66 protein-coding genes (2 of these 66 cut by a window edge) are annotated in these 52652 nt (G+C 69.6%); 49 read left to right on the plus strand and 17 right to left on the minus strand.

Going from position 1 to position 52652, the window contains the following annotated elements; genetic code table 11:
- Positions 1-476 carry the 3' portion of an elongation factor G gene (fusA, locus tag ACFV9J_RS01565; protein WP_385348194.1) on the plus strand. 1651 nt of this gene lie to the left of the window's left edge, so only the last 476 of its 2127 coding nucleotides appear in the window; the start codon falls outside the window, past its left edge; it ends in the stop codon at positions 474-476.
- A gap of 173 nt (positions 477-649) precedes the next feature.
- Positions 650-1843, plus strand: a complete 1194-nt coding sequence (tuf, locus tag ACFV9J_RS01570) for an elongation factor Tu (RefSeq protein ID WP_385348197.1) — start codon at positions 650-652, stop codon at positions 1841-1843.
- Between the two features lie 109 nt (positions 1844-1952).
- Here tuf and ACFV9J_RS01575 read toward each other — a convergent pair whose 3' ends face one another.
- Both ACFV9J_RS01575 and ACFV9J_RS01580 read right to left on the minus strand, forming a co-directional pair.
- Positions 1953-4433 (minus strand): ABC transporter permease, encoded by a 2481-nt coding sequence (locus ACFV9J_RS01575; protein WP_385348200.1) that lies wholly within the window; start codon positions 4431-4433, stop codon positions 1953-1955.
- Positions 4427-5167, minus strand: coding sequence for an ABC transporter ATP-binding protein (locus tag ACFV9J_RS01580; protein ID WP_385348203.1), 741 nt, complete (start codon positions 5165-5167; stop codon positions 4427-4429). Before ACFV9J_RS01580 ends, ACFV9J_RS01575 begins: the two co-directional genes overlap by 7 nt.
- 210 nt (positions 5168-5377) lie before the next feature.
- Here ACFV9J_RS01580 and ACFV9J_RS01585 point away from each other — a divergent pair, with 210 nt between their 5' ends.
- The 3 genes from ACFV9J_RS01585 (at position 5378) to ACFV9J_RS01595 (ending at position 8610) form a co-directional block, all read left to right on the plus strand.
- Positions 5378-6673, plus strand: a complete 1296-nt coding sequence (locus ACFV9J_RS01585) for a sensor histidine kinase (RefSeq protein ID WP_385348206.1) — start codon at positions 5378-5380, stop codon at positions 6671-6673.
- Positions 6673-7305 (plus strand): response regulator, encoded by a 633-nt coding sequence (locus tag ACFV9J_RS01590; protein ID WP_385348865.1) that lies wholly within the window; start codon positions 6673-6675, stop codon positions 7303-7305. Before ACFV9J_RS01585 ends, ACFV9J_RS01590 begins: the two co-directional genes overlap by 1 nt.
- Before the next feature lie 165 nt (positions 7306-7470).
- A complete protein-coding gene (locus ACFV9J_RS01595) occupies positions 7471-8610 on the plus strand; it encodes a hypothetical protein (protein WP_385348208.1) in 1140 nt (379 codons plus the stop codon).
- Positions 8611-8706: 96 nt separating this feature from the next.
- Here ACFV9J_RS01595 and ACFV9J_RS01600 read toward each other — a convergent pair whose 3' ends face one another.
- The 3 genes from ACFV9J_RS01600 to ACFV9J_RS01610 form a co-directional block, all read right to left on the minus strand.
- Positions 8707-10077 carry an alpha-lytic protease prodomain-containing protein gene (locus tag ACFV9J_RS01600; RefSeq protein ID WP_385348211.1) on the minus strand — a complete coding sequence of 457 codons (1371 nt, stop codon included), beginning with the start codon at positions 10075-10077 and terminating at the stop codon, positions 8707-8709.
- 92 nt (positions 10078-10169) lie between these two features.
- Positions 10170-11117: a LysR substrate-binding domain-containing protein gene (locus tag ACFV9J_RS01605; protein ID WP_385348214.1), complete on the minus strand. Its 948-nt coding sequence runs from the start codon at positions 11115-11117 to the stop codon at positions 10170-10172.
- Between the two features lie 64 nt (positions 11118-11181).
- Positions 11182-12147 (minus strand): helix-turn-helix transcriptional regulator, encoded by a 966-nt coding sequence (locus ACFV9J_RS01610; protein ID WP_385348217.1) that lies wholly within the window; start codon positions 12145-12147, stop codon positions 11182-11184.
- A gap of 75 nt (positions 12148-12222) precedes the next feature.
- On the opposite strand from ACFV9J_RS01610, the gene ACFV9J_RS01615 reads away from it, so the two are divergent.
- On the plus strand, positions 12223-12615 hold the full coding sequence (locus ACFV9J_RS01615) for a VOC family protein (RefSeq protein ID WP_385348221.1): 393 nt from the start codon (positions 12223-12225) through the stop codon (positions 12613-12615).
- Positions 12616-12627: 12 nt separating this feature from the next.
- Here ACFV9J_RS01615 and ACFV9J_RS01620 read toward each other — a convergent pair whose 3' ends face one another.
- From ACFV9J_RS01620 to ACFV9J_RS01630, 3 genes are all read right to left on the minus strand, one after another.
- Positions 12628-13524, minus strand: coding sequence for a hypothetical protein (locus tag ACFV9J_RS01620; protein WP_385348224.1), 897 nt, complete (start codon positions 13522-13524; stop codon positions 12628-12630).
- A gap of 17 nt (positions 13525-13541) precedes the next feature.
- The gene (locus tag ACFV9J_RS01625; protein WP_385348226.1) at positions 13542-14420 is read right to left on the minus strand and encodes a helix-turn-helix domain-containing protein; all 879 of its coding nucleotides are present in this window, start codon (positions 14418-14420) and stop codon (positions 13542-13544) included.
- Positions 14421-14668: 248 nt separating this feature from the next.
- Positions 14669-15103 carry an ATP-binding protein gene (locus ACFV9J_RS01630; RefSeq protein ID WP_385348229.1) on the minus strand — a complete coding sequence of 145 codons (435 nt, stop codon included), beginning with the start codon at positions 15101-15103 and terminating at the stop codon, positions 14669-14671.
- A 112-nt stretch (positions 15104-15215) separates the two neighbouring features.
- Between ACFV9J_RS01630 and ACFV9J_RS01635 the strand changes: the two genes are divergently transcribed.
- Together ACFV9J_RS01635 and ACFV9J_RS01640 are read left to right on the plus strand one after the other, a co-directional pair.
- Entirely contained in the window at positions 15216-16064 is an 849-nt protein-coding gene (locus ACFV9J_RS01635) for a helix-turn-helix domain-containing protein (RefSeq protein ID WP_385348232.1), read from the plus strand.
- Complete coding sequence (locus ACFV9J_RS01640) at positions 16061-16252, plus strand: DUF397 domain-containing protein (protein ID WP_385348234.1); 192 nt, start codon at positions 16061-16063, stop codon at positions 16250-16252. Before ACFV9J_RS01635 ends, ACFV9J_RS01640 begins: the two co-directional genes overlap by 4 nt.
- Here ACFV9J_RS01640 and ACFV9J_RS01645 read toward each other — a convergent pair.
- Positions 16203-17096 carry a helix-turn-helix transcriptional regulator gene (locus ACFV9J_RS01645; protein ID WP_385348868.1) on the minus strand — a complete coding sequence of 298 codons (894 nt, stop codon included), beginning with the start codon at positions 17094-17096 and terminating at the stop codon, positions 16203-16205. The two genes, ACFV9J_RS01640 and ACFV9J_RS01645, sit on opposite strands and share 50 nt — an antisense overlap.
- A gap of 95 nt (positions 17097-17191) precedes the next feature.
- On the opposite strand from ACFV9J_RS01645, the gene ACFV9J_RS01650 reads away from it, so the two are divergent.
- From ACFV9J_RS01650 to ACFV9J_RS01670, 5 genes are all read left to right on the plus strand, one after another.
- Entirely contained in the window at positions 17192-17965 is a 774-nt protein-coding gene (locus ACFV9J_RS01650; RefSeq protein WP_385348237.1) for an SDR family oxidoreductase, read from the plus strand.
- Positions 17965-18174 carry a 4-oxalocrotonate tautomerase family protein gene (locus tag ACFV9J_RS01655; protein WP_385348240.1) on the plus strand — a complete coding sequence of 70 codons (210 nt, stop codon included), beginning with the start codon at positions 17965-17967 and terminating at the stop codon, positions 18172-18174. The genes ACFV9J_RS01650 and ACFV9J_RS01655 overlap by 1 nt, the downstream gene beginning before the upstream one ends.
- 157 nt (positions 18175-18331) lie before the next feature.
- Complete coding sequence (gene gdhA, locus ACFV9J_RS01660; RefSeq protein WP_385348242.1) at positions 18332-19690, plus strand: NADP-specific glutamate dehydrogenase; 1359 nt, start codon at positions 18332-18334, stop codon at positions 19688-19690.
- Between the two features lie 78 nt (positions 19691-19768).
- Positions 19769-20101: a cupin domain-containing protein gene (locus tag ACFV9J_RS01665; protein WP_385348245.1), complete on the plus strand. Its 333-nt coding sequence runs from the start codon at positions 19769-19771 to the stop codon at positions 20099-20101.
- 132 nt (positions 20102-20233) lie between these two features.
- Entirely contained in the window at positions 20234-21412 is a 1179-nt protein-coding gene (locus tag ACFV9J_RS01670; RefSeq protein WP_385348249.1) for an acyltransferase family protein, read from the plus strand.
- Between the two features lie 184 nt (positions 21413-21596).
- Here ACFV9J_RS01670 and ACFV9J_RS01675 read toward each other — a convergent pair whose 3' ends face one another.
- The 6 genes from ACFV9J_RS01675 to ACFV9J_RS01700 all read right to left on the minus strand — a co-directional run bounded on the left by ACFV9J_RS01675 (position 21597) and on the right by ACFV9J_RS01700 (position 28015).
- Positions 21597-22190: a hypothetical protein gene (locus tag ACFV9J_RS01675; RefSeq protein WP_385348252.1), complete on the minus strand. Its 594-nt coding sequence runs from the start codon at positions 22188-22190 to the stop codon at positions 21597-21599.
- A gap of 44 nt (positions 22191-22234) precedes the next feature.
- Entirely contained in the window at positions 22235-24151 is a 1917-nt protein-coding gene (locus ACFV9J_RS01680) for a hypothetical protein (protein WP_385348255.1), read from the minus strand.
- Positions 24152-24312: 161 nt separating this feature from the next.
- A complete protein-coding gene (locus tag ACFV9J_RS01685; protein ID WP_385348257.1) occupies positions 24313-24843 on the minus strand; it encodes a hypothetical protein in 531 nt (176 codons plus the stop codon).
- Positions 24844-24851: 8 nt separating this feature from the next.
- Positions 24852-26657, minus strand: coding sequence for an alpha/beta hydrolase (locus ACFV9J_RS01690; protein WP_385348260.1), 1806 nt, complete (start codon positions 26655-26657; stop codon positions 24852-24854).
- Positions 26658-26792: 135 nt separating this feature from the next.
- Positions 26793-27068 carry a hypothetical protein gene (locus ACFV9J_RS01695; RefSeq protein ID WP_385348263.1) on the minus strand — a complete coding sequence of 92 codons (276 nt, stop codon included), beginning with the start codon at positions 27066-27068 and terminating at the stop codon, positions 26793-26795.
- Positions 27069-27541: 473 nt separating this feature from the next.
- Positions 27542-28015, minus strand: coding sequence for an ATP-binding protein (locus ACFV9J_RS01700; RefSeq protein ID WP_385348266.1), 474 nt, complete (start codon positions 28013-28015; stop codon positions 27542-27544).
- Between the two features lie 145 nt (positions 28016-28160).
- Between ACFV9J_RS01700 and ACFV9J_RS01705 the strand changes: the two genes are divergently transcribed.
- A complete protein-coding gene (locus ACFV9J_RS01705) occupies positions 28161-29006 on the plus strand; it encodes a Scr1 family TA system antitoxin-like transcriptional regulator (RefSeq protein ID WP_385348269.1) in 846 nt (281 codons plus the stop codon).
- Positions 29003-29191, plus strand: coding sequence for a DUF397 domain-containing protein (locus tag ACFV9J_RS01710; protein WP_385348272.1), 189 nt, complete (start codon positions 29003-29005; stop codon positions 29189-29191). The genes ACFV9J_RS01705 and ACFV9J_RS01710 overlap by 4 nt, the downstream gene beginning before the upstream one ends.
- Positions 29192-29291: 100 nt before the next feature.
- On the opposite strand, the gene ACFV9J_RS01715 is transcribed toward ACFV9J_RS01710, so the two are convergent.
- A complete protein-coding gene (locus ACFV9J_RS01715; RefSeq protein ID WP_385348275.1) occupies positions 29292-30836 on the minus strand; it encodes an FMN-binding glutamate synthase family protein in 1545 nt (514 codons plus the stop codon).
- Between the two features lie 646 nt (positions 30837-31482).
- On the opposite strand from ACFV9J_RS01715, the gene rpsJ reads away from it, so the two are divergent.
- From rpsJ to truA, 31 genes are all read left to right on the plus strand, one after another.
- Positions 31483-31791 (plus strand): 30S ribosomal protein S10, encoded by a 309-nt coding sequence (gene rpsJ, locus ACFV9J_RS01720; protein WP_014054162.1) that lies wholly within the window; start codon positions 31483-31485, stop codon positions 31789-31791.
- 17 nt (positions 31792-31808) lie between these two features.
- Complete coding sequence (gene rplC, locus ACFV9J_RS01725) at positions 31809-32453, plus strand: 50S ribosomal protein L3 (protein WP_217167006.1); 645 nt, start codon at positions 31809-31811, stop codon at positions 32451-32453.
- A gap of 7 nt (positions 32454-32460) precedes the next feature.
- Positions 32461-33120, plus strand: a complete 660-nt coding sequence (gene rplD / locus ACFV9J_RS01730) for a 50S ribosomal protein L4 (protein ID WP_385348279.1) — start codon at positions 32461-32463, stop codon at positions 33118-33120.
- Entirely contained in the window at positions 33120-33539 is a 420-nt protein-coding gene (gene rplW / locus ACFV9J_RS01735; RefSeq protein WP_328562190.1) for a 50S ribosomal protein L23, read from the plus strand. The genes rplD and rplW overlap by 1 nt, the downstream gene beginning before the upstream one ends.
- 40 nt (positions 33540-33579) lie before the next feature.
- The gene (gene rplB, locus ACFV9J_RS01740; RefSeq protein ID WP_217167008.1) at positions 33580-34416 is read left to right on the plus strand and encodes a 50S ribosomal protein L2; all 837 of its coding nucleotides are present in this window, start codon (positions 33580-33582) and stop codon (positions 34414-34416) included.
- A gap of 12 nt (positions 34417-34428) precedes the next feature.
- On the plus strand, positions 34429-34710 hold the full coding sequence (gene rpsS / locus ACFV9J_RS01745; RefSeq protein ID WP_030619138.1) for a 30S ribosomal protein S19: 282 nt from the start codon (positions 34429-34431) through the stop codon (positions 34708-34710).
- Between the two features lie 44 nt (positions 34711-34754).
- On the plus strand, positions 34755-35102 hold the full coding sequence (gene rplV / locus ACFV9J_RS01750; RefSeq protein ID WP_030619142.1) for a 50S ribosomal protein L22: 348 nt from the start codon (positions 34755-34757) through the stop codon (positions 35100-35102).
- Positions 35102-35944, plus strand: coding sequence for a 30S ribosomal protein S3 (rpsC, locus tag ACFV9J_RS01755; protein ID WP_385348283.1), 843 nt, complete (start codon positions 35102-35104; stop codon positions 35942-35944). The genes rplV and rpsC overlap by 1 nt, the downstream gene beginning before the upstream one ends.
- Before the next feature lie 5 nt (positions 35945-35949).
- A complete protein-coding gene (rplP, locus tag ACFV9J_RS01760) occupies positions 35950-36369 on the plus strand; it encodes a 50S ribosomal protein L16 (protein ID WP_004927269.1) in 420 nt (139 codons plus the stop codon).
- Entirely contained in the window at positions 36369-36593 is a 225-nt protein-coding gene (rpmC, locus tag ACFV9J_RS01765) for a 50S ribosomal protein L29 (RefSeq protein WP_003974259.1), read from the plus strand. Before rplP ends, rpmC begins: the two co-directional genes overlap by 1 nt.
- The gene (gene rpsQ / locus ACFV9J_RS01770) at positions 36593-36880 is read left to right on the plus strand and encodes a 30S ribosomal protein S17 (RefSeq protein WP_217167010.1); all 288 of its coding nucleotides are present in this window, start codon (positions 36593-36595) and stop codon (positions 36878-36880) included. The genes rpmC and rpsQ overlap by 1 nt, the downstream gene beginning before the upstream one ends.
- 107 nt (positions 36881-36987) lie before the next feature.
- Positions 36988-37356, plus strand: coding sequence for a 50S ribosomal protein L14 (rplN, locus tag ACFV9J_RS01775; RefSeq protein ID WP_003974257.1), 369 nt, complete (start codon positions 36988-36990; stop codon positions 37354-37356).
- 2 nt (positions 37357-37358) lie between these two features.
- Positions 37359-37682 (plus strand): 50S ribosomal protein L24, encoded by a 324-nt coding sequence (rplX, locus tag ACFV9J_RS01780; protein ID WP_003974256.1) that lies wholly within the window; start codon positions 37359-37361, stop codon positions 37680-37682.
- Complete coding sequence (gene rplE / locus ACFV9J_RS01785; protein ID WP_003974255.1) at positions 37682-38239, plus strand: 50S ribosomal protein L5; 558 nt, start codon at positions 37682-37684, stop codon at positions 38237-38239. The genes rplX and rplE overlap by 1 nt, the downstream gene beginning before the upstream one ends.
- Before the next feature lie 5 nt (positions 38240-38244).
- A complete protein-coding gene (locus ACFV9J_RS01790) occupies positions 38245-38430 on the plus strand; it encodes a type Z 30S ribosomal protein S14 (protein ID WP_003948630.1) in 186 nt (61 codons plus the stop codon).
- Between the two features lie 210 nt (positions 38431-38640).
- Positions 38641-39039 (plus strand): 30S ribosomal protein S8, encoded by a 399-nt coding sequence (rpsH, locus tag ACFV9J_RS01795; RefSeq protein WP_031041548.1) that lies wholly within the window; start codon positions 38641-38643, stop codon positions 39037-39039.
- A gap of 24 nt (positions 39040-39063) precedes the next feature.
- Positions 39064-39603: a 50S ribosomal protein L6 gene (rplF, locus tag ACFV9J_RS01800; RefSeq protein ID WP_194276370.1), complete on the plus strand. Its 540-nt coding sequence runs from the start codon at positions 39064-39066 to the stop codon at positions 39601-39603.
- A gap of 3 nt (positions 39604-39606) precedes the next feature.
- The gene (rplR, locus tag ACFV9J_RS01805; protein ID WP_271319849.1) at positions 39607-39990 is read left to right on the plus strand and encodes a 50S ribosomal protein L18; all 384 of its coding nucleotides are present in this window, start codon (positions 39607-39609) and stop codon (positions 39988-39990) included.
- Positions 39991-40054: 64 nt separating this feature from the next.
- Positions 40055-40660, plus strand: a complete 606-nt coding sequence (gene rpsE / locus ACFV9J_RS01810; RefSeq protein WP_003974251.1) for a 30S ribosomal protein S5 — start codon at positions 40055-40057, stop codon at positions 40658-40660.
- 2 nt (positions 40661-40662) lie between these two features.
- The gene (rpmD, locus tag ACFV9J_RS01815) at positions 40663-40845 is read left to right on the plus strand and encodes a 50S ribosomal protein L30 (protein WP_003974250.1); all 183 of its coding nucleotides are present in this window, start codon (positions 40663-40665) and stop codon (positions 40843-40845) included.
- Between the two features lie 2 nt (positions 40846-40847).
- Positions 40848-41303: a 50S ribosomal protein L15 gene (gene rplO, locus ACFV9J_RS01820; RefSeq protein ID WP_003974249.1), complete on the plus strand. Its 456-nt coding sequence runs from the start codon at positions 40848-40850 to the stop codon at positions 41301-41303.
- 256 nt (positions 41304-41559) lie between these two features.
- Complete coding sequence (secY, locus tag ACFV9J_RS01825) at positions 41560-42873, plus strand: preprotein translocase subunit SecY (RefSeq protein ID WP_003974248.1); 1314 nt, start codon at positions 41560-41562, stop codon at positions 42871-42873.
- The gene (locus tag ACFV9J_RS01830; protein ID WP_003974247.1) at positions 42873-43526 is read left to right on the plus strand and encodes an adenylate kinase; all 654 of its coding nucleotides are present in this window, start codon (positions 42873-42875) and stop codon (positions 43524-43526) included. Before secY ends, ACFV9J_RS01830 begins: the two co-directional genes overlap by 1 nt.
- A 151-nt stretch (positions 43527-43677) precedes the next feature.
- A complete protein-coding gene (gene map / locus ACFV9J_RS01835) occupies positions 43678-44514 on the plus strand; it encodes a type I methionyl aminopeptidase (protein WP_385348296.1) in 837 nt (278 codons plus the stop codon).
- Positions 44515-44984: 470 nt separating this feature from the next.
- Positions 44985-45206: a translation initiation factor IF-1 gene (gene infA / locus ACFV9J_RS01840; protein WP_003948620.1), complete on the plus strand. Its 222-nt coding sequence runs from the start codon at positions 44985-44987 to the stop codon at positions 45204-45206.
- 68 nt (positions 45207-45274) lie between these two features.
- Positions 45275-45388 carry a 50S ribosomal protein L36 gene (gene rpmJ / locus ACFV9J_RS01845; protein ID WP_003974245.1) on the plus strand — a complete coding sequence of 38 codons (114 nt, stop codon included), beginning with the start codon at positions 45275-45277 and terminating at the stop codon, positions 45386-45388.
- A 188-nt stretch (positions 45389-45576) separates the two neighbouring features.
- Entirely contained in the window at positions 45577-45957 is a 381-nt protein-coding gene (gene rpsM, locus ACFV9J_RS01850) for a 30S ribosomal protein S13 (protein WP_003974244.1), read from the plus strand.
- A 67-nt stretch (positions 45958-46024) separates the two neighbouring features.
- Positions 46025-46429, plus strand: coding sequence for a 30S ribosomal protein S11 (rpsK, locus tag ACFV9J_RS01855; protein ID WP_003948617.1), 405 nt, complete (start codon positions 46025-46027; stop codon positions 46427-46429).
- Between the two features lie 138 nt (positions 46430-46567).
- Positions 46568-47590 (plus strand): DNA-directed RNA polymerase subunit alpha, encoded by a 1023-nt coding sequence (locus ACFV9J_RS01860; protein WP_003966937.1) that lies wholly within the window; start codon positions 46568-46570, stop codon positions 47588-47590.
- A gap of 181 nt (positions 47591-47771) precedes the next feature.
- Positions 47772-48278, plus strand: coding sequence for a 50S ribosomal protein L17 (gene rplQ, locus ACFV9J_RS01865; RefSeq protein ID WP_362341832.1), 507 nt, complete (start codon positions 47772-47774; stop codon positions 48276-48278).
- Positions 48279-48424: 146 nt separating this feature from the next.
- Positions 48425-49282 (plus strand): tRNA pseudouridine(38-40) synthase TruA, encoded by an 858-nt coding sequence (gene truA / locus ACFV9J_RS01870; RefSeq protein WP_385348301.1) that lies wholly within the window; start codon positions 48425-48427, stop codon positions 49280-49282.
- Positions 49283-49301: 19 nt separating this feature from the next.
- Here the strand turns inward: truA and ACFV9J_RS01875 are convergent, their stop codons facing one another.
- Positions 49302-50225, minus strand: coding sequence for a hypothetical protein (locus tag ACFV9J_RS01875; RefSeq protein WP_385348304.1), 924 nt, complete (start codon positions 50223-50225; stop codon positions 49302-49304).
- 74 nt (positions 50226-50299) lie between these two features.
- Here ACFV9J_RS01875 and ACFV9J_RS01880 point away from each other — a divergent pair, with 74 nt between their 5' ends.
- The 3 genes from ACFV9J_RS01880 to rpsI all read left to right on the plus strand — a co-directional run.
- Positions 50300-51505 carry a glycosyltransferase family 87 protein gene (locus tag ACFV9J_RS01880; protein WP_385348307.1) on the plus strand — a complete coding sequence of 402 codons (1206 nt, stop codon included), beginning with the start codon at positions 50300-50302 and terminating at the stop codon, positions 51503-51505.
- 207 nt (positions 51506-51712) lie between these two features.
- The gene (rplM, locus tag ACFV9J_RS01885; RefSeq protein WP_003974239.1) at positions 51713-52156 is read left to right on the plus strand and encodes a 50S ribosomal protein L13; all 444 of its coding nucleotides are present in this window, start codon (positions 51713-51715) and stop codon (positions 52154-52156) included.
- 42 nt (positions 52157-52198) lie between these two features.
- A protein-coding gene (gene rpsI / locus ACFV9J_RS01890) for a 30S ribosomal protein S9 (protein ID WP_003974238.1) crosses the window boundary here: on the plus strand, positions 52199-52652 show its 5' portion. It continues 59 nt past the right edge of the window; only the first 454 of its 513 coding nucleotides appear in the window; its start codon is at positions 52199-52201; the stop codon falls past the right edge of the window.

Here is a 52652-nt window from a genome sequence, read left to right on the forward strand (position 1 = left end):
AGTACATCCCTTCGGTGGACGCCGGTGCGCAGGAGGCCATGCAGTTCGGCATCCTGGCCGGCTACGAGATGACGGGCGTCCGCGTCACGCTCATCGACGGTGGCTACCACGAGGTCGACTCCTCCGAGCTCGCCTTCAAGATCGCCGGTTCGCAGGCCTTCAAGGAGGCCGCGCGCAAGGCTTCGCCCGTGCTGCTCGAGCCGATGATGGCCGTCGAGGTCACCACGCCCGAGGACTACATGGGCGACGTCATCGGCGACATCAACTCCCGCCGTGGCCAGATCCAGGCCATGGAGGAGCGGATGGGTGCCCGCGTCGTGAAGGGCCTCGTGCCGCTGTCGGAGATGTTCGGCTACGTCGGAGACCTCCGCAGCAAGACGTCGGGTCGCGCAAGCTACTCGATGCAGTTCGACTCCTACGCCGAGGTTCCCCGGAACGTCGCCGAGGAGATCATCGCGAAGGCCAAGGGCGAGTAACGGGCTACTCCGTTCAACGGACCCCGTGAACACGCTTTAGGCTTGACCCCGGAGCCTGCATGGGGCATTCCGCCGCGAACCCGGCGGAATGCCCCCGGCACCCGGGCTTTCCAGCAAAGATCACCTGGCGCCGATGAGTAAGGCGTACAGAACCACTCCACAGGAGGACCCCAGTGGCGAAGGCGAAGTTCGAGCGGACTAAGCCGCACGTCAACATCGGCACCATCGGTCACATCGACCACGGTAAGACGACCCTCACGGCCGCCATTACCAAGGTGCTGCACGACGCGTACCCGGACATCAACGAGGCGTCGGCGTTCGACCAGATCGACAAGGCTCCCGAAGAGCGCCAGCGCGGTATCACCATCTCGATCGCGCACGTCGAGTACCAGACCGAGGCGCGTCACTACGCCCACGTCGACTGCCCCGGTCACGCGGACTACATCAAGAACATGATCACGGGTGCCGCGCAGATGGACGGCGCCATCCTCGTGGTCGCCGCCACCGACGGCCCGATGCCGCAGACCAAGGAGCACGTGCTCCTGGCCCGCCAGGTCGGCGTTCCGTACATCGTCGTCGCCCTGAACAAGGCCGACATGGTGGACGACGAGGAGATCCTGGAGCTCGTCGAGCTCGAGGTGCGTGAGCTGCTCTCCGAGTACGAGTTCCCGGGCGACGACGTTCCGGTCGTCAAGGTCTCCGCTCTGAAGGCCCTCGAGGGCGACAAGGAGTGGGGCAACTCGGTCCTCGAGCTCATGAAGGCCGTGGACGAGGCCATCCCGGAGCCCGAGCGCGACGTCGACAAGCCGTTCCTGATGCCGATCGAGGACGTCTTCACGATCACCGGTCGTGGCACCGTCGTCACCGGTCGTATCGAGCGCGGCATCCTCAAGGTCAACGAGACCGTCGACATCATCGGCATCAAGACCGAGAAGACCACCACCACGGTCACCGGTATCGAGATGTTCCGCAAGCTGCTCGACGAGGGCCAGGCCGGTGAGAACGTCGGTCTGCTGCTCCGCGGCATCAAGCGCGAGGACGTCGAGCGCGGCCAGGTCATCATCAAGCCGGGCTCGGTCACCCCGCACACCGAGTTCGAGGCCCAGGCCTACATCCTGTCGAAGGACGAGGGTGGCCGTCACACCCCCTTCTTCAACAACTACCGTCCGCAGTTCTACTTCCGTACGACGGACGTGACCGGCGTCGTGACCCTCCCCGAGGGCACCGAGATGGTCATGCCGGGTGACAACACCGAGATGAAGGTGGAGCTCATCCAGCCCGTCGCCATGGAAGAGGGCCTGAAGTTCGCCATCCGCGAGGGTGGCCGGACCGTGGGCGCCGGCCAGGTCACCAAGATCAACAAGTAAGCTCCGCTTGCTTGTCGGTCGACCCGACCTGACATGGGCTGATGCCTGAAGGGGCCCGTACGACTTCGGTCGTACGGGCCCCTTCGTCGTGCTGGTGGCCGCGGGCGTGTCACGCGCGGACGACCGGGCGGCGGCGGGCCGCCAGGGCGGCGGACCCGAGCGAGGCCGCCACGGCCAGCGCCGCGCAGAGGCCCGCGGTGGTGGCGACGGCCGCCCACGGGATCACCGGTGCGGCGGGTACCGCGAGCAGGTGCAGGGCCGCCCCCATGCCCGCCAGGTTGAGGCCGGTCACCAGCAGACCCAGCAGGGTGCCCACGGCGGCGACCGTCAGGGACTCCACGGCGAGCAGCCGCAGCACCTGCCCGTCGGTGGCGCCGGCGAGGCGCAGGACCGCCAGGTCGCGGACCCGGTCGGACGTCGCCATCAGCATCGTGTTGACCACGGAGATCCCCGTGTAGAGCAGGGCGATGCCCAGGACCAGGAAGAGACCGGCCCGCGTCGCGCCCCGGGAACCGGGAGCGGCGGCCGCGGCCCACTCGTCCCCGCTCGACACCCGTCCGCCCACCGGCGCCACCGCCCCGCGCAGCCCGGCGGCCACCGGGTCGGCGTCGGCGCCGTCGGCGAGGGCGACGTCCACCCGGTCGACCGGGGCACCGGCGGCGTTGGCCGCGGTGACGTAGACGCCGTTGTCACCGGTGCCGGTGTGCATCACGGCGGCGATGCGCAGGGTCTTCGGCGTGCCGTCCCCGAGCCGGACCCGTACCCGCCGGCCGACCGTGTGCTCCTCCCACTCCTCGTTCACGACGATCGAGTGGTCGTCGAGGTCGGACACCTTCCCCGCGGCGAGCGGGAGGCGGGTCGTGGCCGTGAGGGCCTCGGGGGCGGCGACGGCACGCGCGTCGGACCTGATGAGGGCCGCACCGTCCTCAAGGACGTACACCGCGCTCGACGAGGTCGGGGAGATCTCCGTCCCCGGCACCGCGCGCAGGCGGTCCACGGTCGCCGCGTCGAGGCCCGCACCGGACGGGGCCGTGACCACGAAGGCGGCGGCGGTGCGCTCCCGGACCTCGGCGGCCTTCGCCTCGTCCAGGGTCGCGACGGCGCCGAGCAGGGAGCCCGCGAGCGCGACCGTGACCAGCACCGGCGCCGCGACGGCCGCGGTACGGCGGACACCGGCCACCGTGTTCTCCCGGGCCAGCAGGCCCGTGGCGCCCGGCAGCCGGGACGGCAGCCAGGTGAGCAGGCGAGCCGTCGGGCGCACCACGACCGGTGCGAGCAGCGCGGCCGCGGCGATCAGCGGCATCGGGCGGCTCACATACGTCTTGCGGTGCAGCAGGTCGCCGGGGTCGCCCACCAGGGCGAGTACGAGCGTGACCAGCGCGGTCAGCAGCAGCCCCGCCCCGCACACCCACCGGCCCCGGGTCATCGTCCCGGTGTCGACGGCGGCCTCGCGCAGCGCCTCAACGGGACCGGTGCGCCCCGCCCGCCACGCCGCCGCCGTGGCGCCGCACAGGGCGACGACGAGCCCCGTCCAGAAGGCCGCGTGGTACGGCCAGGTGTGGTCGCCGATGGCGAACCAGGCCGGTGCCAGCCCCTCCTCGACCACCCGGTCCGCCAGCCGCGGCGCGGCGTACGCGCCGAGCACGCAGCCGGTCGCGGAGGCGAGCACACCGACCCCGAGGGCCTCGGCCAGCACCGTCCGGCGCAGCTGCCCCGGCGTCGCCCCGGCCGTGCGCAGCAGCCCGAACTCCCGGCGCCGCTGAGCCACCGCGAAGGCGAACGTGGACGCCACGACGAACACCGACACGAACGCGGTGACGCCACCGGCCGTGCCGAACAGGGCGTTCAGGGCGGTCACCGCCTCGCGCTCCCGGTCGGGACCGGCGTCCGCGTACCGCCGGTCGTCCCCGGTGAGCACCCGGACGCCCGCGCTGCCCGGCACCGAGTCCCGTACGGCGTCCCGCACCGCGCGCCGTACGGCGGACGCCTGGGCGTCGACGGCCAGCTGCACGCTGACCGGGGCGAGGGCGGCGGCCCGCGCGTCGGTGAAGAAGACGGCGTCCTCGAAACCGAGGCGGGGCACGGTCCCCACCACCCGCAGCGTGCCCCGGTCCGTGCGCAGCCGCTCGCCCGGCCCGGCCCGGCCGCCGGTGACGACGACCTCGTCGGCGGTGCGGGGCGCGCGGCCGGCGTCGATGCGGTACGGGGCGAACGCGGCGGTCGACCACGGGTGGCCCACCAGGTCGCCGGGGCCGTGCCCGCCGCCCCGTACACGCACCGGGAAGGACCGGTCCTCGACGACGGTGCCGAGGCCCTTCAGCCGGGCCACGAGCGCCGCCGGCACGGGGCGCGGCCGCGCCAGCTCCTTCGTGAGGTCCCCGGAGGGCGTCGGCACCCGCAGGGTGTCCTGGCCCCGGACCACGACGGGCGCGGCGGCGAACCGCTCCGGTTTCCGGTCGGGCGCGTCCAGCGTGGAGGCCAGTGCCAGCCCCGACACGGCCAGCAGGGCGACACCGAGCGACAGCGCGACGAAGCTGCCGGTGAAGGCGACCCAACGGGTGCGCAGGGTGTACAGGGCGGTGGTCAGCACGGGGCCGTCTCCAGGCGGGTCAGGTGGGCGGCGACGGTGTCGGCGCTCGGGGCCGACAGCTCGCCGTGCACCCGGCCGTCGACGAGGAACAGCACGCGGTCGCCGTAGGAGGCGGCCACCGGATCGTGGGTGACCATGACCACCGTCCGGCCCTCGCCGTCGGCCATGGCGCGCAGCAGGGCCAGCACCTCCCGGCCGGCGCGCGAGTCCAGCGCCCCCGTCGGCTCGTCGGCGAACAGCACCTCCGGGCGGGTGATCAGCGCGCGGGCCAGGGCGACGCGTTGCTGCTGGCCGCCGGACAGCTCGGCGGGCCGGTGCCGGGCGCGGTCGGCCAGACCGACCTGGCGCAGCGCCTCGCGCACCCGGTCCCGCGGCGGGCGGCGTCCGGCCAGCCGCAGAGGGAGCGCCACGTTCTGCGCGGCGGTCAGCGACGGCAGCAGGTTGAACGCCTGGAAGACGAAGCCGACGCGTTCCCGGCGCAGCAGGGTCAGCCGCCGCCGGCTCAGCCCCGTCAGCTCCGTGCCGCCGACGACGACCGATCCCGACGTGGGCCGGTCCAGTCCGGCGGCGCACTGGAGCAGTGTCGACTTGCCCGAGCCCGAGGGGCCCATGACGGCGGTGAAGCTGCCGCGGCGGAAGGAGAGGGACACGTCGTCGAGGGCGGTCACGGTGCCGTCGCCCGCGCCGTACCGTCTGCTGACGGAACTCAGTCGGATCGCGTCGTCGCTGGTCATCAGTCTCCACTTCCCGCTGTTTCGAGCTGTTTCGAGCTGTTTCGAGCTGTTCGAGCTGGTCGATGGGGTGCCCGGTGCGCCAACGAAACCGTGCGGGGCGGCACCGGCGCAGTGCGGCAGGGGCTAGAGCGGAGGTATGGCCTGCCCTACCCCCGTTGCTCCGCCTGGGCCGATGGCCGCGCCGCCCGTGGCGGTCCTACGGTGAGCCGCATGCGCTCTCGCGACCTGTGGCAGGCCCTGTCCGCCCGCCGCTATCTGCTCTCCGCCTGGCCGTGGCGGGCGACCGCCTACCTGGTGACCGGGGCGGTGGCCGGCGCCGCGACCCTGGTGGGGCTCGCGGTCGCCCTCGTCGTCGGGGGTGTCCTCACCGTGGTGCTGGTGGGGCTGCCGCTGCTGGTGCTCACCGCCCTCGCCGGGATCCCCCTGGCCCGTCTGGAGCGGCGGCGGCTGCGCCTGATCGACCGCGCTCCCGCCCCCGCCCGGCCGGTACGGCAGCCGCCCGCCACCGGGCCGTGGCCCTGGCTGATCACCCGGCTGCGCGAGCGGGCGACCTGGCGGGAGCTGGGCCACGCGCTGCTGTTCGCCCTGCTGCTCTGGCCACTGGACGCCCTGGCCGTCGCCCTCGCCCTGGCGGCACCCCTCCATCTCGCCGCCACCCCGCTGGTGATGGCCACGGCCGGCGGGGGAGAGGAGGCGAAGGTCCTCAAGCAGTGGACGGTCGCCACCTGGCCGGCCGCGTCCGGCGTCGCCGCGCTCGGGCTGCTGCTCCTCGCCCTGGGCGGCTACGCGCTGGGCCTGGCGGCGGGCGTGCGGGCCGAGCTGGCCCGGGTGCTCGTGGGCGCCCCGGGCGAGGGCGATCCGGAGGCCAGGGTCGTCGAACTCACCCGCTCCCGGGCCCGGTTGGTGGACGCCTTCGAGGCCGAGCGGCGCCGCATCGAACGCGACCTGCACGACGGTGCCCAGCAGCGCCTGGTCGCCCTGACGATGGCCCTCGGCCTGGCCCGCCTGGACGCGCCGCCCGGTCCGCTGGCCGACCAGCTGGCCAAGGCGCACGGGGAGGCGGGCCGGGCCCTGGAGGAACTGCGCGAGCTGATCCACGGCATCCACCCCAAGGTCCTCGCCGACTACGGCTTGCCCGCGGCGGTCGCCGACGCCGCCGACCGCTCCGCCGTCCCCGTCGACGTCGCCCTGGAACTGCCCGGACGGCTGCCCCGGGCGGTGGAGGCCGCCGCCTACTTCGTGGTCCGCGAGGCCCTCGCCAACGTCGGCAGGCACAGCGGCGCCGACCGCGCGGAGGTGACCGGCGGCCACCGCGACGGACGGCTCCTCCTGCGCGTCCGGGACGACGGCCGGGGCGGGGCCGACGTCGCGGCGGGCAGCGGGCTGACCGGACTCGCCGACCGGGTGTCGGTCCTGGATGGCAGACTCTCCCTGTCCAGCCCGCCGGGCGGACCGACCCTGCTGAGCGTGGAGATTCCTTGCGAGTGGACCGAACGCTCCGGGTAGTGCTCGCCGAGGACAGCGTGCTGCTGCGGGACGGCCTGACCGGCCTGCTGGCCCGCTTCGGCCACCAGGTCGTGGCGGCGGTCGGCGACGCGGAGGCACTCGTCGCAGCGGTCACGGAGCACGTCCCGGACGTCGTCGTCACCGACGTGCGCATGCCGCCCGGCTTCCAGGACGAGGGCCTGCACGCGGCCGTGCGCCTGCGCGAGGAGCGGCCCACCCTGCCCGTGCTGGTCCTCAGCCAGTACGTGCAACGGGCCTACGCGGCCGAGCTGCTGGACTCCGGCGACGGCACCGGCGTCGGCTATCTGCTCAAGGACCGCGTCGGCCAGGTCGAGGAGTTCGTCGACGCGCTGGCCGAGGTCGCGGCGGGCGGCACGGTCGTCGACCCGGAGGTGGTACGCCAGTTGCTGCGCCGCCGCCGGGACCCGCTGGAGCGGCTCAGCCCGCGCGAGCGGGAGGTGCTCGCCCTGATCGCTGAGGGCCGGTCCAACGCGGCCATCGCCCGTCAACTCGTCGTCTCCGAGGCGGCCGTGGGCAAGCACATCGGCAGCATCCTCGCCAAGCTCGACCTGCCCCCGGCGACCGAGACACACCGCAGGGTGCTGGCGGTGCTGACGTATCTGCGGGGCTGACGCGGTTCCGCGTCGCATGCGGACGTAGGTGTACGGATTTGGTCACGAATCCTGCACGGGACGGCACTTCACCTCCACACGGCGGCACGATTGATCGCCGGGGGCCCGCCCCGGCGGTGGTCCCGGCCCGTACCCACTCGGCACCGCTACCAGGAAAGTGAGCCCGTGAATTCCGTCCCGCCCCCCGACCGTTCCGACGACGAACCGGCCCCCTCGATCTCCGACGAGCAGTTGGAGGCGTTCCTGCGGGAGGCCGCCGACGGCGGTGGTGGCTCCGCGCCCAAGGAGCCGTCGGCGCGGGCGCGGATGGTGGCCCGGCGGTTGCGCGGGGAGGCGGAGCCGACGCCCTGGCGGGCCCCGCAGGGCAACCCGAAGGGCGACGGCCGCGAACGCCGGCGCCTGGTGGGCACGGTGGTCGGCGTGGTGGTGCTGGCGGCGCTCGCCGTCGTCGCCGTACGGCCGTCCCTGGTCCTGGACCGGCTGCTCGGCGGGGACGACGCCTCCGCGTCGCCGACCCTGTCGGCCGAGTCGGCGCGGCCGACCGGCGCCCCCGGGGAGGCGGCCGGGGCGGAGCGCGCCACGCGCGAGCACCCGTTCCGCGGCTCGCCCGCCGAGCGGTGGGCCGAGGGCGCCGACGCCATCGAGGTACCGGCGGCGAAGCCGCTGTCCGGCATGAGCAAGGACGACGTGGCGTTCGCGCTGCGCCGCACCAAGGAGCTGCTGGTCGCCGCCAATCTGGACCCCGCCGTACTGCGCGGGGAACGGCCGGACGAGGCGCTGGACGTGCTCGACCCGAAGCAGCCGGAGCTGCTGCCCAAGCTGCGCCGCTCGCTGAGCGACCCGGACGCGGACCACGACCCGCTCCGGCTCTTCACCCGCTTCGACCCGGACGAGACCCGCCTGGTCGGCGACGTCGTGAAGGTCCGCGGCCGCATGACGCTCGCCGCGGGCGAACCGGGCGTGGTGAAGGTCAACGCGGACTACACCTTCGTCTACCCGCTGGTCCGGGCCGACGACGCCGACGGGCCGGTCGCCCGCACGATCATCCGCCGCGTCCTCACCCTGACCCTGAACGACCCGGCGAAGTGGAACGTGACCGAGGGCAAGCTCCTGGTGGAGAAGTACTTCTCCGAGTACGGCAACACCGACTGCGACGTCTACGACGGCTACCTGCACCCCGGCTTCCCCGACGACGACGGTCCGGGCGGCGCGCGGCCCACCGGCCCGCTGACCGACCCCTACGACCGGAGCCGCCCCCTGACCGGCTCCGGTCCGGGAGGCTGCGGCCAGGTCACCCGTACCTGACGCGGACACGGACGCGGACGTGACCGGGCCCGGGCGCTCTCCCTCACGCACGCCCGGACCCGTCCCCCGTTGTCCCCTGTGGGGGTCAGTGGGGTGTCACACTCGCTGCCACAGCGCCGGAACGTTCGCCGGCGTCCAGCCCGGCTGGGCCTGGTGGCCCTGGAGGCAGCGGTAGGTGGCGCCGCCGTACGTCACGGTGTCGCCCGCCTGGTACACGGTGCCGGCCGCCCAGGTGCCGCCGGGCTCGCCGGGCTCCTCGCCGCCGTCGTCGCCGCCGGTGGTCTTGAGCGTGAGCCCGTAGTTCTGGAGCAGCGCGTTGATCGGCTGGAAGAAGGTCTCGCCGCCGGAGCGGCAGTCGCCCGAACCGCCCGAGGTGACGCCCTGCGCCTGGCTGCCGGAGATGTAGGAGCCGCCGGAGTCACCGGGCTCCGCGCACACCGTGGTCTTGGTGACCGGGGAGATGGTGCCCTCCGGGTAGGTGACGCTGGTGTTGTGCTGCGTGACGGTGCCGCAGTGCCAGCCGGTCGTCGAGCCGGACCGGCACACGGAGGCACCGACCGGAGACACCGTGGAACCGGTGACCTGGACGTTCTGCCCACCGGCGCCGAGCACGTACGGGGTCGCCGTCCACTGGGAGTTGGTGGCCACCCACGCCATGTCGCGGCCCGGGAAGATCGAGCCCTGGAAGGTGCCCTGGGCCACCCGGTTGGCGCCCGTGGTGCTGGAGCCGGCCCGGCCGCAGTGGCCCGCGGTGGCGAAGCCCTGCTGGGTGCCCTTGGTGATCGGGAAGCCGATCGAGCAGCGGCTGCTGTTGTTGATGTAGTACGCCTCGCCGCCGCGCAGGTCGTAGAAGGTGCGGGGCCGCTCGGTGCGGTCCTTCACGCGGGCGAGGGACCCGTCGACACCGGCGGCCGTCAGCAGCGAACGCGCCGCGGCCGGGCGGATCGCCTCGACGACGACGGTGTTGGTGCGCGTGTCGACGTACCAGACGGGCGCGTCGGCGGTGTTCACACCGGCCGCCGCCTTGTCCAGGCGGGCCTTGGCCGCGTCCAGGTCGGCGAGCGAGTGGCGCACGACCTTCGCCTCGGCGCCCCGCGCCTCGATCGCGGCGACGTCGCCCGCGTCGGTCGTCGCCACGGTCAGGGTGCCGGACTCGGCACCGCGCACCCACGCGCCCGCGAAGTCCCCGCCGAGCGCGGCCCGCAGCCGGCCCGCCGTGGCGCCCGCCTCGGCCTCGTTGACGAGGCGGCGCTCCGCCTGCCGGCGGTCGAGGCCGAGGTCCCGCTGCATGGCCTTGAGGAGAGCGGGCGGCGCGGCGTCGGTGCGCAGCGTCTCGGCCGCGGTGGGGGCGGAGCCGGCGGGTGCCGTCCCGGCGCTCGCGGAGCCGCTGAGCCCGGCCACGAGCAGGGCCGCGGTCGCGGCGACGGCGGCACCCATGGCTCTGTGGTGTCGGTGTCGGTGGGGCATGGGGGATCTCCTCGGTCTCGGTGGGGAGGTGCCGAAACCGTAGGGAGGGGCGACCGGCCGCCATAAGAGGTCAGTCGTCCCTCTCCCCGGTGTTATGGAACGCGGTGGGCCGACATCCACTCCGTGTAGCTGTCGCTGTTCGCCGCCACGCTCGCGTGCGCCATGCGCGCCTGCGAGAGCACCGCGGCGGCGGTGTCCTGCCGCTGCGTCGCCGCGTGCCAGCCGAGCAGGTGCCGCCAGGTCAGCGGGGTGTCGGCCAGGGGCCGGGTCACGATTCCGGGGGTGGTCGGGAAGGTCGCCCGGCACAGCCCGACCGCCCGCCCCACCTGCACCAGGTGCACGAGGGACGCGGTGTCCGTCTCGTACATGCGGCGCGGGGTGAAACCGGCCCGGGCGCACGACGCGGTGAAGCAGTCGCCGAAGCAGCCGTCGCCGGGTACGCACGCCCACTCCTCGTCGGCCAGCGCGGTCAGGTCCACCTCCGCGCGGTGGGCCAGCGGGTGGCCGTCGGTCATCATGACGAACACCGGGTCGACGGCGACCTCCCGCCACACCAGACCCTCGCCGGGGGGCGGCGCGGCGGTGCCGCAGGTCCCGGCCAGCGCGAAGTCCAGCCGCCCCTCGGCGAGCTGCCCGGCCAGCTCCCGCTCGGACCAGGAGGTGCAGGTCGTCATCCGGGCGTCCGGCGCCACACCGGCCAGCCGGTCGAGCAGGGCGCCCAGTAAGGGCCCGTGGGTGCCGCCGATCCGCAGCCGCTCCGCCGTGCGCGGCGCCCGGGCGAACCGGGCCGCCTCCTGCTGCAGCTCGGTCACCGCCGGGAGCACGATCCGGCTCCGCTCCAGCACCAGCTCGCCCAGCGCGGTGGCCCGCACGCCGTGCCGGCCGCGCACGAACAGCGCGCCGCCCAGGGCCCGTTCGATCCGCTTGAGCTGTGCGCTCAACGCGGGCTGTGCGAGACCGAGAGCCGTCGCCGCCCTGGTGAGGCTGCCGGCGTCGGCGATGGCCCGGACCGTCTTGAGATGCCGCAACTCCAGCTCCATGAGGGGAGCTTGCGACGCGGGGAGGGCGGGGGCAAGAGGTTGGTACGGACCTGTGGAGGAAACTTCAAGTACTTGCTTCCTCGTTCGCGGCGAGCAGCTCCCGGGCCCGGCGCAGCAGCTCCTCCCGTACGGAGTCCGGCGTCAGGACACGCAACGGCGTGGCGAGGCTGAACAGATACCGGGCCAGCCCCGCCGCGCTCGATCCGCCGATCTCGACGACCGTGGCGTCCGGCCCGTCGGCCCGGTGCAGCCCGACCGTGGCGGGAATGGACCGCAGCGCCTGCTCCATGGGCACCGGCAGGCGGACGGTGGCCAGCACCGCGTACGGCCCGGTCGCGCTCGCGCGGGACACGAGCAGCGCCGCATCGGGCAGCGGTTCGGTGAACTCGACGGCCCGGCCGGTCGGCTGCACCCGCTCGACCCGGTCCGCCCGGAACGTCCGCCACTCGCCCCGCGCGACATCCCGGGCCACGAAGTACCAGCGCCGCCCGGTGTGCACGAGCCGGTACGGGTCCACGTCCCGGACACTGGCCCGCCCTTCCCAGTCCCGGTACGCCATCCGGGCCCGCTCGCCCCGCCGGCACGCGGCCGCCAGCTCCAGCAGCATCCCCGCCGCGACCTGCGACTCACCGGCCCGCGGGGTCTGCACGAACGCCGCGTCCATGTCCCCGAGCCGGTCGCCCAGCCGCTTGGGCAGCACCTGCCGCAGCTTCAGCAGCGCCGACAACGCCGCCTGGTCCCCGCCGAGCGCCCCGCTCAGCGCGGCCTCCCGCAGCCCGACGGCCACGGCGAGGGCCTCCTCGTCGTCCAGGATCAACGGCGGCGTACGCGTCCCCGGCCGCAGCCGGTACCCGCCCCACGGTCCCGGGTCGGAGTCGACGGCGTACCCCAGCTCCCGCAGCCGCGCGACGTCCCGCCGCACCGTCCGCTCCGTGACCTCCATCCGCTCGGCCAGCTCACCGCAGGTCCAGGCGGGACGGACGGCGAGCAGGGAGACCAGCCGCAGCAGCCGGGCGGAAGTACTGAGCACGGTGCGGAAGTCTGCCACGATCCACCGACACGACCAGGACCGAACCTGTCCTGGTCACGTCCTACGGTCTCCTCCATGACGACAACGCAGAACGCCTCGGCACCGACCTTCCGCTACTCGGCCGTCACCTTCGACTGCTCCGACCCCGCCGCGCTGGCCCGCTTCTGGGGCGAGGCCCTCGACCTCCCCGTGGCCTTCCACACCGACGACTTCTACCTCCTCGGCGGCAAGGACGGCGCACCCGGCCTCGGCTTCAGCCGCCTCCCCGACTACCGCCGGCCCACCTGGCCGGGCACCGACCAGGAGAAGCAGGCCCACATCGACGTCGGCGTCGACGACCTGGACACGGGGGAGGCCCGCCTGCTCGCCCTGGGCGCCACCAAGCCCGACTTCCAGCCGTCCCCGGACCGCTGGCGGGTCCTGCTGGACCCGGCGGGGCATCCGTTCTGCGTGTCTACGGTGGCGTGAGCCGGGGAAGGGTTACTCGCTCTCGAAGACGGCCTCGGCCGACGCCGCGGTGACGGCCCGTGCGAGCCAGTGACGGAGGACCTCGGGGTCGCCGCACTCCGTGATGCGCGTACGGACCTCGTCGGAGACGTCGAGTCCACGCTGTTCCAGGACCAGCAGCACATCCTGGGCGCCCTGCTGGGCGCGGCCCTGTTCGCGGCCTTGCTCGCGGCCTTCGTCGCGGATCTCTTCGGAGATGTACGACTTGTAGAAGGAGAGGTCCACGGCCACCAGATTCCTCCAGAGGTGCCTGGCCGGGCGATTGCCCAGCCCATGTGCGGTGAATTCGACGATGGGGGCGGCAATGTCTTCGGGCGCGTCCCTCAACGCGGTGGACAGGGCCTTCAGTATCGCATTGACGACCGGTTCCGCGGCGTGTGTGATGGCCGCCAGGCTGGCCAGGACCAGGTCGGCACGGGCCTTGTCCGGATCGGTGATCACCGGCATGTTGTGGGGCCCGACGACCAAGGGACGCAGGGTGAGGGTAGGCAGCTGAGCCGGTCCGCTGGCTACCGGTTGCTGAGCCCATTTGGCCGTGGCGTGGTCCTGGCAGACGACCAGGAGCGCTGCTGGCAGCCGGTACTTCGTCCACAGGTACGAGACGTAGTACGCCCAGCTCGCGGGCTTGTCCGGGTCCTTCTTGCCCTGAGCCTCGACGGCCAGCAGGAAGGGCCCCTGTTCTGCGGTCTCGAAGCGCAGGAGCGTGTCCACGCGGCGTTCGACGGGGCTGGCCTCGGTGAGGTCGGTCGGCAGCGCCGTCGCCCCGATGGGCTTCGGGAAGTCGACGCCGAGGAAACGTGAGACGCGACTGAACAGTCCGGGGTCGTGCTGGAAGACGCGGTGCATCGCCTCGTGCGGCGGGCTGACCATGGAGTTCCTTGCTGGGTTCAGGGAAGGGAGGCGACTGCCGCGCGGCAGCCGCGGCAATGGGATTCGGACTCGGGGGCCCGGAAGCCGCGGTCGCAGCCCTCGCAGTTCCGGAGGGCGTGGCGCGGTGGTGGTACGACGGCCGACTGCGTGCGGAATGGCGGCGGTGGTGGCAGCCGGTCGGTGAGGCGGTGGGCCAGGAGGGCGGCCGGGCGGCGCAGGGGCTCGTCCGGGAGGCCGGTGGTCAGGGCGTGCCGTACGGCGCCGGGGGCGACGTCGCGCTCCAGCCAGGCCGCGACCCCTGGCACCAGGTGAGCCGTGTCCGTCGCGGAGAGCAGCAGCCGGGGGTCGTGGCGGCGCAGGGTGAGGAGGAGGTCTATGGCCGTCTGGAGGAGGGCGGGGGCGGTGCTGCTCGGCTGCGGTACGGCGGGCAGCGCCTTCTGGACCGTACGGCGCTGCGGCGGAGGCGTTCGCTTCGCGGGCGGGCATCCCGTGTCGACCGGTTCGCGGCGGCGGCCCGCGTGGGGCTGGTTGCAGGAGACCGTGCGGGTGACGATCCGGCCGGTTTCCGTGCGGTGGCGTTCGCGGCGCAGGTAGCCGTGGGCCTCCAGCTCGCGCAGGGCGGCGGCGATCCGGGTCGGGCCCTCCGGGAAGCGGGCGGCGAGCGACTTGATGTCGGCGCCCGCGCCGGTGGGCAGCGACTGGAGGTGGCAGCTGAGGCCGATCGCGAGGAGCGACAGCTCCTTGTGCTGGACCAGGTGGTTGCCGATCACCACGAAGCGGGTGGTGTGGCGGGTGTTGTCGTGGGTGATGCCGCCGCCGTGGCGACGCGTACGAGTCGGATTGTCGGCGGGGGCTGACTGGGCGCGCGGGGGCGCGCTAGTGTTTTCGGTATCCATCGGGAAGCTCTCTTCTTCCTTGGTGGTTAGGCCCTCGCACCGGGATGCCAGTCCCAGCGGGGGCCGATGTCTTTTCGGTTGTGCTTGCTTGCGCTGAGAGTAGGGGAGTTGGGGACCCGGAAATCCAGCTCAACCGGTGATGTTCACCCACCCGAGTGATGAAGCGCCTCGGGCGGGAGGGGTGGGGCTTGGTAGGGGTCATTTCCCCCGGTTTCTTGTCTTGGTAGGGCACCGACGGCACCGGAACCTCAGAACGTGGGTTCCGGTGCCGTACAGCGCAGTTCCGCCCAGACCGTCTTGCGCGGAAAGCGGCCCTCCGTCACTCCCCAGCGGTGCGCCAACGCCTCGACCAGCAGCAGACCCCGGCCGGATTCGGCGTCGGAGGCCGGCTTTTGAGGGGCGGGGAGTTCCTGGCCCCTCGTGTCGGTGACCTCGACGCGGAGGATGTCGCCGACGACGTACAGGGTGAGCCGGAAATCGCGGCCGGGGACGCGTCCGTGGTCCGCCGCGTTGTTGGCCAGCTCGGCGACGAGGAGGCGTGCCGGGTCCAGCGGCAGACCCCAGGCGCGGAGCTGCTCGGTCGCGAGCAGGCGGGCGAGACGGGCGCCGCGCGGGGTGGGAGAGAGCTGAACGCTGAAATTGCGGACGGACGCGGTGAGTTCGGTGGTGGATTTCTGGTTCACGTCACTCAGCGTGGCGGTGTGTGCGTACCGTGAGAAGTGACTCAGTGGGTACGTACGGTGACTGTCCGGCGCTTGTCCAGTGGTGTCGGTGCTGTCGGGGAAGGGGCACAGGATGGCGGTCGAGAGGGATGGGTCGGGATGGGAGGTCGACCCCGACGACGAGTGGGGCGTCGCGGTCATCACCACGGTGGGACGGCAGTTGAAGCTCCGCCGGGAGGCGGCGGGGATGCGCGCCGGCGACTTCGGGGTGGCGGTCGGGTACGGGGAGGACCTCGTCTACAAGGTCGAGGGCGGCAAGCGGATTCCCCGGCAGGAGTATCTGGACAGGGCCGACGAGGTGCTGGATGCGGGCGGGCTGCTCTCGGCGGCATGGGAGGACGTGAAGAAGGTCCGGTACCCGAAGAAGGTGCGGGAGCTGGGGAAGTTGGAGGGCACGGCGGTTGAGATCGGCATCTACGAGTGCAACAGCATCCATGGGCTCTTGCAGACGCCGCAGCATGCCCGCGCCCTGATGGAGGCTGCCCAGCCGCCGTACTCCGCAGATGACGTACAGCGCATGGTGGCCGCCCGCTTGGCTCGGCAGTCGGTCTTCGAACGCGAACCGGCACCGTCGATCCACTTCGTCCTGGAAGAGGCGCCGTTGCGACGGCCTGTTGGCGGCACAATGGTGTGGCAGCAGCAGCTCGAACGTCTGGTGGAGGTGGGCTCGTTGAACCACGTCTCACTTCAGGTGATGCCGACGAACACTGATGCCCACCCGGGGGTGGACGGCAAGATCGAGCTGCTGAAGTTCCCGGATGGCACGGCAGTGGGGCGTAGCGACGGTGCGTTCAACGGTCGGCCGACCGCTGAGCCCAGGGATCTGCGCATCCTTGAGCTGCGGTATGGCACCATCCGGGCGCAGGCTCTCCCACCGAGAGCGTCGCTTGCCTTCATCGAAAAACTGCTGGGAGAAACATGATCCGCGAGACCGAACTGGTGTGGTTCAAGAGCAGCTACAGCAGCGGTACGGACGGCAACTCCTGCGTCGAACTGGCCCTCACTCCCGCCACCATCCATGTCCGGGACTCCAAGCACACCAACGGCCCCCGCCTCACCCTCACCCCTGCCGCCTGGGCGAGCTTCCTGCCGTACGCGTCGCAGCGCTGACCTCGCTGACCTCCTGCGTGCCGACGACCGACAGCAGCTCCAGCAGACCCGCGCTCTCGGTCCCCACGGCCGGGGTGAACCACAGGAGCCGCTGGCGGCCGTCCTCGCTGAAGAGGTGGAGGCAGTTGACCTCGATCGGGCCCAGCGTGGGATGGACGAGGCGTTTGCGGTCCTCCCGGCGTCGGAAGGCCACATCGTGGTCGGCCCACAGCGCGGCGAACTCGGGGGAGACGCGGAGCAGCGTGCGGATCATCGAGCCGACCTCCGCGTCGTTCGCGTCCCTGCGTCCCGCGGCGGCCCGCAGGTCGGCGACGAAGGAACGGGACTTGCCCTCGTGATCGTCCTCCGGATACAGGCGCCGCGCGTCGGGTTCGGTGAACCACCGGTGGACGAGACTGGCCCTGGGCCCCCGGAATCCGGACTGGTCCCCGAGCAGCGCCACGGCCAGCGGATTCTGTACGAGGGTGACGTGCAGGTCGGTGATCACCTGCGCCGGGGTCGAGGTCATCCGGTCCAGCAGGTCCAGCATGCCGGGGTGGACGTGGGACGCGGCCCCGCCCTGCACGGGCACCGGCCGGTCGGCGATCCGGTACAGGTAGTCGCGCTCGTCGCCGGACAGCCGCAGCGCCCGGGCCAGCGCGGCGAGCATCTGCTCGGACGGCTGGGATCCGGCGCCGCGCTCCAGCTCGTTGTAGTAGTCCACGGACGCCCCCGCGAGGTGGGCGACCTCCTCGCGGCGCAGCCCCGGCACCCGGCGGCGCGGTCCCGCCGGGAGTCCGACGTCGGCGGGGCGGATGCGCTCGCGCCGCGACCGCAGGAACGCTCCCAGTTCGGCGTACTTCACAGCGCTCATGCGGTCCATTCTGTGCCGGGCCGGGCCGCCGACCCAGGGGATGGCATCCCCTGGCTGCGCCGTCGGACCGGGCGCATCGTGGACGCATGACCACTAGTACCGACACGAACACGAACCAGAACACGGCGGCGGTCGCCCGGGTGGCGATCGTCACCGGCGGATCGCGCGGCATCGGCCGGGCGGTCTCCCAGAAGCTCGCCGAGGACGGCATGGCCGTCGTCGTGAACTACGCCCACGACGCCTCGGCCGCCGACGAGACGGTGGCGGCGATCACCGGGGCCGGTGGACGGGCCGTCGCCGTACAGGCCGACGTGGCGGAGGAGAAGGAGGTCGCCGCGCTGTTCGACCGGGCGGAGGACGAGTTCGGCGGCGTGGACGTCGTCGTGAACTCGGCCGGGCGGATGACCCTCTCGCCCATCGCCGACCTGGACCTGGCGGCGCTGGACGCCATGCACCGCACCAACATCCGCGGCACCTTCGTCGTCGCCCAGCAGGCGGCGCGGCGACTGCGGGCCGGGGGCGCCTTCATCGGCTTCTCGACCTCCGTGGTGGGCGCCCAGTTCCCCACGTACGGCGCGTACACGGCCAGCAAGGGCGCCGTGGAGGCCATGACCATGATCCTGGCGCGGGAGCTGCGCGGACGGGACGTCACCGTGAACACGGTCGCGCCGGGCCCGACGGCCACCGATCTGTTCCTGGACGGCAAGACGCCCGAGCAGGTGGACCGGCTCGCGAAGACGCCGCCGCTGGAGCGGCTGGGCACCCCGGACGACATCGCGGCCGTGGTCGCCTTCCTGGGCAGTCCCGCCGGACACTGGGTGAACGGCCAGATCCTGCGCGCCAACGGAGGGCTGGTCTGATGCCCTTCGCCCACTTCAAGGTCCCCGCTGGCACGCTCTCGGCGGAGGACAAGAAGAAGATCGTCGAACGCACCACCGACCTCTACGCGGAGATCTACGGGGAGCGCGCCCGTCCGACCACCGTCATCCTGGTCGACGAGGTCCCGGACGGAGGCTGGGGCGTCGCGGGCAACGTCCTCACCGCCGCGATGCTGAACGGGGAGGGGTAGGGGCACTGGGAGGTCTTCGTCTCATCCAGTGATCGGGTGCTGGCCATGGGGTTTACATGCGCGTAACACTTAAGTGTCCCGCGCGCGGCAACGGCGCCGAGCGCCCTCCACCGGTCGCTGCATGCGACCGGTGCCCGCCGTGCCAGAAAGGGCCCCTGTGACGACGCGAAGCGAGACGCAGTCCACCCTCGACCACCTGCTCACCGAGATCGAGCACCGCAACCCGGCCCAGCCCGAGTTCCACCAGGCCGCGCACGAGGTCCTGGAAACGCTCGCCCCGGTCGTCGCGGCCCGCCCCGAGTACGCCGAGCCGGGCCTCATCGAGCGGCTGGTCGAGCCGGAGCGCCAGGTGATGTTCCGGGTGCCGTGGCAGGACGACCAGGGCCGCGTCCGCGTCAACCGGGGCTTCCGCGTTGAGTTCAACAGCGCGCTGGGCCCGTACAAGGGCGGTCTGCGCTTCCACCCGTCCGTCAACCTGGGCGTCATCAAGTTCCTGGGCTTCGAGCAGATCTTCAAGAACGCGCTGACCGGCCTCGGCATCGGCGGCGGCAAGGGCGGCAGCGACTTCGACCCGCACGGGCGCAGCGACGCGGAGGTCATGCGGTTCTGCCAGTCCTTCATGACGGAGCTGTACCGGCACATCGGCGAGCACACGGACGTCCCGGCGGGGGACATCGGCGTCGGCGGCCGGGAGATCGGCTACCTCTTCGGCCAGTACCGCCGGATCACCAACCGCTGGGAGTCCGGCGTCCTCACCGGCAAGGGCCAGGGCTGGGGCGGCTCGCTGATCCGCCCGGAGGCGACCGGCTACGGCAACGTGCTGTTCGCGGCGGCGATGCTGCGTGAGCGCGGCGAGGACCTGGAGGGCCAGACCGCGGTCGTCTCCGGCTCCGGCAACGTGGCGATCTACACCATCGAGAAGCTGACCGCCCTCGGCGCCAACGCCGTCACCTGCTCGGACTCCTCCGGCTACGTCGTCGACGAGAAGGGCATCGACCTCGAACTGCTGAAGCAGATCAAGGAGGTCGAGCGCGGCCGCGTCGACGCGTACGCCGAGCGCCGGGGCGCCTCGGCCCGCTTCGTGCCGGGCGGCAGCGTCTGGGAGGTCCCGGCGGACCTGGCCCTCCCGTCGGCCACGCAGAACGAACTGAACGAGGCCGACGCCGAGGCCCTGATCCGCAACGGCGTGAAGGCGGTCTCCGAGGGCGCGAACATGCCGACCACCCCCGAGGCCGTCCACCTGCTCCAGCAGGCGGGCGTCGCCTTCGGCCCCGGCAAGGCGGCCAACGCGGGCGGCGTCGCGGTCAGCGCCCTGGAGATGGCGCAGAACCACGCCCGTACGTCGTGGCCGGCGGCGCGGGTCGAGGAGGAGCTGGCGGACATCATGACCAGCATCCACACCACCTGCCACGAGACCGCCGAGCGCTACGACGCCCCCGGCGACTACGTCACCGGCGCGAACATCGCCGGCTTCGAGCGCGTGGCCGACGCGATGCTGGCCCAGGGCGTCATCTGAGGGACGTACGCGCGACGACGTAGGTGTGCCCCGTATGGCCCTGTCGGCCGTCCGGGGCACCCGGCGAGACTTGCGCCCATGCGGAAACTCTCCCTCGACGCCCTCGCCCGCGAGCACCTCGAACGCGCCGCCGCCTCCTCCAACGGCCGCAGCGCCACCACGGTCCACGGCGGCCACGAGCTGGTCCTGCGGCAGACCCTCCTCGCCCTGACCACCGGCACCACCCTCGCCGAGCACGAGAACCCCGGCGAGGCGACCGTCCAGGTCCTGCGCGGCCGGGTCCGCCTCACCAGCGGCGACACCTCCTGGGACGGCCGCACCGGTGACCTCATCCTGATTCCCCCGGCCCGCCACAGCCTGGAGGCGCTGGAGGACTCGGCGGTCCTGCTGACGGTGGCCAAGGCCGGCTGACCGGCGCCCTTGGGCGCCGGCTGAACCGGAGGCGAACAGCCCGGGAACAGCCCGCGGAGTCCGGGCGGCGGCTTGCCGAACCCCCTACCGTTCGCGTGCGCACTGTTCTTTTCTGTTCGAATGGTGCGTGCAGTGGACAACGGAACATCGGTGCCCGAGCGGGCGGAGGTCCGGCTGAGACAGCCGCTCCCCCCGCTCGTCGTCGCCCCGCCGGACCCGAAGCCCGCGGGCCACCGGCGGGCGGGCGGCCGGCTGTACGTCATCGACGGCATCCGCCTGCTGGCCGCGCTGATGGTGGCCGCGCACCACTACGCCGGGACCTGGCGCGCCGACCGCCCCGGCAACCTGATCTGGGACCGCCCGGTCTCCGAGATCATGCCCACGGTGTTCCGCTTCGCCTCCTACGGCTGGATAGGCGTCGAGATCTTCTTCGTCATCAGCGGCTTCGTGATCTGCATGTCGTGCTGGGGCCGCACCCCGCGCCAGTTCTTCGTCTCCCGGGTGATCCGGCTCTACCCGGCGTACTGGTTCGCGGTCCTGTTCACCACGGCCGTACTGATCGCCGTACCCGGCGTGTGGGAGCGCCTCCGGCTGCGCGAGGTCCTGCTCAACCTGACCATGCTCCAGTCCGGCTCCGGCGTGCCCAACGTCGACGGCGTCTACTGGACCCTCTGGTCCGAGCTGCGCTTCTACCTGCTCTTCCTGGTCGTCGTCGCCATGGGACTGACGTACCGCAGGGTCGTGGTCTTCTGCTGCGTGTGGGGCGCGGTCGCGATGCTCGCGCCGGTCGCCCGCCTGCCGCTGCTCGAACTGGTCGCCAACCCGGACGGCGCCTGGTACTTCATCGCGGGCCTCGCCCTCTACCTCATGCACCGCTTCGGCCAGGACCTGCTCCTGTGGGGCATCCTCGCCATGGCGTGGCTGATGGGCCAGCTGGAGCTGGGCCACCGCATCGAGGAGGTCGAACGCGTCTCCGGCTGGCGCGGCAGCGTGGCGATCTTCACGGTGTTCCTGCTCTTCATGGTCGCCGTGGCGCTCGGGTACACCGACCGGATCCGCTGGAAGTGGCTCGTCACGGCGGGCGCCATGACCTACCCCCTCTACCTGGTCCACTACGCGGCCGGCACGGCCCTCATCGCCCGCCTCCACGACACGATGGACGCCCGCCTGCTGATCGCCCTGCTCGTCACGGGCTTCCTGCTCCTGAGCTACCTGATCCACCGCTTCGTGGAACGCCCACTGTCCCGCTTGCTGAAGCAGGGCCTGAACACGTCCTTCGCCCGGGTGCGGAACGCCGACCGCCGGGCCTGAGAGCCGTCATCCGGCCCGTCCGGTCCCCACCTCGCCCCAGACGGTCACGCGCGAAGACGGGCCGGGGACGACTCCCCAGCGGTCGGCGAAGGCGGCCACGAGCAGCAGTCCACGGCCGGACTCGGACTCGGGACGGTCTCGCGGAGCGTGTGACCTCCGCCGACATCGCCCCTGCTCCCGGGTCTCACGCCTTCGTCGGTGACAGGCCCTCGGGGATCTCCGGACGGTTCACGCACCCCACGGCGTCCCGCACCGACTGCGCGAGCTTGGCGACCAGCTGCGCCTCGAACTCGTCCGTGGCCGGGTGACCCACATCGTTCAACGAGACTTCCAGGAGTATTTGTGCCTGTCGGTCCTTGGCGGCGCCCGCGACTTTGCAGGGGAACACGGCGGTGGTGCCTCCGTGTCCGTAGATGCCGCCTTGGACGAAGGCGTCGGGACCGACCGGATGCCAGCGTCCGGAGGGATCGCTCACCTCCTTGAGTGAGGCATTCGCCCAGCCGGTCGATGGCCAGAAGACGCCCCGGCCGACGAAATGACAGACGTCGTAGTCGTCGAACCCGCGTACCGGGTCGTAGCGTTCGCTTGCCTCGCGTTTCAGTCCGTCCGCCACCTCCTCGACAGTGATCGGGGCGTTGGTGATATTCGGGTCGTCTCCGAACATGTCACCGATTTTCTTCATGTTCTCGACGCCGAACAGGTCTTCGCAGGTCTGCCACTGGACGGGGTACTGCTCGCGCAGGGACTCGCCCGAGCATCCGGCGGTCAGGACCAGCATCGCGCCCGCTCCGCACAGGGCTGGCCGCCTGAACCGTCTGAACCTCACTGGGCCACCTTCTCGTTGTCCGAGATGATGGCCTTGCCGCTGCGGTAGTTGATTTCGATCTCGTTGATGACGTCGCGCTGTTCGGGGATGCTCATACCCATGGTCTGCGCGTACCGCAGGAAGGGTTGGGTGGTCGCCCGCTCTCCGGCCCGCTCCAGGTCCTGCACCGCCAGGAGTGCCTCACCCGGTTCGCCGTCCTCGGCGTTCCTGAACTCCTCGCGGATGCCGTGAGACCTCGACTCGACGAGGATTCCGTGTACTTTCGCCGCGTTCTCGACGAACCGGATCGCGCGCTCCTGGCCGTCCTTCTCGCGGGCCGCGAGACCGCTGGTCACGTACGACTGCTGGGCGGCGGCCAGCGCCCTGTATCCGTCTTCCTCACCGGCCACCAGCATCATGAAGTCCCTGACCGAGGATCCCTTGAACGCCCTTCGGGGAGAAGTGAAACGGCGGTTGCTGAACGAGTGGTTGAGGTCGTCGATGTAGGCGGCCCCCATCCTGGCCAGGCTGTCCTTGAGCGGGTCCGGGGGGCCGTCCGCACGGGCGGCGTTGTACCGGTCGACGACCCGCTGCATGATGCCGGGCGTCTGCCCGTCCCGGCGCGGAGCCGCCGGCGAGTCGGCGTCCCAGGCGCTGCCCGTGACCGCGGCCTCCAGCGCGTGGCCCAGGGCGTCCGGTCCCGCGTCGCGGGCATGGTCGGCCTCGTCGCTGGCGGGGTGGACGAGGCTGTCTGCGGGCCACTCGAAGTCGGGGTCCGTCAGCTCGTCGAAGTGCCCGTGGCCAAGGGTGGCGTTCTCGTCGGAGAAGAACGGCTTCGCCGCGTCGGGGCTGTGCCCGAGCCCCTGCAACACACTGGTCAGCGGATCGTAGCCGGCCCCCGACTGACCCGACGGGTTGAAACCCCGGTCGAGGTCGAGGCCGCCGACCGGTTTCCCGTCCATGAACCGGGCGGGTTCCTCGTGGTGGAGCCGCACGACGTGCCCGGCGATCGGGTTGATGAACCGCGCGTCGTAGTCGCCGTACCGCAGGATTCCGCCGAGGACCTGGTAGCCGTACGGGTTGCTGCGGAAGCGCGGGTCGACGGCGATGTGCCGGGTGCCGAGCCGGCGGAAGTCACTTCCCCAACTGGACGACAGATGTGGCTCGTTGTCGGGGTCGGTGGCGGAGGCCAGGGCCAGGCCCATGTTCCGTTGGAGCTGCCGGGTGAGGGCGAGCCGCGCCTTGTCGTTTCCGGCGGTGCCGTCGAGGGACACCCGGCCGTAGAACTCCAGGGCCTCCCGGGGACCGCCGATGGCCTGGTAGAAGGCCGTGGAGAAGTCCGCGTCCCGGGCGTTGAACCGCATGATGGAGTTCAACTCCGCGAACTGCTTGTCGGTCAGCTCCGTACCCAGCCCAACGAGTTCGGCGGCGCGTTCCGACTGGGCCTCGTCGAGCGAGGCGTACAAGCGGTGCCCGGCGTTGCGCAGCGCACGCGCCACCGAGGCGTCGATCTCGGAGGTGTGGGCCAGCAGCCGGTTGATCCGGCCCTCCAGCTCCTGCCGGGCGTCGAGTTGCTCCTGCGTGCGCCTGTCGCTGTCCCCCCGGACGTGCACGAAGAAGCAGCGCACCCTTCCCTTGCCGAGGTCCTCCACTCGGACCCCGAGCCTCACGGCGTCCACCCCCACGGCCGTTCTGACCTGCTTCTCAAGCGAGGCCAGCTCCGTGTGCGCGTCATCGAGAACCCGGCGACCACCACTCGCCCCGGTGCCGGGGCCGGCGGTCTCCTTCGCCGTTCCGGTGGGGGCGCAGACGTCGTGGTCGCCGCAGGCCTGCCACTGGACGGGGTGCTGCTCGCGCAGCGACTCGCCCGAGCATCCGGCGGTCAGGACCAACAGGGCGCTCGCTCCGAACAGTGCCGACCGCGGGATCCTCACTGCATCCCCTTCCACTGCCTACCAAGGCGCCGACGTCTTCTTTCGTACCCGTACTATTGCTCACGCCACCGTGAGACGTGGCGAAGGCTGTTCTTGTCCTTCATCACGCGACAGCGCAAGGTTGGAAGAACCCTCAGCGAATCCAGGCGAGGGCGTGTCTCTCAGAAACGTTCGATCTCCTGACCATCCGGGATCCTGTAACAGCCGGACACAACGTCCAAGCTCAGTTTCGGTGGATCATTCTTCGCCATTTCGATCACGCTGACACTGACCTTCTTTTCGTCATTGTCGGCGGTCATTTTGACATTTTTGTTTCTACTGGTATCTGGTCCGTATTCGGTAATCTTCCATCCATGTTTCGGTAGTTCTGATTTCAGCTTGTCCATCGCCGTTTGGAGGTTGCTCGCTGTCGCAGGGTAAAAGTTCCAAGGGTGAAGAATTCTGAAATACGTTTCCCTGTCTTTGCCTGAGCAGTTCATGACCGTTGATTGATCGTCGGATGCCTCCCCTTGTACGCCGATCAGATCGTAGATTCCACTGGAAACCATCTCCACCGCATCAGCGGCGTCACTTGAGGTGCTCGTGCCAGCGGTTGGAATGTCGGGGGAGTCGTTTTCAGTCATGCTGCATCCGGTGAGGGTAGTGAGGGCAACTGACAGGGCAAGCGTAAAGGCGTTTGCTCGGGCTTTCATGCCAGCTCCTACTTGACGTGCGCCCATGGGTGGGGCGGCGGTTGCAAGGCCGCATTGTCGCCCTTTCCGGCGACAACCAGGGCTTGATTGTGTAGGCTCTCGGTATCGGGGTCCCAGTAGTCGCTGTGCCCTTCGGTGTCCGTGGTCATCTGGTTCGCGCCGAATTCCGGGTCGCTGGGAATGATGAAGTTGTCCCCGCCGTGACCCCAGCGGCCGATGTCCGGAACCACGTCACCCTCGGCCTCTTGGTTCCACACATGCCCTGCGGGGACGTCCATGTCATGGGCGTTGGACACTTTGACGCCTGGGCTCCCCGCGAAGATCACTTCATCGGCGTTGAGGCGCCCAGTCTCGGCCGCCGCCCCGACAAGAGTTGTCCCGTAGGAGTGGGCGATCACGGTGGTGTGCGACGGTGAATCGACGGACCGCGATGCGTCAAGACCATCCATGAAGCCACGGAGGGCCGGCGCCCCGTCATATGCGTAGTGCTCAAACGGGGCGTCACTGACGACGCTGTCCGGTGCGTCGTAGCCGAGCCAGGTAATCGTAGAAATCGATCCCCCGTCAGCTTCCTTGTGAGCGGCGCGCCAGACGTTCACCATCCGGTCGACGTTCCCTCCGATACTTCCCAGGTCTGACTCCGTACCCGGAACGTAGACTGCTGTGTGATCCGCAGTGTCGGGGTTTCCGTTGGCGACGATCGCGCGGCCGTCCTCCTCGGCGCTGAATCCTAGGAGGTAAGCCTCAGGCAAGCCTCTCGTGCCGGTCGCGTCGAATCGGTCCTGGATCGCGTCCATGCCATCGAGGGGGCCTTGCAGTTCTTTTCGCTGCTTCTCCCACTCACGCCATTCCTCGGTGGGAACCCTTGCCGTCCATCGCTCACCGGTCTGGGCGTTGATGACCTCACGCTCGACGTAGGCTGGTACGGGCTCCTTCGCCATCCAGGAATCCAGCTTGGTCTGCGCGACGCCACGGGCCTCGGCCAATACGGTCCGATTCGCCTCGTCGCGCACGGGAGCAGGAAGCCCGTCCATCGACCCGATCGACTCGGGATGCACAGAGATATAGGCAGCTCGCTGATCTTCGGTGAGTCCATGCCACCAGTTGGCATTCTCCTCGGGCGTCGCCTGCTTGGGCGGTTCCCCGAACGAGCCCAGGTAGTCGCCCGCTCCCTTGAGGACACCAGCGGTGTCTTCCTTTACATCGACCCAGTCCCCGCTGGAGACGGTGAGGTCGTCGTCCGCTTTGAGCGCGCGCAGCTTCGGTGCCCATTTGTCGTCGGCTTCCGTGGCTTCCTTGAGGGCGGTGGCGATCAGGTCGGCGCAGTCCTGGGCGAGGCGGTGGTGGGGGTTGGGGTCGAAGTTGGCGGCCTGCCTGCCGATGGCGGAGGCTGTATCGTCGGTCAGGCCGCCGACCGTGCCGCCCTCGGGGGTTTTGCCGTCCTCGCCCTTCTGGCCGCCGGGCGGGTAGGTGACCGACCCGTCGGAGTTCACGGTGAGGTTCGCCGCCTTGGCGTTCGCCAGGGCCGTGTCGAGTTTCCGCTTGGCCGCTTCCGTCTCGTAGGAGAACGCTTCGAGGGCGGTGCTGACGAGGCTGCACTGTACTTGGACGTAGTGGAAGTTCTGGCTCAGTTCTCCCAGCTGCGTGCCCGCTGCCGTGGCGGCCTTTCCCTTCAGATGGCTTCTCAAGGCCACCGCGATCTGAGTGTCGATGCGGTCCTTGGCCGCGCTCGCCATGTCGGAGGTGCTGCGGTACCCGTCGGCCGCTTCGGAGTACTCGGTGGGCTTGAGAGCCTTGAGGGTCGCGAGGTCCATGACGTGTGGTTACCGCCCCTTGTCGTCCTGGCCGCCGACAGTCGGCGTGTCCGCGTACGTCACCCCGAGCCTGGCGATCTCGGCCTAGCAGGCCCGAGAACTTTTCGCAGCGTCCGCTGACGCGTTCCACATAGGTCACCCAGGACCCGTGAATCTCCTTCTGAGCGGCAGCCGTGAGGCAGCCGGCGCCGCTGCCGAGGCCTGTTTGGCCGTCCTGGGCTTCGTCGTCGCCTTGCCGATGTCCTCACGCAGGGAGCCGACGTCCGTACCGAGCTTTGTCCAGGCCGCCTTGTTGGAAATGAGCTCACTCTTGCTGCCGGACCGATTCGCCGCCAGCTGGTTCAGTTCCATGTGTGTGCCCTGCCGCTCGGCCGCCGCGGCCTTGAGCTGTTCCCACTCCTCCCACGCCATGCGTGGCCCCCCTGCCCTTCGCCGTTGAGTTGGTAGCACGCACGACCACCGAGAACGGTGATCGAAACAGAAGGTATCGACCCGTCACCAGCGGCAGCATCGGTATCGGCCACCATGACGGCTGAGTACGCGTACTCAGACCAGATCCGGCCACCGCTCGGACAAACCGCACGTTCGACCACGACAGGAACGGGAAGTGGTGGGTACGGGCTGGTGTCCTTCTCGCGCTCAAGCGGCGGTCAGTACGCGTTCATCACGCGGTCGGACGGGCTTGGTATGTGAGCGCGGTTCGTTCGAGGAGCCGGGGCAGCTCGTCTGGCTCCTGCGTTGAAGGCGCGAATAACTCGTCGGCGATGCCTGCGACGGACATGCTCCGTCCGGGAGGTCCGCGAGGCGGGCGTCGGCGCACACCAGGTGCACGCCAAGGGTGGCTGGGGATCGGCGGGCCCGGGGATTCCGACGCCTCGCGCCGGTCACCGGGGCGGGTGCGGGGCGAGGGGCGGTGATTCGGCGGGGTCGGTCCCCACCTCGGCCCAGATGGTCTTGCGCGGAGGCGGGCCGGGGACGACTCCCCAGCGGTCGGCGAGGGCTTCCACGAGCAGCAGGCCGCGGCCGGACTCGGACTCGGCGTCGTCGGTGGCGGCCTGCCGCGGGCACGGCATCCGGTCACCGCGCGTGTCGGTGACCTCGATGCGGAGGGTGTCGCCGACGACGTACATCAGCAGCCGGAAGTCCCGGCCGGAGACCCGGCCATGCGTGGCGGCGTTGGCGGCCAGCTCCGCGACGACGAGTTCCGCCGGGTGCGTCGGAAGCCCCCACAGGCGCAGTTGCTCGGTTGCCAGCAGCCGGGCGAGACGGGCGCCGCGAGGTGTCGGTGACAACTGGAGGCCGAAGTTGCGGACGAGGCCGGTGAGGCGGTGCGAAGGCTCACTGATTTCCTGGTTCACGTCACTCAGCGTGGCGGAACCTGCTTCCGTGGATGAGCGACAACGCCTGTACGTACCGTCACTGTCCCGGCTTTTGTCTCGGCTGTCTCGGCTGTCCCGGGCGTTGTCACGAGTACGAGTACGCGTACGCGCCGGAGGAGGAGCCGTGGACAAGGGTGTCGACGAGGCGGGCTGGGACGTCGAGCCGGGCGACGAGGTCGAGCCGGTGGTGCAGGCGGTGGGCCGACTGCTCAGGGTCTGCCGGGAGTCGGCCGGGGTGAGTGTGTCCGAGCTGGCGGAGTCCCTCGGATACGGCGAGGACATGGTCCGCAAGATCGAACGCGGGGCCCGCATCCCCCGGCCCGAGTACCTGGACCGGGCGGACCAGCTCCTGAAGGCGCAGGGGCATCTGAGCGCCTTCATGGAGGACATGAGGAAGGCCCGCTACCCGAAGAAGATCCGGGAGCTGGCAGACCTGGAAGGGCGGGCGGTGGAGATGCTGCTGTACAGCAACCACAACATCCACGGCCTCTTGCAGACCCTGGAGTATGCGCGAGCGATGTACGACATGAGGCAGCCCGCGCTCGCAGAAGATGTCGTGGAGCGGGAAGCCGCAGCGCGCATGGCTCGAAAGGCCGTCTTCGACCGCGACCACGCCCCGACGCTCAGCTTCGTCCAGGAACAGGTGACGCTTGAACGCCCCTACGGTGGGAAGATGGTGCTGCGTCGGCAACTCGAACACCTCTTGGAGGTATCGAAGTTGAGGAACGTCACGTTCCAGGTCATGCCGACCGACCGTGAGGAGCACGCCGGGGCGGCGGGCCTGGTCGAGGTGCTGAAGTTCGCCGACGGCACGGCGATCGGACGTTCCGACGGCGCGTTCAACGGCCGCCCGGTCTCGGACCCCAAAGACCTCCGGATCCTTGAACTGCGCTATGGCATGATCCGGGCGCAGGCCCTCACTCCGAGGGAGTCGCAGGCCTTCATCGAGCAAGCACTGGGGAGACTATGAGCACCGCCGAACTCCACTGGTTCAAGAGCAGCTACAGCAGCAGCAACGAACCCGGCGACTGCATCGAAGTCGCCCCCACCCCCACCACCGTCCACGTCCGGGACTCCAAGAACGCGTCCGGCCCGCGACTCGCGCTCACGCCGGAGGCATGGGCGGACTTCGTGGCCTACGCGTCACAGAGCTGACCCCCGACGGTCGCCACCCACGCGAAGCCGGAGCCTCGCATGGGTGTTCCGCGTCGGACCAGTCGTTGGGATCCTCTCCCGTCGGCCGCGCAGCGGCGCGTCAGGCGAGCGGCGGCTGTACGGAGGCCGGCGCGGCGGCGAGCAGTGCGGTGATCTCCTCGGCGAGGTGCGGGCCCAGCTCGCCCCAGCCGTCCTTGTAGCCGTAGACGCCGAGCAGGGAGCGGGCGTCGTAGTCGCCGTTCATGATCTCGACGTCGGTGGCCGTGATGAGTGCCGGGTGGGCGACGCCGACGGCCGCCGAGAGCTTCATCAGCTCCTTGCGCAGGGTGGTGAGGTAGGCGGCGGTCCGGACGGCCTTCGAGGCCGGGTCGATGCCGCGGGCCAGCCGCTTGTTCTGCGTGGCGATGCCGGTGGGGCACTTGTCGGTGTGGCACTTCTGCGCTTGGATGCAGCCGATCGACAGCATCGCCTCGCGGGCCACGTTGATCATGTCGGCACCCAGAGCGAAGGCGACCGCGGCGTTCTCGGGCAGGCCGAGCTTGCCGGAGCCGATGAAGGTCAGCTCGTCGGTCAGTCCCAGCTCGGCGAAGGTGCCGTAGACCCGGGAGAAGCCCATCCGGAAGGGCAGCGACACGGAGTCGGAGAAGGTCAGCGGCGCTGCCCCGGTGCCGCCCTCGCCGCCGTCGATGGTCACGAAGTCGACGCCACGGTCACCACGCGCCATCAGCGTGGCCAGCTCCTGCCAGAAGCCCATCTCGCCCACCGCGCTCTTGATCCCGACCGGCAGACCGGTCTCGGTGGCGAGCAGTTCGACGAAGTCGAGCATCGAGTCGACGTCGCCGAAGGCGGTGTGCCGGGACGGGGAGGCGCAGTCCTCGCCGACCGGGATGCCGCGGATCTCGGCGATCTCCGGGGTCACCTTCTCGCCCGGCAGCATCCCGCCAAGGCCCGGCTTGGCGCCCTGGGAGAGCTTGATCTCTATCGCCTTGACCGGGGCGCCGGCGACCACGTCCTTCAGCTTGTCGAGGTTGAAGGCGCCGTCCTCGTCGCGGCAGCCGAAGTACGCCGTACCGAGCTGAAGAATGAGGTCACCGCCGTTGCGGTGGTACGGCGAGATGCCGCCCTCTCCCGTGTTCTGCAGCGTGCCCGCCAGCGCCGCCCCTTCGTTGAGCGCGGTGACCGCCGCGCCGGAGAGCGAGCCGAAACTCATCGCCGAGATGTTCACCACGCTCGCGGGCCGGAACGCCTTGGCGCGCCCGCGTGGGCCGCCCAGCACCTTGGCCGAGGGCAGTGGGGCCTGCGGGTCGTGCAGGTCGGGCAGCATGTCGGCGAACGTGCGCTGCTTCAGGTACGCGTGCCCCTGCATGTGTTCGACGTCGTTGTCGGTGCCGAACCCGAAGTAGTTGTTCTCCGCCTTCGACGACGCGTAGATCCAGCTCCGCTGATCACGGCTGAACGGACGCTCCTCGTCGTTGGAGGTCACGATGTACTGCCGCAGCTCCGGGCCTATCGTCTCCAGCAGGTACCGCGCGTGCCCGACCACCGGGAAGTTCCGGAGCAGTGCGTGCTTCTTCTGGACGAGGTCGCGGGCCGCCACCGCCGCCAGTGCGGTCGCGGTGGCCAGGACGATGTTCCGGGCGCGCATGAATGCTCCACTTCTCGATGATCGACTCCACCACGGGCGGGCGGGCGGACGTCGTCGTGTCGTGTCGGGATTCTGGCGACGGGCACGGCCGGGAGAAGGCGTCGGGTCCGTCGGGGAACGCGACAGCCAATATAGGAGTGGGCATCGGGGTGCGTGCGGACCGGGCAGGTCAGCAGGGCTTGGGTCCGGGTGGGGGTCCGGGGTTGAGGCCGGGACCGGCGTGCGGGTTTGATCTCCGCGGGGCCCGGGGTACGCTCTTCCGCCCGATTGGCCAGCCCCGCGCCCCGTATGGCAGACTAGCGGGGTTGCTCGGTCGAGTGCCGATGCTGCGCGCCTCCCGCCGGGAGGACCGGAAGCGAGTCCCACAGTACTCGTCGTCCCACGCATTACATCGCGAGGTGTAGGGGCGGACGTACGGGAATCTTCCGGGAAGCGTCAGCGGGGTGCAGACCAGGCACCCGGTGGGCCTCTCGCCCCCGGCCCGCGGTTCCGGAAGGGCCCGCACTCCCAGGCAGGGAAGTCCCGAAGAGGGACATCTGTGTCAGTGAGAGTGCGACACGCCCGACCGCGTGGGTCGGAGGGGGAGCGGAATGGACAAGGACCACCGGGTCCAGAGCGTTACGAGAGACAGGACTACTGAGTAGCCATGGCGGGACAGAAGATCCGCATCCGGCTCAAGGCCTACGACCACGAGGTCATCGACTCCTCGGCGAAGAAGATCGTCGAGACGGTGACCCGCACTGGTGCGTCGGTCGCGGGCCCGGTGCCGCTGCCCACTGAGAAGAACGTGTACTGCGTCATCAAGTCGCCGCACAAGTACAAGGACGCGCGCGAGCACTTCGAGATGCGCACGCACAAGCGCCTGATCGACATCCTCGACCCGACGCCCAAGACCGTTGACTCTCTGATGCGACTCGACCTCCCGGCCGGTGTCGACATCGAGATCAAGCTCTGAGGGCCGGTGATCTGAAGATGAACAAGCAGATCAAGGGCATCCTGGGCGAGAAGCTCGGCATGACGCAGGTGTGGGACGAGAACAACCGTGTTGTTCCGGTCACCGTCGTCAAGGCCGGCCCCAACGTCGTCACCCAGGTCCGTACGAACGACGTCGACGGCTACGAGTCCGTCCAGATCGCGTTCGGCGAGATCGACCCGCGCAAGGTGAACAAGCCCCTCAAGGGCCACTTCTCCAAGGCCGACGTCACCCCCCGCCGCCACCTCGTCGAGATCCGCACGGGCGACGCCGCCGAGTACACGCTCGGTCAGGAAGTCACCGCCGAGGTCTTCGAGTCCGGCGTGAAGGTCGACGTCACCGGCAAGAGCAAGGGCAAGGGCTTCGCCGGTGTCATGAAGCGTCACAACTTCAAGGGCCTCGGCGCCGGTCACGGCACCCAGCGCAAGCACCGCTCGCCGGGCTCCATCGGTGGCTGCGCCACCCCGGGCCGTGTGTTCAAGGGCCTCCGCATGGCGGGCCGCATGGGCAACGAGCGGGTCACCACCCAGAACCTGACCGTCCACGCCGTTGACGCGGAGAAGGGTCTGCTGCTCATCAAGGGCGCGGTTCCCGGTCCGAACGGCGGCCTCGTCCTGGTCCGCACCGCGGCCAAGGGGGCCTGAGGTACCGATGAGCACTGTTGACATCCTTTCGCCTGCCGGCGAGAAGACCGGAAGCGTCGAGCTCCCCGCGGAGATCTTCGGCGTGGAGAAGATCAGCATCCCGCTGATCCACCAGGTCGTCGTCGCGCAGAACGCCGCTGCCCGCCAGGGCACGCACAAGACCAAGCGTCGCGGCGAGGTCCGTGGTGGCGGCAAGAAGCCGTACCGCCAGAAGGGCACCGGCCGCGCCCGTCAGGGTTCGACCCGTGCGCCGCAGTTCGCCGGCGGTGGCGTCGTCCACGGCCCGCAGCCGCGCGACTACTCGCAGCGGACCCCGAAGAAGATGAAGGCCGCGGCCCTGCGCCACGCCCTCACCGACCGGGCCCGCCACGACCGCATCCACGTCGTCACCGGCGTCATCGAGGGCGACAACCCGTCCACGAAGGCCGCCCGGACGCTGTTCGGCAAGATCTCGGAGCGCAAGAACCTGCTCCTGGTCGTCGACCGCGCCGACGAGGCCGCGTGGCTGTCCGCCCGCAACCTGCCCCAGATCCACATCCTGGAGCCGGGCCAGCTGAACACGTACGACGTTCTCGTCTCGGACGACGTGGTCTTCACCCAGGCCGCGTTCGAGTCCTTCGTGTCTGGCCCCCACAAGGCCGCTGACACCGAAGGGAGCGAAGCCTGATGGCTACGCGTCACCCGAGCATCGCCTCCAAGGCGGCCAAGGCCGCCAAGGCCGCGCGCGTCGCCAAGGCGCGCCGCCACGAGGCCGAGGGCAAGAACACCGTCGTCACGCCGGTCAGCAAGTCGTTCACGGACCCCCGTGACGTGCTGCTGAAGCCGGTCGTCTCCGAGAAGAGCTACGCGCTCCTCGACGACAACAAGTACACGTTCGTCGTCGCCCCGGGTTCCAACAAAACCCAGATCAAGGAGGCCGTCCAGGCGGTCTTCTCGGTCAAGGTCACCGGGGTCAACACGATCAACCGCCAGGGCAAGCGCAAGCGGACCCGCACCGGCTTCGGCAAGCGTGCCGACAGCAAGCGCGCGATCGTGACCCTTGCCGAGGGCGACCGTATCGACATCTTCGGCGGTCCGACCTCCTAACGGGGGTCCGGATCGTCCGGAATCGGACGAGGACTGAGAAATGGGAATCCGCAAGTACAAGCCGACTACGCCGGGCCGTCGCGGCTCCAGCGTCGCCGACTTCGTCGAGGTCACGCGGTCCACGCCGGAGAAGTCGCTGGTCCGCCCCCTGCACAGCAAGGGCGGCCGTAACAACGCCGGTCGTGTGACCGTTCGCCACCAGGGTGGCGGACACAAGCGCGCCTACCGTGTCATCGACTTCCGTCGGCACGACAAGGACGGCGTGCCGGCGAAGGTCGCGCACATCGAGTACGACCCCAACCGCACCGCGCGCATCGCGCTGCTGCACTACGCCGACGGCGAGAAGCGCTACATCCTCGCCCCGCGCAACCTGCAGCAGGGCGACCGCGTCGAGAACGGTCCCGGGGCCGACATCAAGCCGGGCAGCAACCTGGCGCTCCGCAACATCCCGGTCGGTACCACGATCCACGCGATCGAGCTCCGTCCCGGTGGCGGCGCCAAGTTCGCCCGCTCCGCCGGTGCCTCCGTGCAGCTGCTCGCGAAGGAGGGCTCGATGGCCCACCTGCGCATGCCGTCCGGAGAGATCCGCCTGGTCGACCAGCGCTGCCGCGCCACGATCGGCGAGGTCGGCAACGCCGAGCAGAGCAACATCAACTGGGGCAAGGCGGGCCGTAAGCGCTGGCTGGGCGTTCGCCCGACCGTGCGTGGTGTGGTCATGAACCCGGTGGACCACCCGCACGGTGGTGGCGAAGGCCGTACCTCGGGTGGTCGCCACCCGGTGTCCCCGTGGGGCAAGAAGGAAGGCCGTACTCGTTCGCCCAAGAAGGCGTCGAACAAGTACATCGTCCGCCGCCGCAAGACGAACAAGAAGCGCTAAGGACGGGTTGAGATGCCTCGTAGCTTGAAGAAGGGACCCTTCGTCGACGACCACCTGATCAAGAAGGTGGACGTCCAGAACGAAGCGGGTTCCAAGAACGTCATCAAGACCTGGTCCCGTCGCTCGATGATCGTCCCGGCGATGCTCGGCCACACGATCGCGGTGCACAACGGCAAGACCCACATCCCGGTGTTTGTCACCGAGTCCATGGTCGGCCACAAGCTCGGCGAGTTCTCGCCGACGCGCACCTTCCGGGGTCACGTCAAGGACGACCGGAAGTCGAAGCGCCGCTAGTCAGCGGGGTGTGAATGATCATGACAAACACTGAAGGGACAACCATGGAAGCCAGGGCCCAGGCGCGGTACATCCGCGTCACGCCCATGAAGGCCCGCCGCGTGGTGGACCTCATCCGTGGCATGGATGCCACGGAGGCTCAGGCGGTCCTGCGTTTCGCCCCGCAGGCCGCGAGCGTGCCGGTCGGCAAGGTGCTGGACAGCGCCATCGCCAACGCCGCGCACAACTACGACCACACCGACGCCGACAGCCTCGTCATTTCCGAGGCGTACGTCGACGAGGGTCCGACCCTGAAGCGGTTCCGGCCGCGCGCCCAGGGCCGTGCCTACCGGATCCGCAAGCGGACCAGCCACATCACCGTGGTCGTCAGCAGCAAGGAAGGAACCCGGTAATGGGCCAGAAGGTAAACCCGCACGGGTTCCGGCTCGGTGTCACGACCGACTTCAAGTCGCGTTGGTACGCCGACAAGCTGTACAAGGACTACGTCAAGGAAGACGTCGCCATCCGTCGGATGCTGACGTCCGGCATGGAGCGCGCCGGCATCTCCAAGGTCGAGATCGAGCGCACCCGTGACCGCGTCCGCGTGGACATCCACACGGCTCGTCCGGGCATCGTCATCGGCCGCCGCGGTGCGGAGGCCGACAAGATCCGCGGTCAGCTCGAGAAGCTCACCGGCAAGCAGGTCCAGCTGAACATCCTCGAGGTCAAGAACCCCGAGACCGACGCTCAGCTGGTCGCCCAGGCCGTCGCCGAGCAGCTGTCCTCCCGCGTCTCCTTCCGCCGTGCCATGCGCAAGAGCATGCAGGGCACGATGAAGGCCGGCGCCAAGGGCATCAAGATCCAGTGCGGTGGCCGCCTCGGTGGCGCCGAGATGTCCCGCTCGGAGTTCTACCGCGAGGGCCGCGTGCCCCTGCACACGCTCCGCGCGAACGTGGACTACGGCTTCTTCGAGGCCAAGACGACCTTCGGCCGTATCGGTGTGAAGGTCTGGATCTACAAGGGCGACGTCAAGAACATCGCCGAGGTCCGCGCCGAGAACGCCGCCGCCCGTGCCGGCAACCGCCCGGCCCGTGGCGGCGCCGACCGCCCGGCCCGCGGTGGCCGCGGTGGCGAGCGTCGTGGGCGCAAGCCGCAGCAGTCGGCTCCGGCCGCCGAGGCCCCCAAGGCCGAGGCGCCCGCCGCTGCCGCTCCGGCCGAGGCCTCGTCCTCTTCTACCGGCGGAACGGAGGCCTGACCGAAATGCTGATCCCCCGCAGGGTCAAGCACCGCAAGCAGCACCACCCCAAGCGCCGTGGTCAGGCCAAGGGCGGTACGACGGTTGCGTTCGGCGAGTACGGCATCCAGGCCCTCACGCCGGCGTACGTCACCAACCGCCAGATCGAGGCCGCCCGTATCGCGATGACCCGCCACATCAAGCGTGGCGGCAAGGTCTGGATCAACATCTACCCGGACCGCCCGCTCACGAAGAAGCCGGCCGAGACCCGCATGGGTTCCGGTAAGGGTTCTCCCGAGTGGTGGATCGCGAACGTGCACCCGGGCCGGGTCATGTTCGAGCTGTCCTACCCCAACGAGAAGATCGCCCGTGAGGCGCTGACCCGTGCGGCCCACAAGCTGCCGATGAAGTGCCGGATCGTCAAGCGCGAGGCAGGTGAAGCGTGATGTCGGCCGGTACCAAGGCGTCCGAGCTGCGCGAGCTGGGCAACGAGGAGCTTCTGGCGAAGCTCCGCGAGGCCAAGGAAGAGCTGTTCAACCTCCGCTTCCAGGCGGCGACGGGCCAGCTCGAGAACCACGGTCGGCTCAAGGCCGTCCGTAAGGACATCGCCCGGATCTACACCCTGATGCGTGAGCGCGAGCTGGGCATCGAGACGGTGGAGAGCGCCTGATGAGCGAGAGCAACGTGACTGAAGAGACGAAGGCCTCCCGCGGCTTCCGCAAGACCCGCCAGGGTCTGGTCGTCAGCGACAAGATGGACAAGACCGTCGTCGTCGCCGTCGAGGACCGCGTGACCCACGCCCTGTACGGCAAGGTCATCCGCCGTACCGAGAAGCTCAAGGCGCACGACGAGCAGAACGCCGCGGGCGTCGGCGACCGCGTCCTCCTCATGGAGACCCGGCCGCTGTCCGCGACGAAGCGCTGGCGCGTCGTCGAGGTCCTCGAGAAGGCCAAGTAAGAAATCTCCTGCGGGGCATTCCTCGCAGGACAGTTCCGCCAGGCTCCGGGAGTCGTTCACCGAGGTGACCGACTCCCGGGGAACCGGCAGACATTCAGGAGATAGACGTGATCCAGCAGGAGTCGCGGCTGCGTGTCGCCGACAACACGGGTGCGAAGGAAATCCTGACCATCCGTGTGCTCGGTGGCTCGGGCCGCCGCTACGCGGGTATCGGTGACGTCATCGTCGCCACCGTCAAGGACGCGATCCCCGGTGGCAACGTGAAGAAGGGTGACGTCGTCAAGGCGGTCATCGTTCGCACCGTCAAGGAGCGCCGCCGTCCCGACGGCTCGTACATCCGCTTCGACGAGAACGCCGCCGTCATTCTGAAGAACGACGGCGACCCTCGCGGCACCCGTATCTTCGGCCCGGTGGGCCGTGAGCTGCGCGAGAAGAAGTTCATGAAGATCATCTCCCTCGCGCCGGAGGTGCTGTGAGCATGAAGATCAAGAAGGGCGACCTGGTCCAGGTCATCACCGGTAAGGACAAGGGCAAGCAGGGCAAGGTCATCGCGGCCTTCCCCCGCGAGGACCGCGTCCTGGTCGAGGGTGTCAACCGGGTCAAGAAGCACACCAAGGCCGGGCCGACCGCTCGCGGTTCGCAGGCCGGCGGCATCGTGACCACCGAGGCCCCGATCCACGTCTCCAACGTCCAGCTGGTCGTGGAGAAGGACGGCAACAAGGTCGTCACGCGCGTCGGTTACCGCTTCGACGACGAGGGCAACAAGGTTCGCGTTGCCAAGCGGACGGGTGAGGACATCTGATGGCTACCACCACCACTCCGCGTCTCAAGACGAAGTACCGCGAGGAGATCGCGGGCAAGCTGCGTGAGGAGTTCTCCTACGAGAACGTCATGCAGATCCCCGGCCTCGTGAAGATCGTGGTCAACATGGGTGTCGGCGACGCCGCCCGTGACTCGAAGCTGATCGAGGGCGCGATCCGCGACCTGACCACCATCACCGGTCAGAAGCCGGCCGTCACCAAGGCCCGCAAGTCCATCGCGCAGTTCAAGCTGCGTGAGGGTCAGCCGATCGGTGCCCACGTCACGCTCCGTGGCGACCGCATGTGGGAGTTCCTGGACCGCACCCTGTCGCTCGCGCTGCCGCGCATCCGCGACTTCCGCGGTCTGTCCCCCAAGCAGTTCGACGGCCGTGGCAACTACACCTTCGGTCTCACGGAGCAGGTCATGTTCCACGAGATCGACCAGGACAAGATCGACCGCACCCGGGGTATGGACATCACCGTGGTGACCACGGCGACCAACGACGCCGAGGGCCGCGCGCTCCTCCGTCACCTCGGCTTCCCCTTCAAGGAGGCGTGAGCGAGATGGCGAAGAAGGCTCTGATTGCCAAGGCTGCTCGCAAGCCCAAGTTCGGTGTCCGCGGCTACACGCGCTGCCAGCGCTGCGGCCGTCCGCACTCCGTCTACCGCAAGTTCGGCCTGTGCCGCGTGTGCCTTCGTGAGATGGCTCACCGCGGCGAGCTGCCGGGCGTGACCAAGAGCTCCTGGTAATCCGGTAATTCCGGGTTATTCAGACTCTCGGTAAGTATCTGGGTGGGCAGAGGCCCGGCTCCGCATGCCTTAGGCTTGCGGGGTTGGGCGTCTGTCGCCCCAATCGACTTACTACGCCGTAGGTCCACCGCGCCGCACCCGTCCCGTCTCGGATCGGGGAGAGGGATGGCGCACCAGGAAACCACGGCGAGAGAGGCCGAAGGCCAATTCATGACCATGACTGATCCGATCGCAGACATGCTTACGCGTCTGCGGAACGCGAACTCGGCGTACCACGACTCCGTGACGATGCCGGCGTCCAAGATCAAGTCTCACATCGCGGAGATCCTCCAGCAGGAGGGCTTCATCACCGGCTGGAAGACCGAGGACGCCGAGGTCGGCAAGAACCTCGTCCTCGAGCTGAAGTTCGGCCCGAACCGTGAGCGCTCCATCGCGGGCATCAAGCGGATCTCCAAGCCCGGTCTCCGGGTGTACGCGAAGTCCACCAACCTGCCCAAGGTGCTGGGTGGCCTCGGCGTGGCGATCATCTCCACGTCCCACGGGCTCCTCACTGGACAGCAGGCCGGCAAGAAGGGCGTAGGCGGAGAAGTCCTCGCCTACGTCTGGTAACGGAAGGGAACGGAGGAAACAGCTATGTCGCGCATCGGCAAGCTCCCCATCGCGGTTCCCGCCGGCGTGGACGTCACCATCGACGGCCGTACGGTCGCGGTCAAGGGCCCCAAGGGCTCGCTGACCCACACCGTCGTGGCGCCGATCGACATCGCCAAGGGTGAGGACGGCGTGCTGAACGTCACCCGCCCCAACGACGAGCGTCAGAGCAAGGCCCTGCACGGCCTGTCCCGCACGCTGGTGGCGAACATGATCACCGGCGTGACCCAGGGTTACGTGAAGAAGCTCGAGATCAGCGGTGTCGGTTACCGCGTGCTCGCCAAGGGTTCGAACCTGGAGTTCTCCCTCGGCTACAGCCACCCGATCCTGGTCGAGGCCCCCGAGGGCATCACCTTCAAGGTGGAGAACCCGACCCACTTCTCGGTCGAGGGCATCGACAAGCAGAAGGTCGGCGAGGTTGCGGCCAACATCCGCAAGCTGCGCAAGCCCGACCCGTACAAGGCCAAGGGCGTCAAGTACGAGGGCGAAGTCATCCGCCGCAAGGTCGGAAAGGCGGGTAAGTAAGCCATGGCATACGGACAGAAGATCCTCAAGGGCGACGCCTACAAGCGCGCCGCGATCAAGCGCCGCCACATCCGGATTCGCAAGAATCTCTCGGGTACGGCGGAGCGTCCCCGTCTGGTCGTTACCCGTTCGAACCGCCACATCGTGGCCCAGGTGATCGACGACATCAAGGGTCACACCCTGGCGTCGGCGTCCACCCTGGACACCTCGATCCGCGGTGGCGAGGCCGACAAGTCCGCGCAGGCCCAGCAGGTCGGCGCCCTGGTCGCCGAGCGCGCCAAGGCCGCCGGTGTCGAGGCCGTTGTGTTCGACCGTGGTGGCAACCAGTACGCCGGGCGCATCGCCGCCCTGGCGGACGCGGCCCGCGAAGCCGGACTGAAGTTCTGAGCCGCCCGTCGCGGCAGCGGCTTATGCCGCTGTGCAGCGCCGGAAACAGAGAGAGGTAATTCCAATGGCTGGACCCCAGCGCCGCGGCAGCGGTGCCGGTGGCGGCGAGCGGCGGGACCGGAAGGGCCGTGACGGTGGCGCAGGTGCCGCCGAGAAGACCGCTTACGTTGAGCGCGTTGTCGCGATCAACCGCGTCGCCAAGGTTGTGAAGGGTGGTCGTCGCTTCAGCTTCACCGCGCTGGTCGTGGTGGGCGACGGTGACGGCACCGTGGGTGTCGGATACGGCAAGGCCAAGGAGGTGCCGGCCGCCATCGCCAAGGGTGTTGAGGAGGCCAAGAAGCACTTCTTCAAGGTCCCCCGCATCCAGGGCACCATCCCGCACCCCATCCAGGGTGAGAAGGCTGCCGGCGTCGTGCTGCTCAAGCCCGCGTCCCCCGGTACCGGCGTTATCGCCGGTGGTCCGGTGCGCGCCGTGCTCGAGTGCGCCGGTATCCACGACGTGCTGTCGAAGTCGCTCGGCTCCGACAACCAGATCAACATCGTGCACGCGACCGTGGAGGCCCTCAAGGGCCTGCAGCGTCCCGAGGAGATCGCGGCCCGCCGTGGTCTGCCGCTCGAGGACGTCGCCCCCGCGGCCCTTCTCCGTGCGCGTGCCGGGGCGGGTGCGTAATCATGGCGCAGCTCAAGATTACGCAGGTCAAGTCCTACATCGGCAGCAAGCAGAACCACCGTGACACCCTGCGCTCCCTTGGTCTCAAGGGGATCAACACGCAGGTCGTCAAGGAGGACCGCCCCGAGTTCCGCGGCATGGTGCACACCGTCCGCCACCTCGTGACGGTCGAGGAGGTCGACTGATCATGGCGGAGAACAACCCGCTCAAGATCCACAACCTCCGTCCGGCCCCCGGCGCCAAGACCGCCAAGACCCGTGTCGGTCGTGGTGAGGCGTCGAAGGGCAAGACGGCCGGTCGTGGTACCAAGGGCACGAAGGCTCGCTACCAGGTTCCGGAGCGCTTCGAGGGTGGCCAGATGCCCCTCCACATGCGTCTTCCGAAGCTGAAGGGCTTCAAGAACCCGTTCAAGACCGAGTTCCAGGTCGTGAACCTCGACAAGCTGGCCGCGCTGTACCCCGAGGGTGGCGAGGTCACCGTCGAGGGCCTGGTGGCCAAGGGTGCCGTTCGCAAGAACAGCCTCGTCAAGGTCCTCGGCCAGGGCGAGATCTCGGTGGCGCTGCAGGTGACGGTCGACGCCGTCTCCGGCTCCGCCAAGGAGAAGATCACCGCCGCCGGCGGTACCGTCACCGAGCTCGTCTGAACCACTCGGACGTGTCGATGACATGAGCGATCCCGACCGGGGATGCCCCACAAAAGGGGTATCCCCGGTTGGTCGTTCCAAGGGGAGTACTCCCGCCGGTAAGGTGGCCTGCGCTGCCCTCTTTCACGGGTGCGTCACATGAGGCACTCTTGACGGCGGTTCAACGTTATTCCCTTAGCCGTCCACTTATCAGTCGTCAGTCGAACCTCAAGACCGTCACCCTTGACGCAGTAGCGCGGGGGTCGCAGGAGGCACCGTGCTCACCGCGTTCGCCCGGGCGTTCAAGACGCCCGACCTGCGCAAGAAGCTGCTCTTCACGCTCGGCATCATCGTGGTGTACCGACTCGGTACCCACATTCCCATTCCAGGCGTCGACTACAAGAACGTCCAGGAGTGCGTGGACCAGGCGTCCGGCAACCAGGGCCTCTTCGGCCTGGTCAACATGTTCAGCGGTGGCGCCCTGCTGCAGATCACGGTCTTCGCGCTCGGCATCATGCCGTACATCACGGCGAGCATCATTCTGCAGCTGCTGACCGTCGTGATCCCGCGCCTGGAAGCCCTCAAGAAGGAGGGCCAGGCCGGTACGGCGAAGATCACGCAGTACACCCGTTACCTGACCGTCGCGCTCGCCATCCTGCAGGGCACCGGCCTGGTGGCCACCGCCCGCAGCGGCGCCCTCTTCTCCGGCTGCACCGTCGCCGGTCAGATCGTGCCCGACCAGGCGATCTTCACCACCGTCGTCATGGTCATCTGCATGACCGCCGGTACCTGTGTCGTCATGTGGCTCGGCGAGCTGATCACCGACCGCGGCATCGGCAACGGCATGTCGATCCTGATGTTCATCTCGATCGCCGCGACCTTCCCGTCCGCCCTGTGGGCCATCAAGAAGCAGGGCGAGCTGGCCGACGGCTGGATCGAGTTCGGCACGGTCATCCTCGTCGGCCTGGTCATGGTCGGCCTGGTGGTCTTCGTGGAGCAGGCCCAGCGCCGCATCCCCGTGCAGTACGCGAAGCGCATGATCGGCCGCCGCTCCTACGGCGGCACCTCGACGTACATCCCGCTCAAGGTGAACCAGGCGGGTGTCATCCCCGTCATCTTCGCCTCGTCGCTGCTCTACATCCCGGCACTGATCGTCCAGTTCTCGAACTCGACGGCGGGCTGGGCCACCTGGATCACGAAGAACCTCGCGGACACCGCGGCGACGCCGCACATCATCCTGTACTTCTTCCTGATCGTCTTCTTCGCCTTCTTCTACGTGGCCATCTCGTTCAACCCCGAGGAAGTCGCGGACAACATGAAGAAGTATGGTGGCTTCATCCCGGGCATCCGGGCTGGCCGACCGACCGCTGAGTATCTGAGCTACGTACTCAACCGGATCACCTGGCCGGGTTCGCTGTACTTGGGTCTGATCGCTCTCGTCCCGACAATGGCGTTGGCTGGTTTCGGGGCAAACCAGAACTTCCCGTTCGGCGGCACCAGCATCCTGATCATCGTGGGTGTCGGTCTCGAGACGGTGAAGCAGATCGAGAGCCAGCTCCAGCAGCGCAATTACGAAGGGTTCCTCCGCTGATGCGAATCGTCCTCGTCGGGCCTCCGGGTGCCGGAAAGGGAACGCAGGCCACCCGCCTTGCCGAGACGCTGCACATTCCGCACATCTCCACGGGCGACCTGTTCCGCGCGAACATCAGCCAGCAGACCGAACTGGGCAAGCTCGCGAAGTCCTACATGGACGCCGGCAATCTCGTGCCGGACGAGGTCACCATCGCCATGGCGAAGGACCGCATGGAGCAGCCCGACGCCGAGGGCGGCTTCCTGCTGGACGGCTTCCCGCGCAACGTCTCCCAGGCCGAGGCGCTGGACGAGCTGCTCGAGACCGAGGACATGAAGCTCGACGCGGTGCTGGACCTGGAGGCCCCGGAGGACGAGGTCGTCAAGCGGATCGCCGGCCGGCGCGTCTGCCGCAACGACTCGGCCCACGTCTTCCACGTGACGTACACGCCGCCGAAGAAGGAAGGCGTCTGCGACGTCTGCGGCGGCGAGCTGTACCAGCGGGACGACGACTCCGAGGAGACGGTCCGCAAGCGGCTCGAGGTCTACCACACGCAGACCGAGCCGATCATCGACTACTACAAGTCGCAGGGCCTGGTCGCCACCATCGCCGCGACGGGCCCCGTGGACGAGGTCACCCGCCGCGCGCTGGAGGCGCTCAAGCGCGACCAGTAGTACTCCGCCCGGCTGCAGCCGCGGTCCCTCGCTCAGGGGGCCGCGGCTGTGCTGTGGGGTGGGGGGCTCCGCCCCGTATCGTGGGAACCGTTCCCCTCCCGCGCCCCTCCTCCGTACCGGTCCAGTCCCGTCCAGAAAGGCCGCAGCCCCCATGGTGCAGATCAAGAACCCCGAGCAGATCGCCAAGATGCGCGAAGCGGGGCTGGTCGTCGCCGCCATCCACGCGGCCACCCGCGAGGCCGCCGTGCCCGGCGCCACGACCAAGGACCTGGACCAGGTCGCCCGCAAGGTCCTCGCGGAGCACGACGCGAAGCCGAACTTCCTCGGGTACGGCGGCTTCCCCGCCACCATCTGCACCTCGGTGAACGAAGTCGTCGTCCACGGCATCCCGTCCGACGACGTGGTCCTCAAGGACGGCGACGTCATCTCCATCGACTGCGGCGCGATCATCGACGGCTGGCACGGCGACGCCGCCTACACGGCCTTCGTCGGCTCCGGTCACTCCCCGGAGCTGGTCGAGCTGTCCCGGGTGACCGAGGAGTCGATGTGGGCGGGCATCGCCGCCATGAAGCAGGGCAATCGCCTGGTGGACGTCTCCCGCGCCGTCGAGACCTACATCCGCCGCCAGCCCAAGCCCGGCGGCGGCAAGTACGGGATCATCGAGGACTACGGCGGCCACGGCATCGGCACCGAGATGCACATGGACCCGCACCTGCTGAACTACGTCGACCGCCGCCGCGGCAAGGGCCCGAAGCTCGTCCCCGGCTTCTGCCTCGCCATCGAGCCGATGGTCTCCCTCGGCACCCCCCGCACCGAGGTCCTCTCCGACGAGTGGACGGTCATCACCACGGACGGCACCTGGTCCTCCCACTGGGAGCACTCGGTGGCCCTGACGGAACAGGGCCCGCTGGTCCTGACGGCCCCCGACGGCGGCAGGGCGAAGCTGGCCGAGCTGGGGATCACGGCCGCACCGGATCCGCTGGCCTGACGCCGGGCCCGAGCCACGACCGCCGGTCGGAGGCCGGCGCAGCCGCTCGAAGCCTGTGAGGCGCCCCTGGCGCCGAGCCCGCGAGAGGGGCGTGAAGGATCGGTCGGCGGCAGGGCGAAGCTGGCCGAGCTGGGGATCACGGCCGCGCCGGATCCGCTGGCCTGACGCCGGCCCGAGCCACGACCGCCGGTCGGAGGCGGGCGCAGCCGCTCGAAGCCTGTGAGGCGCCCCTAGCGCCGAGCCCGCGAGAGGGGCGTGAAGGATCGGTCGGCGGCAGGGCCAAACTGGCCGAGCTGGGGATCACGGCTGCTCCCGACCCCCTTGCATAACGATCTCGCATCCGGGGCAGACTTCCTCGTTTCGCCTTTCCGGGTTCGCTGACGTAGACTGACTCGTCGGCTCCCGTGCACCCCCATGTCTTGAGGGTTGCGCGATGAGTCGATCAAGGTAGTCGATTCGAAGGGCGAAGCGTGGCCAAGAAGCAAGGTGCCATCGAGATCGAGGGCACTGTCGTCGAGTCTCTTCCGAACGCCATGTTCAAGGTCGAGCTCCAGAACGGCCACCAGGTCCTGGCACACATCAGCGGCAAGATGCGTATGCACTACATCCGCATCCTCCCTGACGACCGGGTCGTGGTGGAGCTGTCTCCGTACGACCTGACGCGTGGCCGGATCGTCTACCGGTACAAGTAGATCTTGCCCACGTCCCGCGTGTTCCGCACGCGGGTCCGCCGGCAACTGACCCGGAGAACCTCACACCCATGAAGGTCAAGCCGAGCGTCAAGAAGATCTGCGACAAGTGCAGGGTGATCCGCCGTCACGGTCGGGTCATGGTCATCTGCGACAACCCGCGCCACAAGCAGCGCCAGGGCTGAAGCCTGACCGTTCCCTCCGCGATTCGCATGACTTCGCGCGACGCGAGCTGAACATGTTCATACGCAGGACCCGGGCGCCCAGGCGTCCGACACCCCCGGTTCGGAGGCCGGGGACCCGATACGTACCTCATACGGCGGCCGGGGACCGGTTCTGTGGAAGACCTCCGACAATCAACTGGAGCCATTGAATGGCACGCGTTTCCGGTGTTGACATCCCGCGCGAAAAGCGCGTCGAGATCGCCCTCACCTACGTGTTCGGCATCGGCCGGACCCTCTCGCAGCAGACGCTCGCCGCCACCGGCGTGGACCCGAACACCCGTGTTCGGGACCTCTCCGAGGAGCAGCTCGTCGCGATCCGCGAGTACGTCGACAACAACATCAAGACCGAGGGTGACCTCCGTCGCGAGGTGCAGGCCGACATCCGCCGCAAGGTCGAGATCGGCACCTACCAGGGTCTGCGCCACCGTCGCGGTCTGCCCGTCCGCGGTCAGCGCACCAGCACCAACGCCCGCACCCGCAAGGGCCCGCGTCGCGCCATCGCCGGCAAGAAGAAGCCGGGCAAGAAGTAGTCCGCAGCGGACTTCGCCGTCCAGCGGTCTTCGCTGTAGGACCGACCACCTCCCGTAGGAGAACGACATGCCCCCCAAGGGACGTCAGGGCGCTGCCAAGAAGGTGCGCCGCAAGGAAAAGAAGAACGTCGCTCACGGCCACGCGCACATCAAGAGCACGTTCAACAACACGATCGTGTCCATCACGGACCCGACCGGCAACGTGATCTCCTGGGCCTCCGCCGGCCACGTCGGCTTCAAGGGCTCCCGGAAGTCCACGCCGTTCGCCGCGCAGATGGCCGCCGAGTCGGCTGCCCGCCGCGCGCAGGAGCACGGCATGCGCAAGGTCGACGTCTTCGTCAAGGGCCCGGGTTCCGGTCGTGAGACCGCCATCCGCTCCCTGCAGGCGACCGGCCTCGAGGTCGGCTCCATCCAGGACGTCACGCCCACCCCGCACAATGGGTGCCGTCCGCCGAAGCGTCGTCGCGTCTGATCCCGCTTCACCGCGGCATCGCTTCAACGCTTCACCAGGGTTTCCGGGCGGTACGGCTCTTTCGGGTCGTATCGCCCGTACCCTTGCAGTACTGGTCGGGCGTCAAATAGCGGGCGCCCCTGACTGAAGGATCACCACATGCTGATCGCTCAGCGTCCCTCGTTGACCGAAGAGGTCGTCGACGAGTTCCGCTCCCGGTTCGTCATCGAGCCGCTGGAGCCGGGCTTCGGCTACACCCTCGGCAACTCCCTGCGCCGGACCCTCCTGTCCTCGATTCCGGGTGCGGCGGTCACGTCCATCCGCATCGACGGTGTCCTGCACGAGTTCACCACCGTGCCGGGCGTCAAGGAGGACGTCACCGACCTGATCCTCAACATCAAGCAGCTGGTCGTCTCCTCGGAGCACGACGAGCCGGTCGTGATGTACCTGCGCAAGCAGGGCCCGGGTCTGGTCACCGCCGCCGACATCGCGCCCCCGGCCGGTGTCGAGGTGCACAACCCCGACCTCGTCCTCGCCACGCTCAACGGCAAGGGCAAGCTGGAGATGGAGCTGACCGTCGAGCGCGGTCGCGGCTACGTCTCCGCCGTGCAGAACAAGCAGGTCGGTCAGGAGATCGGGCGCATCCCGGTCGACTCGATCTACTCGCCGGTTCTCAAGGTCACGTACAAGGTCGAGGCCACGCGTGTCGAGCAGCGCACCGACTTCGACAAGCTGATCGTCGACGTCGAGACCAAGCAGGCCATGCGTCCGCGCGACGCCATGGCGTCGGCCGGCAAGACCCTGGTCGAGCTGTTCGGTCTCGCCCGCGAGCTGAACATCGACGCCGAGGGCATCGACATGGGTCCGTCCCCGACGGACGCCGCGCTCGCCGCCGATCTGGCGCTGCCGATCGAGGAGCTGGAGCTCACCGTTCGGTCGTACAACTGCCTCAAGCGCGAGGGCATCCACTCCGTGGGTGAGCTCGTGGCCCGTTCCGAGGCCGACCTGCTCGACATCCGCAACTTCGGTGCGAAGTCGATCGACGAGGTCAAGGCCAAGCTGGCCGGCATGGGCCTGGCGCTGAAGGACTCGCCTCCCGGGTTCGACCCGACCGCTGCGGCGGACGCTTTTGGCGCGGACGACGACGCGGACGCCGGCTTCGTGGAGACCGAGCAGTACTGAGAGCTCGGGCCAGCTGGTCCGTTCTCGGGTGCGGGTGCGCTGTGGCTTGTCGCGCAGTTCCCCGCGCCCCTTCCGGACGGGCCCCTTCGGGGCCCTGTCCGGATCTTCGACAGGCAACCGCCTGCTCGGATACTGACTTCGGTACCTGATACGGCCGGGGCAGACACCTAGGAGAAACACCATGCCGAAGCCCACCAAGGGTGCCCGTCTGGGCGGCAGTGCCGCGCACGAGAAGCTGCTCCTCGCGAACCTGGCGAAGAGCCTCTTCGAGCACGGCCGGATCACCACCACCGAGGCGAAGGCGCGCAAGCTGCGTCCGTACGCCGAGCGTCTGGTCACCAAGGCGAAGAAGGGCGACCTTCACAACCGCCGTCAGGTGCTCCAGGTGATCACGGACAAGAGCATCGTCCACACGCTCTTCACCGAGATCGGCCCGCGCTACGAGAACCGTCCCGGTGGCTACACCCGGATCACCAAGATCGGTAACCGTCGTGGCGACAACGCGCCCATGGCCGTCATCGAGCTGGTCGAGGCGCTGACCGTGGCGCAGCAGGCCACGGGTGAGGCCGAGGCCGCGACCAAGCGTGCCGCCAAGGACGCGGAGGGCTCCGCCGAGGTTTCCGAGGCCAAGGTCGACACGACCAAGGGCGACGACGAGGCTGCGGCTGAGGAGTCCAAGGACGCGTAAGCGTTCTGCCGGGGGCTGTGCGATTGCGGCTGCGGCTTTCGTCGTGGCTGGTCGCGCAGTTCCCCGCGCCCCTGAAAGCAGGGCGTTGGCGGGCCCGTTCCTTTCCAGGAGCGGGCCCGCTTTCGTGTGGGTGAGAGGATTTCTGGGTGAGTGACGAAGTGCAGCCCGGTCATGTCCGTGTCCGTCTCGATCTCTCCTACGACGGGAGCGAGTTCTCCGGGTGGGCCAAGCAGGCCGGGGGGCGGCGGACCGTGCAGGGGGAGATCGAGGACGCGTTGCGGACGGTCACCCGGTCGCGGGAGACGTACGAGCTGACCGTGGCGGGGCGGACCGACTCCGGGGTACACGCGCGGGGGCAGGTCGCCCATGTCGATCTGCCGCGCGAGGTGTGGGCCGAGCACCACGTGAAGCTGCTCAAGCGGCTCGCGGGTCGGCTGCCCAGGGACGTGCGGGTCTGGGCGCTCAGGGAGGCGCCGAGCGGGTTCAACGCGCGGTTCTCGGCGGTCTGGCGGCGCTATGCCTACCGGGTCACCGACAATCCCGGCGGCGTCGACCCGCTGCTGCGCGGGCACGTGCTGTGGCACGACTGGCCGCTCGACGTGGACGCCATGAACGAGGCCGCCCGCGGACTGCTGGGCGAGCACGACTTCGCCGCCTACTGCAAGAAGCGGGAGGGGGCGACCACCATCCGGACGTTGCAGGAGCTGAGTCTGGTGCGCGGGGAGGACGACGGGATCATCACCGCCACCGTGCGGGCCGACGCCTTCTGCCACAACATGGTGCGCTCGCTGATCGGGGCGCTGCTGTTCGTCGGCGACGGGCACCGCGGGCCCGAGTGGCCGGCCAAGGTGCTCGCCGCGGGCGTACGGGACTCGGCCGTGCACGTCGTACGGCCGCACGGGCTGACGCTTGAGGAGGTCGGTTACCCGGCCGACGAGCTGCTGGCCGCCCGGAACAAGGAGGCGCGCAACAAGCGGTCGCTGCCGGGAACCGGCTGCTGCTGACGGGGCGGGCGGCGGGCCGTCAGCCCGCCTCCGCCGCCGCCGACGCCTGGGCCTCACCGCGTCGGCGGATCTGCCGGAAGGCGAACTCGGCCAGGTCGTCACCGGCCCGGAACACGCCGGTGGACTTCTCCGTGACGTCCTTGGCGCCGGTGAAGCCGGCGACCGTGAAGTAGGCGTAACGGCCGTAGGAGTTGGTGGTGGAGCGGCAGACGGCGCCGGTGCAGAAGGCCTTGACGCCGCCGCCGGACAGGGAGCGCACGATGCTCTTCTTGTCGGCGTCCTTCTTGGCCTTCGCGGCCTGCGCCTCGGTGTCGAAGACGGCCACGCCGACCGTCACGGCGGTGTCGCCGTTGGTGTAGGTGACGCGGATCAGGCGCGTGCACTTGTTGGCGTCGAGGACCTTCGGCAGGGTGCCCTGGACGGCGGAGCCGCAGGTGCGGGTGTCGGCCGTCGGGCCCTTCTTGTAGACCGTCTCGCCCATGGTCAGCTGGGTCCCGGGGAAGAGCAGGTCCGGGCTGAGCGGGGCCTTGTCCTTCTTGACGCTGGAGACGAAGTCCTTCGGGTCCAGCGGCGGCGGGGCGCTGGTCGGGGCGAAGGACGGCTCGGTGGCCGTCGCGCTGGGTATCTCCGCGGTCGTCGGGAGCTGGGAGGAACCGCCGTCGGAGGCCTGGTCGGAGCCGTTCGCCGAGACCACGGCCACCGCGACGGCACCGGCTATCGCCACGGTGGCCAGCGCGCCGCCGCCGATGAGGAACAGCCGTCGCCGCTTGGCACGGGCCTCGGAGGCCTCGGCGAGGGCAGCCCAGTCCGGCGAGTTGTCACTGCTCCCGCTGTTCCAGGGCTGCTGGGACTGCGGCTGCTGCGACTGCTGGGACTGCGACTGCTGCGATTGCGGTGTCCAGGGATCCCACTGCGACTGAGGTCCCCCCTGCCCAAAGCTCATGGGGCGCATCTTAGACGGGCCGAAGGGCGTGCTGGTGCGGGGACTTGGGGGCCGCAGGGCCTAGCGTTCCGTGCATGCGGACGGGCAAAAGCGACATCTCGGGGTGGTTGGTGCGGCCGGCGGGAAGGCATCCGTGGGCGGTGCTCGTGACGGTGCTGGCGGCGTCCGCCGCGCACGCGGCACGGACGACCTCGGACGGCGGGATGGACAACGCGATCGTCGTGCGGGCCGCCCGCACCTGGCTGGCCGGCGGCTCCCCGTACGACGATCCGCACTTCCTCTACCTGCCGAGCGCCGTCCTGGCCGCCGTCCCGCAGGCGCTGCTGCCCGGGGCCGTGCTGCGGGTCCTGGTGCCCTGCGCGGTGACCGTCCTGCTGACGCTGGCCTGGGCCTGCGCGCTGCGCCTGCACCGGGTGCCGCTGGGCAGCAGGCTCGCGGTCCTCGGGCTGACCGGGCTCGCGCTGGGCTTCGCGCCGTTCGGGCACCTGGTGCGGCTCGGCAACTGGACGGTGACCGCGGCGGTGGCGCTGCCGCTGGCCCTGCTGCTGGCGAGCCGGGGGCGCTGGACGGGGGCGGGGGCCGTCATCGGGGCGGCCGTGGCGCTCAAGCCGCTGCTCGCGCCCGTCGTCCTGCTCTTCCTCTTCGCCGGGCGGTGGCGGGCGCTGCTCGCGGCCGTCCTGGTGCCCGCGCTGGCCTCCGCGGCGGCGGCGCTGGCGATGCCCGACCCGGCGGGCTTCTTCACCCGCACCCTGCCCTTCCTGCTGCACGGCGACGACGGCTTCGTACGGCTCTACGAGGCCTCCCCGGCGGCCGTTCTGCCCCGGCTCGGGGTGCCGCCGGCGCTCGCGCAGGGGCTCGCGGTGGCCGCGGCCTGCGCCGGGGTGCTCTGCGCGTACCGGCGCTGGCGCCGTGCCGACCCCGGTCCGCTGCGGCTCGCGGAGACCGGCGCGGGACTGATGCTCTCGGCGTTCCTCGTCTCCCGGCCGTCCTACGACCACTACCTCCTGGTCGCCCTGCCGCTGCTGCTCGCCGGGCTGCCGTACGCCGGGTCGGTGGCCCGCGGGGTGTGGTTCTGGATCGCCCTGGTGCCCCAGGCACCCGGCCTGACCTGGCCCTGGCTGGAGGGGGAGCGGCGGCGTGCCTTCCGGGACGCGTTCACGCTGTGCGTCCTCGCGGTGACCGTCGCCCGGCAGGCCCGGACCGGTCCGAGGGGCGCCGGAGAGCGGGTGCCGCCGGGGCGTGCGCCGGAGCGGGAGCGCGCCCCGGCGGCCCCGTTTTGACCCGGCCGCCGGGGCCCGGGTATTCTGCACAGTCGTATGTGTATTGGCTTGCTCATTCTCACGTGAGGGGCCCTTACACCGGTCCACCGGGACCGATGACCAGCGACCTGCACGCGGTATGCGTCACCGCGGTGCGGTCAGGGCTGTCGTGATCGTCTTCGGTGACCATGTCAGGACCACTCACTGAAGAAGCGAAGGCTACGAACCGTGCGTACGTACAGCCCCAAGCCCGGCGATGTGACGCGCCAGTGGCACGTCATCGACGCCCAGGACGTCGTCCTGGGTCGTCTGGCCACCACTGCGGCCTCCATCCTGCGCGGCAAGCACAAGCCGATCTACGCGCCCCACGTCGACACCGGTGACTTCGTCATCATCATCAACGCCGACAAGGTGCACCTCTCCGGCAACAAGCGGACCCAGAAGATGGCGTACCGCCACTCCGGCTACCCGGGCGGTCTGCGCTCCGTGCGCTACGACGAGCTCCTGGACAAGAACCCGGAGAAGGCCGTCGAGAAGGCCATCAAGGGCATGCTCCCGAAGAACTCCCTGGGCCGTCAGATGCTCTCGAAGCTGAAGGTCTACAAGGGTGACCAGCACCCGCACGGCGCGCAGCAGCCGCAGCCGTTCGAGATCACCCAGGTCGCGCAGTAGTTCCGGCCACCCTTTAAGACTGAAGAGAATCTGAGGAGCATCGTGGCCGAGACCACTCCCGAGCAGCCGCTCGAAGAGATCGACATCGACAGCTACACCACCGAGTCCGAGGTGCCCGTCGAGGGCGAGTACACCTCGGAGTCGATGGCCTCCGCGTTCGGCGAGCCGCAGCCGGCCGCCGGCCTGGGCCGTCGCAAGAACGCCATCGCCCGCGTCCGGATCGTCCCGGGCACCGGCAAGTGGAAGGTCAACGGGCGCACGCTCGAGGACTACTTCCCGAACAAGGTGCACCAGCAGGAAGTCAACGAGCCCTTCAAGGTGCTCGAGCTGGACAACCGCTACGACGTCATCGCCCGCATCTCCGGCGGCGGCGTCTCCGGTCAGGCCGGTGCGCTCCGTCTCGGTGTCGCCCGCGCGCTGAACGAGGCCGACGTGGACAACAACCGCGGCGCCCTCAAGAAGGCCGGTTACCTCAAGCGCGACGACCGTGCGGTCG

The sequence above is a fragment of the Streptomyces sp. NPDC059906 genome, assembly GCF_042730645.1.
Classification (GTDB): Bacteria; Actinomycetota; Actinomycetes; order Streptomycetales; family Streptomycetaceae; genus Streptomyces; species Streptomyces rubrogriseus.

What these genes read in the sequence shown, in the direction of transcription:
- ACFV9J_RS01580 (WP_385348203.1), bottom strand. Translation starts at nt 5,167, where the DNA reads ATGACCAGCGACGACGCGATCCGACTGAGTTCCGTCAGCAGACGGTAC.
- ACFV9J_RS01585 (WP_385348206.1), top strand. Translation starts at nt 5,378, where the DNA reads ATGCGCTCTCGCGACCTGTGGCAGGCCCTGTCCGCCCGCCGCTATCTG.
- ACFV9J_RS01600 (WP_385348211.1), bottom strand. Translation starts at nt 10,077, where the DNA reads ATGCCCCACCGACACCGACACCACAGAGCCATGGGTGCCGCCGTCGCC.
- ACFV9J_RS01605 (WP_385348214.1), bottom strand. Translation starts at nt 11,117, where the DNA reads ATGGAGCTGGAGTTGCGGCATCTCAAGACGGTCCGGGCCATCGCCGAC.
- ACFV9J_RS01615 (WP_385348221.1), top strand. Translation starts at nt 12,223, where the DNA reads ATGACGACAACGCAGAACGCCTCGGCACCGACCTTCCGCTACTCGGCC.
- ACFV9J_RS01620 (WP_385348224.1), bottom strand. Translation starts at nt 13,524, where the DNA reads ATGGTCAGCCCGCCGCACGAGGCGATGCACCGCGTCTTCCAGCACGAC.
- ACFV9J_RS01625 (WP_385348226.1), bottom strand. Translation starts at nt 14,420, where the DNA reads ATGGATACCGAAAACACTAGCGCGCCCCCGCGCGCCCAGTCAGCCCCC.
- ACFV9J_RS01635 (WP_385348232.1), top strand. Translation starts at nt 15,216, where the DNA reads ATGGCGGTCGAGAGGGATGGGTCGGGATGGGAGGTCGACCCCGACGAC.
- ACFV9J_RS01640 (WP_385348234.1), top strand. Translation starts at nt 16,061, where the DNA reads ATGATCCGCGAGACCGAACTGGTGTGGTTCAAGAGCAGCTACAGCAGC.
- ACFV9J_RS01650 (WP_385348237.1), top strand. Translation starts at nt 17,192, where the DNA reads ATGACCACTAGTACCGACACGAACACGAACCAGAACACGGCGGCGGTC.
- ACFV9J_RS01655 (WP_385348240.1), top strand. Translation starts at nt 17,965, where the DNA reads ATGCCCTTCGCCCACTTCAAGGTCCCCGCTGGCACGCTCTCGGCGGAG.
- ACFV9J_RS01665 (WP_385348245.1), top strand. Translation starts at nt 19,769, where the DNA reads ATGCGGAAACTCTCCCTCGACGCCCTCGCCCGCGAGCACCTCGAACGC.
- ACFV9J_RS01675 (WP_385348252.1), bottom strand. Translation starts at nt 22,190, where the DNA reads ATGCTGGTCCTGACCGCCGGATGCTCGGGCGAGTCCCTGCGCGAGCAG.
- ACFV9J_RS01685 (WP_385348257.1), bottom strand. Translation starts at nt 24,843, where the DNA reads ATGAAAGCCCGAGCAAACGCCTTTACGCTTGCCCTGTCAGTTGCCCTC.
- ACFV9J_RS01690 (WP_385348260.1), bottom strand. Translation starts at nt 26,657, where the DNA reads ATGGACCTCGCGACCCTCAAGGCTCTCAAGCCCACCGAGTACTCCGAA.
- ACFV9J_RS01695 (WP_385348263.1), bottom strand. Translation starts at nt 27,068, where the DNA reads ATGGCGTGGGAGGAGTGGGAACAGCTCAAGGCCGCGGCGGCCGAGCGG.
- ACFV9J_RS01710 (WP_385348272.1), top strand. Translation starts at nt 29,003, where the DNA reads ATGAGCACCGCCGAACTCCACTGGTTCAAGAGCAGCTACAGCAGCAGC.
- ACFV9J_RS01715 (WP_385348275.1), bottom strand. Translation starts at nt 30,836, where the DNA reads ATGCGCGCCCGGAACATCGTCCTGGCCACCGCGACCGCACTGGCGGCG.
- rpsJ (WP_014054162.1), top strand. Translation starts at nt 31,483, where the DNA reads ATGGCGGGACAGAAGATCCGCATCCGGCTCAAGGCCTACGACCACGAG.
- rplC (WP_217167006.1), top strand. Translation starts at nt 31,809, where the DNA reads ATGAACAAGCAGATCAAGGGCATCCTGGGCGAGAAGCTCGGCATGACG.
- rplD (WP_385348279.1), top strand. Translation starts at nt 32,461, where the DNA reads ATGAGCACTGTTGACATCCTTTCGCCTGCCGGCGAGAAGACCGGAAGC.
- rplW (WP_328562190.1), top strand. Translation starts at nt 33,120, where the DNA reads ATGGCTACGCGTCACCCGAGCATCGCCTCCAAGGCGGCCAAGGCCGCC.
- rplB (WP_217167008.1), top strand. Translation starts at nt 33,580, where the DNA reads ATGGGAATCCGCAAGTACAAGCCGACTACGCCGGGCCGTCGCGGCTCC.
- rpsS (WP_030619138.1), top strand. Translation starts at nt 34,429, where the DNA reads ATGCCTCGTAGCTTGAAGAAGGGACCCTTCGTCGACGACCACCTGATC.
- rplV (WP_030619142.1), top strand. Translation starts at nt 34,755, where the DNA reads ATGGAAGCCAGGGCCCAGGCGCGGTACATCCGCGTCACGCCCATGAAG.
- rpsC (WP_385348283.1), top strand. Translation starts at nt 35,102, where the DNA reads ATGGGCCAGAAGGTAAACCCGCACGGGTTCCGGCTCGGTGTCACGACC.
- rplP (WP_004927269.1), top strand. Translation starts at nt 35,950, where the DNA reads ATGCTGATCCCCCGCAGGGTCAAGCACCGCAAGCAGCACCACCCCAAG.
- rpmC (WP_003974259.1), top strand. Translation starts at nt 36,369, where the DNA reads ATGTCGGCCGGTACCAAGGCGTCCGAGCTGCGCGAGCTGGGCAACGAG.
- rpsQ (WP_217167010.1), top strand. Translation starts at nt 36,593, where the DNA reads ATGAGCGAGAGCAACGTGACTGAAGAGACGAAGGCCTCCCGCGGCTTC.
- rplX (WP_003974256.1), top strand. Translation starts at nt 37,359, where the DNA reads ATGAAGATCAAGAAGGGCGACCTGGTCCAGGTCATCACCGGTAAGGAC.
- rplE (WP_003974255.1), top strand. Translation starts at nt 37,682, where the DNA reads ATGGCTACCACCACCACTCCGCGTCTCAAGACGAAGTACCGCGAGGAG.
- ACFV9J_RS01790 (WP_003948630.1), top strand. Translation starts at nt 38,245, where the DNA reads ATGGCGAAGAAGGCTCTGATTGCCAAGGCTGCTCGCAAGCCCAAGTTC.
- rpsH (WP_031041548.1), top strand. Translation starts at nt 38,641, where the DNA reads ATGACCATGACTGATCCGATCGCAGACATGCTTACGCGTCTGCGGAAC.
- rplF (WP_194276370.1), top strand. Translation starts at nt 39,064, where the DNA reads ATGTCGCGCATCGGCAAGCTCCCCATCGCGGTTCCCGCCGGCGTGGAC.
- rplR (WP_271319849.1), top strand. Translation starts at nt 39,607, where the DNA reads ATGGCATACGGACAGAAGATCCTCAAGGGCGACGCCTACAAGCGCGCC.
- rpsE (WP_003974251.1), top strand. Translation starts at nt 40,055, where the DNA reads ATGGCTGGACCCCAGCGCCGCGGCAGCGGTGCCGGTGGCGGCGAGCGG.
- rpmD (WP_003974250.1), top strand. Translation starts at nt 40,663, where the DNA reads ATGGCGCAGCTCAAGATTACGCAGGTCAAGTCCTACATCGGCAGCAAG.
- rplO (WP_003974249.1), top strand. Translation starts at nt 40,848, where the DNA reads ATGGCGGAGAACAACCCGCTCAAGATCCACAACCTCCGTCCGGCCCCC.
- ACFV9J_RS01830 (WP_003974247.1), top strand. Translation starts at nt 42,873, where the DNA reads ATGCGAATCGTCCTCGTCGGGCCTCCGGGTGCCGGAAAGGGAACGCAG.
- map (WP_385348296.1), top strand. Translation starts at nt 43,678, where the DNA reads ATGGTGCAGATCAAGAACCCCGAGCAGATCGCCAAGATGCGCGAAGCG.
- rpmJ (WP_003974245.1), top strand. Translation starts at nt 45,275, where the DNA reads ATGAAGGTCAAGCCGAGCGTCAAGAAGATCTGCGACAAGTGCAGGGTG.
- rpsM (WP_003974244.1), top strand. Translation starts at nt 45,577, where the DNA reads ATGGCACGCGTTTCCGGTGTTGACATCCCGCGCGAAAAGCGCGTCGAG.
- rpsK (WP_003948617.1), top strand. Translation starts at nt 46,025, where the DNA reads ATGCCCCCCAAGGGACGTCAGGGCGCTGCCAAGAAGGTGCGCCGCAAG.
- ACFV9J_RS01860 (WP_003966937.1), top strand. Translation starts at nt 46,568, where the DNA reads ATGCTGATCGCTCAGCGTCCCTCGTTGACCGAAGAGGTCGTCGACGAG.
- rplQ (WP_362341832.1), top strand. Translation starts at nt 47,772, where the DNA reads ATGCCGAAGCCCACCAAGGGTGCCCGTCTGGGCGGCAGTGCCGCGCAC.
- ACFV9J_RS01875 (WP_385348304.1), bottom strand. Translation starts at nt 50,225, where the DNA reads ATGAGCTTTGGGCAGGGGGGACCTCAGTCGCAGTGGGATCCCTGGACA.
- ACFV9J_RS01880 (WP_385348307.1), top strand. Translation starts at nt 50,300, where the DNA reads ATGCGGACGGGCAAAAGCGACATCTCGGGGTGGTTGGTGCGGCCGGCG.